Annotated in this window: 52 protein-coding genes (2 of these 52 running past the window's edge); 24 read left to right on the top strand and 28 right to left on the bottom strand. The window is 63.9% G+C overall.

What is annotated here, in order from left to right; translation table 11 throughout:
• The 3 genes from AC56PL_RS22965 to AC56PL_RS22955 form a co-directional block, all read right to left on the bottom strand.
• Window positions 1-366 carry the start of a pyruvate carboxylase gene (locus AC56PL_RS22965; protein ID WP_497155239.1) on the bottom strand. 3,018 nt of this gene lie to the left of the window's left edge, so only the first 366 of its 3,384 coding nucleotides appear in the window; its start codon is at window positions 364-366; its stop codon lies off the left edge, out of view.
• A gap of 106 nt (window positions 367-472) precedes the next feature.
• The gene (locus AC56PL_RS22960; RefSeq protein WP_497155238.1) at window positions 473-727 is read right to left on the bottom strand and encodes a citrate/2-methylcitrate synthase; all 255 of its coding nucleotides are present in this window, start codon (window positions 725-727) and stop codon (window positions 473-475) included.
• Window positions 684-2,165, bottom strand: coding sequence for an amino acid permease (locus AC56PL_RS22955; protein WP_495517814.1), 1,482 nt, complete (start codon window positions 2,163-2,165; stop codon window positions 684-686). The genes AC56PL_RS22960 and AC56PL_RS22955 overlap by 44 nt, the downstream gene beginning before the upstream one ends.
• A 134-nt stretch (window positions 2,166-2,299) precedes the next feature.
• Between AC56PL_RS22955 and AC56PL_RS22950 the strand changes: the two genes are divergently transcribed.
• The 3 genes from AC56PL_RS22950 to AC56PL_RS22940 are packed head-to-tail and all read left to right on the top strand — an operon-like array spanning window position 2,300 to window position 7,217.
• Window positions 2,300-3,658 carry an 8-oxoguanine deaminase gene (locus AC56PL_RS22950; RefSeq protein ID WP_497155237.1) on the top strand — a complete coding sequence of 453 codons (1,359 nt, stop codon included), beginning with the start codon at window positions 2,300-2,302 and terminating at the stop codon, window positions 3,656-3,658.
• A complete protein-coding gene (locus AC56PL_RS22945; RefSeq protein ID WP_497155236.1) occupies window positions 3,658-4,470 on the top strand; it encodes an FAD binding domain-containing protein in 813 nt (270 codons plus the stop codon). Before AC56PL_RS22950 ends, AC56PL_RS22945 begins: the two co-directional genes overlap by 1 nt.
• Before the next feature lie 14 nt (window positions 4,471-4,484).
• The gene (locus AC56PL_RS22940) at window positions 4,485-7,217 is read left to right on the top strand and encodes a molybdopterin-dependent oxidoreductase (protein ID WP_497155235.1); all 2,733 of its coding nucleotides are present in this window, start codon (window positions 4,485-4,487) and stop codon (window positions 7,215-7,217) included.
• A 26-nt stretch (window positions 7,218-7,243) separates the two neighbouring features.
• On the opposite strand, the gene AC56PL_RS22935 is transcribed toward AC56PL_RS22940, so the two are convergent.
• From AC56PL_RS22935 to AC56PL_RS22900, 8 genes are all read right to left on the bottom strand, one after another.
• Window positions 7,244-7,894, bottom strand: coding sequence for a hypothetical protein (locus AC56PL_RS22935; RefSeq protein ID WP_495517818.1), 651 nt, complete (start codon window positions 7,892-7,894; stop codon window positions 7,244-7,246).
• Entirely contained in the window at window positions 7,894-9,600 is a 1,707-nt protein-coding gene (locus AC56PL_RS22930) for a GMC oxidoreductase (RefSeq protein WP_497155234.1), read from the bottom strand. The genes AC56PL_RS22935 and AC56PL_RS22930 overlap by 1 nt, the downstream gene beginning before the upstream one ends.
• Window positions 9,597-11,135 carry a flavin-containing monooxygenase gene (locus AC56PL_RS22925; RefSeq protein ID WP_497155233.1) on the bottom strand — a complete coding sequence of 513 codons (1,539 nt, stop codon included), beginning with the start codon at window positions 11,133-11,135 and terminating at the stop codon, window positions 9,597-9,599. The genes AC56PL_RS22930 and AC56PL_RS22925 overlap by 4 nt, the downstream gene beginning before the upstream one ends.
• On the bottom strand, window positions 11,132-11,659 hold the full coding sequence (locus AC56PL_RS22920) for a TetR/AcrR family transcriptional regulator (protein WP_497155315.1): 528 nt from the start codon (window positions 11,657-11,659) through the stop codon (window positions 11,132-11,134). Before AC56PL_RS22920 ends, AC56PL_RS22925 begins: the two co-directional genes overlap by 4 nt.
• 239 nt (window positions 11,660-11,898) lie before the next feature.
• A complete protein-coding gene (locus tag AC56PL_RS22915; RefSeq protein ID WP_495517821.1) occupies window positions 11,899-13,131 on the bottom strand; it encodes an acyl-CoA dehydrogenase family protein in 1,233 nt (410 codons plus the stop codon).
• A gap of 90 nt (window positions 13,132-13,221) precedes the next feature.
• A complete protein-coding gene (locus AC56PL_RS22910) occupies window positions 13,222-13,695 on the bottom strand; it encodes a histidine phosphatase family protein (protein ID WP_497155314.1) in 474 nt (157 codons plus the stop codon).
• 44 nt (window positions 13,696-13,739) lie between these two features.
• Window positions 13,740-14,552 (bottom strand): CbtA family protein, encoded by an 813-nt coding sequence (locus AC56PL_RS22905; RefSeq protein ID WP_497155232.1) that lies wholly within the window; start codon window positions 14,550-14,552, stop codon window positions 13,740-13,742.
• Between the two features lie 15 nt (window positions 14,553-14,567).
• Window positions 14,568-14,738, bottom strand: a complete 171-nt coding sequence (locus AC56PL_RS22900; protein WP_495518399.1) for a CbtB domain-containing protein — start codon at window positions 14,736-14,738, stop codon at window positions 14,568-14,570.
• A gap of 348 nt (window positions 14,739-15,086) precedes the next feature.
• Here AC56PL_RS22900 and AC56PL_RS22895 point away from each other — a divergent pair, with 348 nt between their 5' ends.
• The 4 genes from AC56PL_RS22895 to AC56PL_RS22880 all read left to right on the top strand — a co-directional run bounded on the left by AC56PL_RS22895 (window position 15,087) and on the right by AC56PL_RS22880 (window position 22,109).
• Window positions 15,087-19,673, top strand: coding sequence for an ATP-dependent helicase (locus tag AC56PL_RS22895; protein ID WP_497155231.1), 4,587 nt, complete (start codon window positions 15,087-15,089; stop codon window positions 19,671-19,673).
• Window positions 19,674-19,799: 126 nt separating this feature from the next.
• The gene (locus AC56PL_RS22890) at window positions 19,800-20,411 is read left to right on the top strand and encodes a TetR family transcriptional regulator (protein WP_495517824.1); all 612 of its coding nucleotides are present in this window, start codon (window positions 19,800-19,802) and stop codon (window positions 20,409-20,411) included.
• Between the two features lie 64 nt (window positions 20,412-20,475).
• A complete protein-coding gene (locus tag AC56PL_RS22885) occupies window positions 20,476-21,687 on the top strand; it encodes a thiolase C-terminal domain-containing protein (protein WP_495517825.1) in 1,212 nt (403 codons plus the stop codon).
• A gap of 14 nt (window positions 21,688-21,701) precedes the next feature.
• Entirely contained in the window at window positions 21,702-22,109 is a 408-nt protein-coding gene (locus AC56PL_RS22880) for a Zn-ribbon domain-containing OB-fold protein (RefSeq protein WP_482138495.1), read from the top strand.
• Between the two features lie 28 nt (window positions 22,110-22,137).
• On the opposite strand, the gene glpD is transcribed toward AC56PL_RS22880, so the two are convergent.
• Window positions 22,138-23,883: a glycerol-3-phosphate dehydrogenase gene (gene glpD, locus AC56PL_RS22875; RefSeq protein WP_495517826.1), complete on the bottom strand. Its 1,746-nt coding sequence runs from the start codon at window positions 23,881-23,883 to the stop codon at window positions 22,138-22,140.
• A 141-nt stretch (window positions 23,884-24,024) separates the two neighbouring features.
• Here glpD and glpK point away from each other — a divergent pair, with 141 nt between their 5' ends.
• Complete coding sequence (gene glpK / locus AC56PL_RS22870) at window positions 24,025-25,533, top strand: glycerol kinase GlpK (RefSeq protein ID WP_497155230.1); 1,509 nt, start codon at window positions 24,025-24,027, stop codon at window positions 25,531-25,533.
• 39 nt (window positions 25,534-25,572) lie between these two features.
• On the opposite strand, the gene AC56PL_RS22865 is transcribed toward glpK, so the two are convergent.
• From AC56PL_RS22865 to AC56PL_RS22845, 5 genes are all read right to left on the bottom strand, one after another.
• Complete coding sequence (locus AC56PL_RS22865) at window positions 25,573-26,853, bottom strand: hypothetical protein (protein ID WP_497155229.1); 1,281 nt, start codon at window positions 26,851-26,853, stop codon at window positions 25,573-25,575.
• 98 nt (window positions 26,854-26,951) lie between these two features.
• The gene (locus AC56PL_RS22860; RefSeq protein WP_497155228.1) at window positions 26,952-27,557 is read right to left on the bottom strand and encodes a DUF3558 domain-containing protein; all 606 of its coding nucleotides are present in this window, start codon (window positions 27,555-27,557) and stop codon (window positions 26,952-26,954) included.
• A 432-nt stretch (window positions 27,558-27,989) separates the two neighbouring features.
• Entirely contained in the window at window positions 27,990-29,549 is a 1,560-nt protein-coding gene (locus AC56PL_RS22855; protein WP_497155227.1) for an HNH endonuclease signature motif containing protein, read from the bottom strand.
• Between the two features lie 76 nt (window positions 29,550-29,625).
• The gene (locus tag AC56PL_RS22850) at window positions 29,626-30,801 is read right to left on the bottom strand and encodes an aminotransferase-like domain-containing protein (RefSeq protein ID WP_497155226.1); all 1,176 of its coding nucleotides are present in this window, start codon (window positions 30,799-30,801) and stop codon (window positions 29,626-29,628) included.
• A 145-nt stretch (window positions 30,802-30,946) separates the two neighbouring features.
• Window positions 30,947-32,365, bottom strand: coding sequence for an NAD(P)H-quinone dehydrogenase (locus AC56PL_RS22845; RefSeq protein WP_495517833.1), 1,419 nt, complete (start codon window positions 32,363-32,365; stop codon window positions 30,947-30,949).
• A gap of 119 nt (window positions 32,366-32,484) precedes the next feature.
• On the opposite strand from AC56PL_RS22845, the gene AC56PL_RS22840 reads away from it, so the two are divergent.
• Window positions 32,485-32,973 carry a gamma-glutamylcyclotransferase gene (locus AC56PL_RS22840; RefSeq protein WP_495517834.1) on the top strand — a complete coding sequence of 163 codons (489 nt, stop codon included), beginning with the start codon at window positions 32,485-32,487 and terminating at the stop codon, window positions 32,971-32,973.
• Between the two features lie 25 nt (window positions 32,974-32,998).
• On the opposite strand, the gene AC56PL_RS22835 is transcribed toward AC56PL_RS22840, so the two are convergent.
• The 3 genes from AC56PL_RS22835 to AC56PL_RS22825 are packed head-to-tail and all read right to left on the bottom strand — an operon-like array spanning window position 32,999 to window position 36,149.
• A complete protein-coding gene (locus tag AC56PL_RS22835) occupies window positions 32,999-34,180 on the bottom strand; it encodes a M20 family metallopeptidase (protein WP_497155225.1) in 1,182 nt (393 codons plus the stop codon).
• 35 nt (window positions 34,181-34,215) lie between these two features.
• Window positions 34,216-35,415, bottom strand: a complete 1,200-nt coding sequence (locus tag AC56PL_RS22830; protein ID WP_497155224.1) for an amidohydrolase — start codon at window positions 35,413-35,415, stop codon at window positions 34,216-34,218.
• A gap of 41 nt (window positions 35,416-35,456) precedes the next feature.
• Window positions 35,457-36,149, bottom strand: a complete 693-nt coding sequence (locus AC56PL_RS22825; RefSeq protein ID WP_495517837.1) for an enoyl-CoA hydratase-related protein — start codon at window positions 36,147-36,149, stop codon at window positions 35,457-35,459.
• Window positions 36,150-36,259: 110 nt separating this feature from the next.
• Here AC56PL_RS22825 and AC56PL_RS22820 point away from each other — a divergent pair, with 110 nt between their 5' ends.
• Genes AC56PL_RS22820 through AC56PL_RS22800 form a run of 5 tightly spaced genes read left to right on the top strand, consistent with a single transcriptional unit; the run spans window position 36,260 to window position 40,621 of the window.
• Window positions 36,260-37,099 (top strand): purine-nucleoside phosphorylase, encoded by an 840-nt coding sequence (locus AC56PL_RS22820; RefSeq protein WP_497155223.1) that lies wholly within the window; start codon window positions 36,260-36,262, stop codon window positions 37,097-37,099.
• A gap of 25 nt (window positions 37,100-37,124) precedes the next feature.
• Window positions 37,125-38,756, top strand: a complete 1,632-nt coding sequence (locus AC56PL_RS22815) for a phospho-sugar mutase (RefSeq protein ID WP_497155222.1) — start codon at window positions 37,125-37,127, stop codon at window positions 38,754-38,756.
• 9 nt (window positions 38,757-38,765) lie between these two features.
• Complete coding sequence (locus tag AC56PL_RS22810) at window positions 38,766-39,365, top strand: hypothetical protein (RefSeq protein WP_497155221.1); 600 nt, start codon at window positions 38,766-38,768, stop codon at window positions 39,363-39,365.
• 2 nt (window positions 39,366-39,367) lie between these two features.
• Window positions 39,368-40,177 (top strand): ABC transporter ATP-binding protein, encoded by an 810-nt coding sequence (locus AC56PL_RS22805; protein WP_497155220.1) that lies wholly within the window; start codon window positions 39,368-39,370, stop codon window positions 40,175-40,177.
• Window positions 40,178-40,207: 30 nt separating this feature from the next.
• The gene (locus AC56PL_RS22800) at window positions 40,208-40,621 is read left to right on the top strand and encodes a VOC family protein (protein ID WP_495517842.1); all 414 of its coding nucleotides are present in this window, start codon (window positions 40,208-40,210) and stop codon (window positions 40,619-40,621) included.
• Between the two features lie 16 nt (window positions 40,622-40,637).
• On the opposite strand, the gene upp is transcribed toward AC56PL_RS22800, so the two are convergent.
• A complete protein-coding gene (gene upp, locus AC56PL_RS22795) occupies window positions 40,638-41,261 on the bottom strand; it encodes a uracil phosphoribosyltransferase (RefSeq protein WP_497155219.1) in 624 nt (207 codons plus the stop codon).
• Between the two features lie 52 nt (window positions 41,262-41,313).
• Here upp and AC56PL_RS22790 point away from each other — a divergent pair, with 52 nt between their 5' ends.
• Together AC56PL_RS22790 and AC56PL_RS22785 are read left to right on the top strand one after the other, a co-directional pair.
• A complete protein-coding gene (locus AC56PL_RS22790) occupies window positions 41,314-41,646 on the top strand; it encodes a type VII secretion target (RefSeq protein WP_495517844.1) in 333 nt (110 codons plus the stop codon).
• Window positions 41,647-42,750 carry a C40 family peptidase gene (locus AC56PL_RS22785; RefSeq protein WP_497155218.1) on the top strand — a complete coding sequence of 368 codons (1,104 nt, stop codon included), beginning with the start codon at window positions 41,647-41,649 and terminating at the stop codon, window positions 42,748-42,750.
• A gap of 16 nt (window positions 42,751-42,766) precedes the next feature.
• Here AC56PL_RS22785 and AC56PL_RS22780 read toward each other — a convergent pair whose 3' ends face one another.
• On the bottom strand, window positions 42,767-42,931 hold the full coding sequence (locus AC56PL_RS22780) for a hypothetical protein (RefSeq protein ID WP_495517846.1): 165 nt from the start codon (window positions 42,929-42,931) through the stop codon (window positions 42,767-42,769).
• 271 nt (window positions 42,932-43,202) lie between these two features.
• Here AC56PL_RS22780 and AC56PL_RS22775 point away from each other — a divergent pair, with 271 nt between their 5' ends.
• Window positions 43,203-44,492 carry a SatS C-terminal domain-containing protein gene (locus AC56PL_RS22775; protein ID WP_497155217.1) on the top strand — a complete coding sequence of 430 codons (1,290 nt, stop codon included), beginning with the start codon at window positions 43,203-43,205 and terminating at the stop codon, window positions 44,490-44,492.
• 107 nt (window positions 44,493-44,599) lie between these two features.
• Here the strand turns inward: AC56PL_RS22775 and AC56PL_RS22770 are convergent, their stop codons facing one another.
• Genes AC56PL_RS22770 through AC56PL_RS22760 form a run of 3 tightly spaced genes read right to left on the bottom strand, consistent with a single transcriptional unit; the run spans window position 44,600 to window position 47,434 of the window.
• Window positions 44,600-45,715: an adenosine deaminase gene (locus AC56PL_RS22770; protein WP_495517848.1), complete on the bottom strand. Its 1,116-nt coding sequence runs from the start codon at window positions 45,713-45,715 to the stop codon at window positions 44,600-44,602.
• A complete protein-coding gene (locus AC56PL_RS22765; protein WP_497155216.1) occupies window positions 45,712-47,025 on the bottom strand; it encodes a thymidine phosphorylase in 1,314 nt (437 codons plus the stop codon). Before AC56PL_RS22765 ends, AC56PL_RS22770 begins: the two co-directional genes overlap by 4 nt.
• On the bottom strand, window positions 47,012-47,434 hold the full coding sequence (locus AC56PL_RS22760; RefSeq protein WP_497155215.1) for a cytidine deaminase: 423 nt from the start codon (window positions 47,432-47,434) through the stop codon (window positions 47,012-47,014). Before AC56PL_RS22760 ends, AC56PL_RS22765 begins: the two co-directional genes overlap by 14 nt.
• A gap of 224 nt (window positions 47,435-47,658) precedes the next feature.
• Between AC56PL_RS22760 and sdhC the strand changes: the two genes are divergently transcribed.
• From sdhC to AC56PL_RS22740, 4 genes are read left to right on the top strand one after another with little or no spacing between them, the layout of a single operon-like run.
• Entirely contained in the window at window positions 47,659-48,063 is a 405-nt protein-coding gene (sdhC, locus tag AC56PL_RS22755; protein ID WP_495517851.1) for a succinate dehydrogenase, cytochrome b556 subunit, read from the top strand.
• 13 nt (window positions 48,064-48,076) lie between these two features.
• The gene (locus AC56PL_RS22750) at window positions 48,077-48,529 is read left to right on the top strand and encodes a succinate dehydrogenase hydrophobic membrane anchor subunit (RefSeq protein ID WP_482138449.1); all 453 of its coding nucleotides are present in this window, start codon (window positions 48,077-48,079) and stop codon (window positions 48,527-48,529) included.
• 28 nt (window positions 48,530-48,557) lie between these two features.
• The gene (gene sdhA, locus AC56PL_RS22745) at window positions 48,558-50,312 is read left to right on the top strand and encodes a succinate dehydrogenase flavoprotein subunit (RefSeq protein ID WP_495517852.1); all 1,755 of its coding nucleotides are present in this window, start codon (window positions 48,558-48,560) and stop codon (window positions 50,310-50,312) included.
• Window positions 50,312-51,097 (top strand): succinate dehydrogenase iron-sulfur subunit, encoded by a 786-nt coding sequence (locus tag AC56PL_RS22740; protein WP_495517853.1) that lies wholly within the window; start codon window positions 50,312-50,314, stop codon window positions 51,095-51,097. The genes sdhA and AC56PL_RS22740 overlap by 1 nt, the downstream gene beginning before the upstream one ends.
• A gap of 78 nt (window positions 51,098-51,175) precedes the next feature.
• Here the strand turns inward: AC56PL_RS22740 and AC56PL_RS22735 are convergent, their stop codons facing one another.
• Genes AC56PL_RS22735 through AC56PL_RS22725 form a run of 3 tightly spaced genes read right to left on the bottom strand, consistent with a single transcriptional unit; the run spans window position 51,176 to window position 54,886 of the window.
• A complete protein-coding gene (locus AC56PL_RS22735) occupies window positions 51,176-52,096 on the bottom strand; it encodes an HpcH/HpaI aldolase/citrate lyase family protein (protein ID WP_497155214.1) in 921 nt (306 codons plus the stop codon).
• Window positions 52,097-52,112: 16 nt separating this feature from the next.
• The gene (locus AC56PL_RS22730; protein ID WP_495517855.1) at window positions 52,113-53,540 is read right to left on the bottom strand and encodes an acyl-CoA reductase; all 1,428 of its coding nucleotides are present in this window, start codon (window positions 53,538-53,540) and stop codon (window positions 52,113-52,115) included.
• Window positions 53,537-54,886, bottom strand: a complete 1,350-nt coding sequence (locus AC56PL_RS22725; protein ID WP_497155213.1) for a hypothetical protein — start codon at window positions 54,884-54,886, stop codon at window positions 53,537-53,539. Before AC56PL_RS22725 ends, AC56PL_RS22730 begins: the two co-directional genes overlap by 4 nt.
• Before the next feature lie 112 nt (window positions 54,887-54,998).
• Between AC56PL_RS22725 and AC56PL_RS22720 the strand changes: the two genes are divergently transcribed.
• The 3 genes from AC56PL_RS22720 to AC56PL_RS22710 form a co-directional block, all read left to right on the top strand.
• Window positions 54,999-55,646 (top strand): TetR/AcrR family transcriptional regulator C-terminal domain-containing protein, encoded by a 648-nt coding sequence (locus AC56PL_RS22720; RefSeq protein ID WP_495517857.1) that lies wholly within the window; start codon window positions 54,999-55,001, stop codon window positions 55,644-55,646.
• Window positions 55,647-55,664: 18 nt separating this feature from the next.
• Window positions 55,665-56,540, top strand: a complete 876-nt coding sequence (locus AC56PL_RS22715; RefSeq protein WP_497155212.1) for an SDR family NAD(P)-dependent oxidoreductase — start codon at window positions 55,665-55,667, stop codon at window positions 56,538-56,540.
• A 193-nt stretch (window positions 56,541-56,733) separates the two neighbouring features.
• A protein-coding gene (locus AC56PL_RS22710) for an amino acid permease (RefSeq protein WP_495517859.1) crosses the window boundary here: on the top strand, window positions 56,734-57,671 show its 5' portion. Its footprint extends 580 nt past the window's final position; only the first 938 of its 1,518 coding nucleotides appear in the window; the start codon lies at window positions 56,734-56,736; the stop codon falls past the right edge of the window.

Below are 57,671 nucleotides of genomic sequence, written 5' to 3'. Positions count from 1 at the left end.
AGCGATTGCTCGTGCCTTGTTCCCGGTCAGCTCCAACACCGCAGCACTGGGCCCGATGAACGTGATCCCGGCAGCCTCACACGCCGCAGCCAGATCGGGGTTCTCCGACAAGAAGCCGTATCCGGGGTAAATCGCGTCCGCCCCGGCGCGACGGGCCGCAGCGATGATCTCGTCCACCGATAGATATGCGCGGACCGGATGACCGGGCTCACCGATCTGGTAGGCCTCATCTGCCTTCAATCGATGAATCGAGTTGCGATCCTCATACGGGTACACCGCCACCGTGCCGGCACCCAACTCATACGCCGCACGGAACGCACGAATCGCGATCTCACCACGATTGGCCACCAGCACCTTACGAAACATCAACCCGCCTCCACCTTCATTCGCGCCGATCACTGCACCCACCGCGGGAACCGGACAGAACCCTGCATAAAGAAACCCTACGACCCGACTACATCCTCACAAATATTCAGGCCGTGACTGTGCGCTGTTTGTAACCGCCGTACTCACCGGGCGGACGGATGAGTGCGTTGGATCCGGCCTGTTCAATGACGTGTGCCGTCCATCCGACTATTCGGCGCATCACAAAAGTGGAGGTGAGTGATCCGAGCGCAAATCCCATCAAGTGATACACAGGTCCGGTTCGGATATCGAGATCGGATGTGATCCGGTCGCGGAGTCTATGTCTTCGAGGTCGGATCGTCGACGAATGCGTCGACGTCATCGACGTCCCGCGGGCCGTTATCCATCCGGTTCGCCAGGTAGGTCACGCCCCAGAGCACCACTCCGAGCAGCAACATCACGCCCGCGATCTTGTACTGGATCATCTGCGAGTCGGTGCGAGCCCACGGACCGGCCAGGAAAAGGCACAGGATCGCACCCAGTACCGGAATCCAGACCGGTGCCCGGAAGAAAGTCTTGTCGTCACCACGTTTGAGGATGAGGCAGCAGACGTTCACCACCGCGAACACGCAGAGCAACAGCAGCCCCGTGGTGCCCGCCAAGGCCGCGACAACATCGTTGCCCGACAACTGATTCACCACGATGATGAGTCCGAACGCGAGCAGCGTGGTGAAGATGATCGCGCTCCACGGCGACCGGCGGTTCGGCAGGACCCTGCCCAGACCTCGCGGAAGTACCCGCTGTTTGGACATTCCATAGATCAACCTGCTGGCCATGAGCATGTTGATGAGCGCAGTGTTGGCCACGGCAAAAACAGTGAGATACGGGAAGATCTCGTCGATCGGCACCGACGGTGCTCCGATCTCGACCACGTGAAGCAGGATGCCCTCGTCACCCGAGTCGTAGTCGAGCGGCAGCACCGCGATCACCGCGACAACGACAAAGACGTAGATCAGGCAGGCTATCCCCAATCCCGACAGCATCACCTTGGGAAAGATCTTCTGGGGTTCCTTGGTCTCCTCCACCATGTTCACCGAGTCCTCGAAACCCACCATCGCAAAGAACGCGATCGTGGTCGCGATGGTCACGGCCAGGAACCATCCCTTGTCGTTGGCGTCCTCGAACACCACCAGATTTCCGATGTCGCCCTCACCGGTTCCACGTCCGGCCGCCACGAAACCGATGACGATGACGATCGCAAGGGCGAGGATCTCCACCGCGGTCAGGACCACGTTGAACCGTACGGACTCACCGACCCCTCGCAGGTTGACCAGGGCCAGAACGAGCATGAAGCCGAGCGCCACCGCCAGCTGCGCACCCTCACCGGTGGGTACGTCGAACCAACCCAATCCGTCCGCGCTGCTGAATGATTCGTGCAGTCCCGCGAGCAGATTGCCTGCGACGACGTTGGAAGAGGTGGACGCACTGGTGATACCCGAGCACACCACCGCAAATGCCACCAGGAACGTGACGAAGTGGATACCGAAGGCTTTCTGCGTATACAGCGCCGCACCCGCACATCGCGGGAACTTGGTCACCAGCTCCAGGTACGAGAATGCGGTCAACGTGGCCACCGCGAACGCCAGGATGAAGGGTAGCCACGCCATCCCGCCGACGTTGTCGATCATCTGACCGGTGACCGCGTAGACCCCCGCCCCGAGAATGTCACCGACGATGAACAGGAGCAGCAGGCCGGGCCCCATCACCCGCTTCAGTTCGGGTTCAGATTTGGAAGCGGGATCAACTGTGGTTTCTGTCATTTCAGACCCTCCGGTCCCCAGGTGCCGCCTACCGGCCGCAACCGCTGTATCCGACGGAAATGATGATATTCCTCACCCTGGCCCAGACAGCTCGTTGTCATTTCTTTGTAACCCGCTCGTCGTACGGTGACGCCATGAGCACTGTGATCGAGAATGCCTACATTGTCACCATGGATGCCGGGCGGCGGGAGTTGCGCTCCGGTTCCGTGGTCTTTGACGGCAATATGATCGCCGCGGTCGTCGACGGGCGCGTCGACCCACAGGTCGCAGCCGTTTCCGAGGTGATCGACGGCTCCGGCTGCGTCCTGACACCGGGCCTGATCAACACCCACCATCACCTGTACCAATGGATCACCCGCGGCCTCGCCGCCGATCACACGCTTTTCCAGTGGCTCACCACGCTGTACCCGGTGTGGGCGGGCATCGACGAAGAAAGTGTCCACGTCGCCGCCATGGGCGCCTTGGGCCGGCTCGCGCTGACCGGGTGCACAACCAGCACTGACCACCAGTACGTCTTCCCCAAAGAGGGTGGCGACCTGCTGACCGCCGAAATACTCGCCGCACAATCGGTGGGACTGCGCTTTCACCCCACCCGCGGATCGATGGATCTGAGCGAGAAGGACGGCGGTCTACCGCCCGACAGTGTGGTCGAGACGATCGATCAGATCCTCACCGCGAGCTCCGATGCGATCGACCGCTGGCATGACCCGTCGCCCGATGCGATGGTCAAGATCGCCCTTGCCCCCTGCTCGCCTTTCTCGGTGACCGCGGACCTCTTGCGTGCGTCGGCGGAGTTGGCCCGCGAGAAGAACGTGCGACTGCACACCCACCTCGCCGAGACCGTCGACGAATCCGATTACACCGCGGAACATTTCGGTTGCACGCCTCTCGAATACATGGAGAGTGTCGGCTGGCTCGGCAACGACGTCTGGTTTGCCCACGGCGTTCATTTCGACGACAAGGCAATCTCCACACTCGCCGCAACCGGCAGCGGAGTTGCCCACTGCCCCACCTCCAATGGCCGACTGGGAGCCGGGATCGCCCGCACCCGCGACCTGATCGCGGCCGGCGTACCCGTCGGTCTTGGCGTCGACGGCGCAGCCTCCAACGAATCGAGCCGCCTGCTCGAAGAAGTCCACCAGGCAGTGTTGATGGCCCGCGCCATCGGCGGTCCCACCGCGCTGACCACCCGGGAGGCCCTCGAATTGGCAACCCTGGGCGGGGCCCGCGTTCTCGGATATCAGGGCACGCTGGGGTCCATCGAGCCCGGCAAACTCGCCGACCTGGTGCTCTGGCGGCTGGATGGCCTGGGCCACAGCGGTATCGAAGATCCGGTGGCAGCACTGGTACTCGGCGACATCCCGCCCATCGAACGACTGTGGGTCAACGGGAAAACCGTTGTCAGCGGCGGCGAACTCGTCACCATCGACGCCGAGGACACCGCACGCAAAGTCGCGGCCGCACACACCGCATTGATCGCCAAGGCGGGATAATGGATCTCCACACGATCGAAAGCATCGAAACACCACGTACCCGCGCCGATCTGACGGGGCTGAGCGCCACCGACGGCCTGATGTCCGGCGGTACCTGGTTGATGAGTGAACCGCAGACGCACCTGCGGCGATTGATCGACCTGCGCGGACTCGGGTGGCCCGACCTCACCATCACCGACGACGGCCTCGAGATTGCCGCCACCTGCACCATCGAGACACTCATTTCGGCACGCTACCCGGCGGAATGGGTTGCCACCCCACTCTTTTCCGCCGCCGCGCGTGCGCTGCTCGCGTCCTTCAAGATCTGGAAGAACGCCAGTGTCGGCGGCAACATCTGCCTCGGATTCCCCGCAGGCGCGATGATCTCGATGACCTCGGCCCTCGACGCCCGACTCCTGGTGTGGAAAGCCGACGGCAGTGATCGTATCTACTCGGTGCCGCAGTTCGTCGTCGCGCAGAACGAGACCATTCTCGAACCCGGAGACGTGCTGCGCTCCATCATGATTCCGGCTTCGTCCCTCACCCAGCCGACCGCGCTGCGCAAAATGGCCATGTCGCCGCTGGGCCGCTCCGGCGTGGTGGTCGTCGGGCGGAGCCGGCCGGCAGGCGCGTTGATCTCGGTGACGGCCGCGACCCGTGTCCCCTATGTGATCGCCACGGAATCGACGGAGCCCGATGAGGTTGCAGCCCATGTCGATTCGGCCATACCCCTGCAGGCCTACTATTCCGATCCACACGGCGCCGCCGACTGGCGCCGTCACGTCACCGGCGTTCTCATCCGGGATGTTGTTGCCGAGCTCGCCGGTTCGTGAAGGACAAAATACATATGAAGATCAACGGAAAACCTGTCGATGGCCGCCCCGCCCCCGGGCAGTGCCTGCGCACGTTCATTCGCGACCAGGGTGAGGACAGTGTCAAAAAGGGTTGCGACGCCGGCGACTGTGGTGCCTGTTCGGTCCTGATCGACGGCGAGCCACATCATTCGTGCCTGATCCCCGCGTTCCGGGTGGCCGATGCCGAGATCACCACAGTGGCCGGGCTCGGCACCCCCGACAACCTGCATCCGCTGCAGCAGCGCTTCGTCGACGCGGCCGGCTTCCAGTGCGGCTTCTGCACCGCCGGGATGGTGGTGACCGTCAGCGCGCTCGATCAGGCTCAACGAGACGATCTGCCGCAGAGTCTCAAGGGAAACCTCTGCCGCTGCACCGGATATCGCTCCATCTGCGACGCCATCAACGGAGTCGTGGGTGTCGAGAAGGTCTCCGCAGGAGATCCGGGGCCCTCGGTGGGCCGGTCGATCCCGGCACCGGCCGCCGCGCGCATCGTTACCGGCACCGAGCCGTACACGATGGACCGGCTTCCCGCCGATCTCGGACACATCGCCGTCGTCGGAAGCCCACATCCGCATGCCCGGATCGTGTCGATCGACACCACAGCTGCGCAACAGTTGCCCGGAGTGCGCGCGGTACTGACCCACCGGGACGATCCCGGGGTGCCCTTTTCCACGGCGCGCCACGAGAACCGTCTCGACAATCCCGACGACACCTACGTTTTCGACACCACCCTTCGTTTCGTCGGGCAGCGGGTCGCCGCCGTGGTCGCCGATTCGATGACCATCGCCCGCCGGGCCGGAGAGCTGATCGTCGTCGAATACGAGGTCCTACCCGCCAATTTCGATCCGGCACTGGCCACCGAACCCGGCACGCCCCTGGTCCACGGCGACAAGACCACCGATGCCCGCATCGCGGATCCGCAGCGCAACCTCGTAGTCGAATTCGGGGGTACCACCGGCGATGTGGAGGCCGGTGTCGAAGCGGCCCGAGCAGCGGGCGGAACCGTGGTGTCCGGACGCTGGCAGACCGCACGGATCCAGCACACACATCTCGAGACCCACGGTGCCGTCGGCTGGCGGGATGAGAACGGCCGCTTCGTCATTCGCTCGAGCACTCAGGTCCCGTTCCTGACCCGAGATGGGCTGTGCCACATCTTCGGCCTGGCCGTCGACGACGTCCGGGTCTACACCTCTCGGGTTGGTGGCGGCTTCGGCGGTAAACAGGAATTGTTGACCGAAGACCTGGTGGTACTGGCGATGATCAAAACCGGCCGTCCGGCGGTCTACGAGTTCACCCGGACCGATCAGTTCACCATCGCGACGTGCCGTCACCCGATGCGCGTCGACGTGACCGCGGCCGCAGGCGCCGACGGTGTACTCACCGCACTCTCGGTCTCGGTGCTGTCCGACGCCGGCGCGTACGGCAACCACAGCATCCCGGTGTTGTTTCATTCATGTAGTGAATCCGTCGCCCTGTATCGGTGTGCCAACAAGCGCGTCGACGCACGTGCGGTGTACACCAACAACATTCCGTCCGGAGCGTTCCGCGGCTATGGGCTCGGGCAGGTCGCGTTCGGGATCGAGGGGGCGATCGACGAATTGGCCGCGCAGCTCGGCATCGATCCGTTCGAGATGCGCCGGATCAACACCACGGTTCCGGGTGACCCGTTCGTGACGTGGGAAGTCGAGGACGACGACCTCGAGTTCGGCAGCTACGGCCTCGACCAGTGTCTGGATCTGGCCCAGGAGGCACTTCATTCGGCTCGCACCGATCCCACGCGCAATGGCGAAGTCTTTGCCGACCAGCCGCATTGGCGAGTGGGCGAAGGTATGGCCTCCACGATGATCGCGACGAATCCGCCGCGCGGCCACTACGCCGATGCACGGATGTCGCTGACCACTGATGGCCTGTTCGTGGCAGCCGTGGGTACTGCCGAGTTCGGCAACGGAACCACCACCGTTCTGACCCAGATCGCGGCGTCGGCACTGGGCTGCGCGCCGACCCAGATCGTCATCCGCCAGTCCGACACGGACGTCATCGGTTACGACACCGGCGCATTCGGCTCGGCCGGCACCGTCGTTGCAGGCAAGGCGCTGAGCCTGGCCGCGGACGAACTCCGCCGGAAGATTCTCGAGATCGCGGCCACCGAACTCGGGGCAGATCAATCCGAGTGCGTTCTGGGGCCCCAGGGCGTGCAGGCCGGAGCCGCCTTCATCGATCTTGCCGGTATCGCCGCAGCCGCCGGTGGACCGGTCGAATGCGAAGGCACCCACAATGGCAGCCCGCGGTCGGTGGCATACAACGTGCACGCCTTCCGGGTCGCGGTCAACACTGCGACCGGCGAGGTCCGCATCCTGCAGTCGCTGCAGGCCGCGGACGCAGGTGTGGTGATGAACCCCGGGCAATGTCGCGGACAGATCGAAGGCGGTGCGGCCCAGGCCATCGGTACGGCGTTGTACGAGGAGATGATCATCGACGAAGGTCACGTGATCACGCAGGTGCTTCGGAACTATCACATCCCGGCGCTGGCCGATGTGCCCCGCACCGAGGTGTACTTCGCCGACACCTATGACTCCATCGGCCCACTGGGCGCGAAGTCGATGAGCGAGGCGCCCTACAACCCGGTTGCACCGGCTTTGGAAAGCGCCATCCGCAACGCGATCGGCGTCCGGATCCACGAGTTGCCGATGAACCCGCCCAGGGTCTGGCGAGCCCTCACCCCCTGACCACACCCGGTGCAAAAGTGGGTGGGTCAGGACGAAATGGTCCGAGCCGTACCGGTTTCCATCTTGCCGGAGACGATCTGTAAGCCGTGGTGGGTCCCGGTCTTGAGCCAGCGAGACAGGGTCGGGCCCTCGGCAAGAACAGCGACCTTTGCATAGCGGGCCCGTCCCGTCAGCTTGGTCGCCGCGATGTCCACGCCGCCGTCAACCGGCTGGGCAAAACCGAGAGAACCCTTGATCGGGAACGACGGCCCGCGCCCATCGGACTGGGTTTGCACCAGCCAATCGCGTGCCGAGACACCGGCGCCTTCGAGGACGTCACCGGTGAAGTCGGCCAGTACCTTTGGCAACTGCCAGTGGAAGCGACCACCGTGCACCGAGGCGGCCGAGTCGACGGCGATGAACGGCACCGACAACCGAGGCATCATCCCGAGCCCACCACCCGGCCGCCGCAGGACCGGACTGGCGAGGATTTCGCGATACGGTCCGACCGGCGAGTCCAGGTAGTCGACAACCATTCCCACGGTCATGTTGATCGTCGATTCTCGGCCGCCGAGGGCGATGGCTTCGTCGGTTGCCCGATGCCACCAGAGTGTGGCCCGCACCGACGCGGGCCATGGCGGTGGAGAGCTGACCGGCAACTGCGCCGGGGCACTTTCGGATTCGACAACGCTCCACATCAGCAGGCGTCCTTCGACGCTGCAGAGGTGGTCACGAACAGAGGTAGCCGTAGCGCCCCTGGCGCATCTACCGGCACCACGGGTGATGTTGGCGTTACCGCGGTGACACGCACGTACGCTTCGCCGATCTCCGGACGCTGATCGACCTCACCCTTGTTGGGCCACAGCGCAATCGCACGTTCGGCCTGCGCGGTGATGGTCAGCGACGGGTTGACACCCAGATTGGCGCTCACCGCCGACCCGTCGACCACATGCAGCCCCGGATGTCCGAAGACACGGTGATACGGGTCGACCACACCCCGCTCCGAATCCGCTCCGATGACGCAACCGCCCAGGAAATGAGCAGTCATCGGGATGTTGACCACTTCGGCCATCGAACCGCCCGGATCGCCGTCGATCTTGTCGGCGAGCAATCGGATCGCCGTATGTCCCTGTGGAATCCATTCGGGGGGCGGGTTTCCCGAACCGGGCCGACTCGTCAGCTTCCGGCCGAAGATGCCGCGCTTGGACGCCAGCTCCAGTGAGTTGTCATCGGTTTGCATCACCAGTGCGATCACCGTCTTCTCCGACCAGTGCCGCACCGAAAGACTCCGGACGAACGCTCCCGGGTGGCGAAGTGCGACCCCGACCGTCTTGAGGACCCGTGGCGTCCGGCCACCGCCGTCGGACAACACCGTCTGCAACAACCCGATGGCGTTGCTGCCCTTGCCGTATCGAACCGGCTCGATGTGCGTGTGGTCGTCCGGATGGAACGACGACGTGATGGCGACACCGTTGGTGTAGTCGATATCCCGGTTGCGAGCGGTCGCGGCCAGCACTGCCTCGGAGTTGGTGCGCACGACCGAACCCAGCTGATCGGACAGCTGTGGCAGTTCCCCGGTCTCCTTCATCGCGAGCAACAACTTCTGCGTGCCGTAGGTTCCGGCCGCGAACACGACCTGGCCGGCAAAGATGCTTCTCTCGCGACGACGCAGCTTGGCACCTGTGCGCCGGGTGACGATCTCGTATCCGTCGTCGGACGGCCGAACCGCGCGCACCGTGGTCAACGGCAGTACCGTCGCCCCGGCCTTCTCGGCCAGATGCAGGTAGTTCTTCACCAGGGTGTTCTTGGCACCCACCCGGCATCCGGTCATACAGGACCCGCATTCGGTGCAGGCCGTCCGCTCGGGGCCGGCCCCACCGAAGAACGGATCTGCCACGCGCTCACCGGGATTACCGAACAGGACACCCACCGGTGTGGTGGTGAACGTCGAGCCGACACCCATGTCATCAGCCACCTCGCGCATGACCTTGTCGGCGGCCGTCACACTCGGGTTGTCGACAACGCCCAGCATTCGACGGGCCTGGTCATAGTAGGGGTCCAGTTCGTCGAACCAATCGGTGATATCGCCCCACTGCGGGTCTTCGAAGAAGCGTTTCGGCGGCTGGTACAGCGTGTTGGCGTAGTTCAGCGATCCGCCACCGACCCCCGCCCCTGCCATCACCAGGACATCGGGTAGTAGATGGATGCGCTGCACGCCATAGCAACCCATCCACGGTGCCCACAGGTACTTGCGCAATCGCCAACTGGTCTTCGGCAACTCGTCGTCTTCGAAGCGACGTCCGGCCTCGAGAACCGCTACCTTGTAACCCTTTTCCGTCAAACGGAGCGCGGCAACCGATCCGCCGAAACCGGATCCGACAACCACCACGTCATAGTCGTTCATGCAGGCTCGCTTTCCCGTGGCTGCGGAACCACTGCACCGCTGCCGAGTTCGAAGTCGTTGAGATTTGTTGTGCGCAGGAGCTTGCGGAACTCCCAGGTGAACGTCGGCCACATGACCGAGTTGCGGCCCTTGCGATCGAAGTACCAGCTGGAGCATCCGCCGGCGTTCCACACGGTGTCCGTCAATTGCTCGTCGATATCCGCGTTGTAGGCCTCCTGCGCCTCACGCTTGACATCGATGCTCGACAACTTCCGGTCGGCCATCTGCGCGATCGCCGAATTGATGTAGTTCGCCTGCGATTCCAGCATGTACACGATGGAACTGTGTCCGAGGTTCGTGTTCGGTCCATACATCAGGAACAGATTCGGGAAGCCATTCACCGACGTTCCCCGATAGGCACTGGGACTGCCGTTCCACGATTCGGCAAGGCTACGGCCGTCGGCGCCGTGCAATACCTGTGCCACCGGCGGCTCTGTCGCGGTGAAGCCGGTGCCGAAAACCACCGCGTCGACCTTGTGTTCCACCCCGTTTCCATCGACAACCCCGTCCGCGGTCATTGCCGCCATCCCGGTGTCCACGAGGTTCACATCGGGTCGGGCGAGGGTCCGGAGCCACGTGTTGCTCAGCAGCATTCGTTTACAACCGATGGTGAACTTCGGCGTCAACTTCTTCCGCAGCACCGGATCTTTGACCTGTCTGCGCAACTGGCTCTTGGCGAGCAATTTGAACAGCGGCAACAGGAACGTGAACTTCGCCAGCGCGAGGACGTAGCCCTCGCGGTAGACGTAGAGGCCACCCCTGGCAAGCTTCTGCGACGGGGGCAACACCTTGTACAGGGTGCGCTCCGGTGTGCCGATCGAACGATCAAGCCGAGGGATGATCCACGCCGGTGTCCGCTGGATGACGGTCAGATGTTCTGCGGGATCGGCCAATTCGGGGACGAACTGGATGGCCGATGCACCGGTTCCGACCACCGCGATGCGCTTGCCTGCCGGGTCGAAACTGTGATCCCAGGTGGCGCTGTGGAACATCGTCCCGGTGAAATCTCCGATTCCGGGGACATCCGGAAAGCTCGGATTCGACAGGGTGCCAGTGGCAGCCACCAACACTTGGGCCGAGGTGACACCGCGGGACGTCTCGACCTGCCACCGCGAGGTCACCGAATCCCAGCGCGCAGTGAGCAACTCGCAGTCGAACACGGTTCGCTCGCGCATCCCGTGCTGGTCCGCCACCGACTTCAGGTAGTCGAAGATCTCCGGCTGACGGGCGTAGTTGTGTGTCCACGCCGGACTCGGCGCGAAGGAGAACGAGTACAGGTTGCTCGGAACATCGCACGCCGCACCGGGATAGGTGTTGTCACGCCAGGTTCCGCCCACATCCGACGCACGTTCGATGAGCACCACGTCGGATGAGGTCTTTTCGGTCAGGATCTTGTGCGCCGCGGCCATCCCGGCAAAGCCGGTTCCGACGATCAGCGTGTGCACCTGCGCGGGCAATGCTGCCAGCGGGGCCGTGCGTGCGGGCGAAGTACTCATGTGCGGGTCACCATTGCCTCCCATATCGGGACGAGGCGCGCGCGCATCTCCCGGTCGGTTGTGTCATTGCGAAAAAGAGCCGAAACCGCCAGTCCCCTGGCCAGTTCAACGCTGATCTCGATGGCTTCCGGCGACATCCGGTCACCGAAGATCGCCGCGCTGCCTGCCTGAATGGCCTCGTTCACCCGCGCCTCGAGGGGTAGCACCGCGGCGTGCAGCACCGGATCGGTACGCGCTGCGATCCACAGTTCGAGCGCGGCATAGAACAGCGGCCCGGAAAAGGCATCGAGAAACAGTTCGACCCCGGCGTTGTCGTCCGCCACATGGGCGTCGAGCATCTCGGCGAGCCGTTGCTCCACCAGATGCTCGACCGCCGCGACCACCAGCGACTCCTTGGTCGGAAAATGATGCAGCTGCGCGCCCCTGGAAACCCCCGCGCGACGGGATATCTCCTGGGTACTCGTCCCGGCGTAACCCTTGTCGATGAGGCAGCCGATCGCCGCGTCGAGCAGTCGGGCCCGCATCTGCGCGGTGCGCTGAGCCTGGGTACGACTGGGTGTCACATCCGGGTCGGCGGACCCTTTTGTGTCATCGGTCGTTGATGTGTTTGTCGCCACACGAGCGACAGTAACCGAGAAGTAAGAAACAGTCCAGTCTGTTTGTAAGTTGAGTTCGGGGTTCTGGCTCCGACAGAAGCACACGGTCCAGTCATAAGCACACGTTGCAACGTGTGCTTATGACTGAACCGTGTGCTTTTGCGGATCTAGCGGGCCAACACACCCTTCGCGACATGGGTGATCTGTATTTCGTTGCTCCCGGCGTAGATCATCAGCGACTTGGCGTCGCGGGCCAGCTGCTCAACGCGGTATTCGGCCATGTAGCCGTTGCCGCCGAACAGTTGCACGGCTTCCATCGCGACGTCCGTGGCGGTCCGCGACGAGTAGAGCTTCATCACCGACGCCTCGGCCAGATCGAGCGGCTTACCCGCCTTCGAGCGTTCGAGCGCGTGGAACACCATGTTCTGCACATTGAACCGGGCCACCTCCATCTCGGCGAGCTTGAGTTGGATCAACTGCAGATCGGCAATGGGCTTGCCCCACAGCGTGCGCTGTTTCGCATAGTCGATCGACAGCCGCTGGCACTCGTTGATGATGCCGAGCGACAGCGTCGCGATCCCCACCCGTTCCATGGCAAAGCCCGCCTTGGCACCTTCGCCACCGCTGCCCTTTCCGGTGTCCTCGGTCTCCCCGAGCAAGCGGTCCTTTTCGAGCACGACGTTGTCGAAGAAGAGCTCACCGGTCGGCGACGACATGATGCCCATCTTCTTGAACGGTTTGCCCTGCGTGAAACCCTCCATGCCCTTGTCGAGCACAAACGTGAGGACCTTGCGGTGTCGCCGGTCGACGTCGGGATCACCCTCGTCGAGCTTCGCGAACACCACCACGGTGTCGGCGTACGGCCCGTTGGTGATGAACGTCTTCTGCCCGTTGAGGATGTACTTGTCACCGTCGCGCCGAACCGTTGTCTTCATGCCGCCCAGCGCATCCGAACCCGAATCCGGTTCCGTGATCGCCCATGCCCCGACCTTGTTCAAGGTGACGAGATCGGGCAGCCACCGCTTCTTCTGGGCCAGCGTTCCCCGTGATCTGATGGTCGAGGGTGTCAGTCCCATGCTGACCCCCATCGACGCGACGATGCCCAGACTCACCCCGGACAACTCGATGTTCAAGATCGACGCCATCGACGTCATACCCCCGCCGGACCCCGACTTCGGCTCGGCCTCGCCGCGCGCCACCGCCTCTTCGTGAGCAAGGTCCTTCTCGAGTGCGTCGGCCGCCATGGCATCAATTCCGAACGACTTGAGCATCAGCCGGATGATGTCGTAAGGCGGCAGATTTCCGGTCTCGAGCTCATCGACGTGGGGCCGGATCTCCTTGTCGACAAAGCTCCGGACCGCATCCCGCACCATCAGGTCTTCTTCGGACCACTCGAACATTCAAATCCCCTACCGTTGGCGTATCCACTCGATACCAACACTAGAACAAGTTCCAGTTCGTGTGCCTGGTTCAGGAATCGGGTCCAACTCCTAGCCCCCGAACCGGACCCGCCACCGCCCGTTGCGTCGAGACAGGTTCACGATGTGATTGGGCGCAACCTCGACACTCCAGAAATCGCAACCAAGCGCAGCTGCGACCACCCCTTGCGCGGTCCCGCTCGTCACCACCGCGGTCAGGTCTGATTCCGTACAGCCGATGAGCCAATCATCAAGTCGTGCAACAAAGGCAGTAACGCTCTCGCCGCCGTGCGAGGCGAAATCCGGGTCCGTCAGCCAGGTACGGAGCTCGATCGGATCGACCTGCTCGGGGTCCAGCTTGTTCCACGTCCCGAGGTCGATCGCCCCCAGCCGCGATTCAACCGGGCCGATGGCGCCGATCAGCTCAGCGGTCTCGATGGCCGCACGTTCCGGCGCAATATGCACCGGGTCCGGATACGGCAAACGCAGCCGCGCGCAATCGGCGCGACCGCGTTTGTCGAGTGGTTCATCGGCACCAAATCTCAGTGCCGCGTTGGGCCCGGTCCGGGCCGCGGTGACCAGTCGCAGTTTCAGCCGACGCTCGCAGATGCCGGAACCTGAGCCGCACGTGTCTGACGCTTGCCGATCACGGTCAAGATCACCGCGAACGCCAGCCCGAGCACAGTCCAGAGGATGACCTGGTTCAGAACCGAATAGAAGCGGAAATCACCGAAGGCATCGGCCGGGAACCCGGACATGACAATGGTGTCTCCGTCCAGGAGTTCACCCGGTATCTCGTCGTACTTCGGCAACAGCAGAATCGCGACGCCGGCAGCCACCAGGTAAGCCGCGCCCGAAACGATCGCCGCGTAAAGTCCACCGATCTTCGGTGCCAGGTAGAACGCGAGAACCCACGCGGCGATCATGAACGCAACCGACAGCACCGTGATCGTGAGGAACGAACTGGTTCGCCCGTTGATGGTGCCTTCCAGGTCGACCGCGGGAGGATTCGCCGGGTATGCGCAGAACGGGATCAGGTAAGCCGCGACGAACCCGGACAGCGCCAGCAGACCGGCCACCGAACGGGGGTCGACCTGCGGGTAGCGACGTCCGACGTACGCCCAGGCGACGGTGAACGCGACCGCCAGGAACGCGCCCATGATCAGACCGAAGGCAACCGTCCCGACGCCAACACCCAAATTCTGTTGGATGGTGCGACTGACCACCTCTTCGCCGTGTTCGTGGACGCCGCCCGCGACGGCGATCTCGGCGTCCGAGCGCTCACCCTCATAGGCGATGGCCCGGTCCACCAGCGGTTCGATGTAGATGCGGGCAAACACGAAGGAGAACAACCCGCCCACGATCCCCGCGACCAGGCCGGCCCCTATGAACTTCTTTTCCATGTTCTCAGGTGCCCCTCAGTGGCACGGGAAGCCGAGGAAATGGCGCGCATCGTGCACGAACTCGTGCACATGGGTGTCGGCGCCGAACACGGACACCGCGCCCTGGTCGTAGCCGAGGAAGTAGTAGGCCAGCGCCGCGACGAAGGTGGTCGCGGTCAGCCATAGCGCGGTGTTGACCACCGACACATCAGGTACGGCGACTGCGAGCCTGGCACCACCAGGACCTGGCTGTGCCGCTGAAAATGCTTGGGATACTGAAGGACTCGACAACTGAACTCCTCTCGCGGGTAGACGCGCCCGCGTTTCGATGGATGTTCGCTGGGTGTAGGTGCTCTGACTCGTTCCCCGGATGCTGGTGACTCCGTTGAACTCACAGTGGCGCGACCGTTCCGGACTCTCACCGGATTTCCCGTCCACACAGCGTTGGGGCTGACTCTAAACCTGCGCGTTTTGCCCGGTCAAGACGGACGGTGCAGACCACCTGTCATATCGATCCCCGGCGCCGTTGTCAGACCACTCATGGATCATGGAGCAATGGCCGCCCGCAAGCCCTCACCGCCGAAGTCCGCCGGTATCGACACCCAGCAGGTCCTCGGCCGGTTCACCGCGCCCACCCGGGCGTGGTTCACCGCTGCGTTTCCCGAACCCACCGCGGCCCAACTGGGTGCCTGGAACTCGATCGCCGACGGCCAGAACACACTGGTGGTGGCACCGACGGGGTCCGGAAAGACGCTGTCGGCTTTCTTGTGGGCGCTCGATCAGCTCGCTGCCCATCCCACCCCGGAGGGAGCCGAGCCTGCGGGTACCCGGGTTCTCTATGTGTCGCCCCTGAAGGCGCTGGCGATCGACGTCGAACGCAACCTGCGTGCACCGCTGATCGGGCTGACCCGGGCGGCACAGGATCTGGGCGAACCCGTCCCCGAGATCACTGTCGGCGTCCGGTCCGGTGATACGCCGCCCGCCCAGCGCAGGCAACTGCTGCGCAAGCCACCGGACATCCTCATCACCACACCCGAGTCGCTCTTCTTGATGTTGACGTCGTCGGCCCGGGAGACGCTGACCTCGATAGAGACCGTCATCATCGATGAGGTTCACGCGGTGGCCGGGACCAAACGCGGGACGCACCTCGCGGTCTCTTTGGAACGTCTCGATGCACTCCTGGACAAGCCCGCGCAGCGCATCGGGTTGTCGGCGACCGTGCGGCCCCCGCAGCGCGTGGCCGAGTTCCTGTCCGGGAGTCGCCCGTGCACGGTGGTGCAGCCGCCTGCGCAGAAGACATTCGACCTGTCCGTCGATGTCCCCGTCGCCGACATGACCAACATCCCGGTGATCGCGGGCACCGACGGGTTCGACGATGAGGCATCGGCACCGGTTGCCGGATCGCTGTGGCCGTATGTCGAGAGCTCCATCGTCGATCTGATCGAGAAGAACCGGTCCACCATCGTCTTCACCAATTCGCGTCGACTCGCCGAACAGCTGACGGCCCGGCTCAATGAAGTGCACGCCACCCGAATCGGCGAAGCCCCGGAATCGCGCCCGAATCCGCGGGTGCCCGGCGGCGCGCCGGCCCAGGTGATGGCCAGCGGCGCCAGCAAAGGTGCCGCCCCCCTGCTCGCCCGCGCACATCATGGTTCGGTCAGCAAGGAGGTCCGCGGACAGATCGAAGAAGAGCTCAAAGCTGGACGCCTGCGCTGTGTGGTCGCCACCAGCAGTCTCGAGCTGGGCATCGACATGGGCGCAGTTGATCTGGTCATCCAGGTGGAGGCACCGCCGTCGGTGGCGAGCGGCCTGCAGCGGATCGGCCGGGCGGGCCATCAGGTCGGAGAGATCAGTCAGGGCGTCCTGTTTCCAAAACATCGGGCTGACCTGCTGCGCTGCGCGGTTGCCGTCGAACGGATGACCGACGGACTCATCGAAGAACTCACGGTGCCGGCGAATCCGCTCGACATCCTCGCGCAGCAGACCGTCGCCGCCTGCGCCACCGGCAGTATCGGCGTCGACGACTGGTATCAGCTCGTGCGCCGCAGCGCGCCGTACGCAACGCTGGCGCGGCCGGTATTCGACGCCACCCTCGATCTGTTGTCGGGGCGCTATCCGTCCGACGAGTTCGCCGAACTGCGGCCACGGATCGTCTGGGATCGGGCGCAGGGCACGTTGACCGGGAGGCCCGGAGCGCAACGCCTGGCCGTCACCTCGGGCGGCGCGATCCCCGACCGCGGATTGTTCGCCGTCTACATGGTCGGCGAAAAGCAAACGCGGGTAGGCGAACTCGACGAGGAGATGGTCTACGAATCGCGGGTCGGCGATGTGTTCGCCCTGGGTGCAACCAGTTGGCGAATCGAGGACATCACCCACGACCGGGTCCTGGTCACGCCGGCATTCGGGCAGGCCGGGCGTTTGCCGTTCTGGCATGGCGACAGCATCGGCCGGCCGGCCGAGTTGGGTGAGGCCATCGGCCGGTTTGTCGGCGAACTCATCGACGACAAGAAGCTGGAGTCACACGCGAAGCGCCTGGGGCTCAACGATTTTGCCCGCGACAATCTCGCCCAGCTGATCTCCGAGCAGCAGGCCGCCACCGGCCACCTGCCAACCGACCGCACCCTGCTGGTCGAGCGATTCCGCGACGAGCTCGGTGACTGGCGGGTGATCCTGCACTCCCCCTTCGGTTTACGGGTGCATGCACCGTGGGCAAGTGCGGTCGCGGCACGCCTGGAACAGGATTACGGTATCGACGGGGCCGTCTCGGCAGCTGACGACGGCATCATCGTCCGCCTACCTGACACCGACGACCAGCCTCCCGGCGCGGCACTGTTCGGGTTCGAGGCCGACGAGATCGAGCAGATCGTCACCGAGCAACTCGGCGGGTCCGCCATGTTCGCCTCCAGGTTCCGCGAATGTGCCGCCAGGGCGCTGCTTTTGCCGCGCCGCAACCCGGGACGTCGGGCGCCGCTGTGGCAGCAACGCCAACGCAGTGCGCAGCTACTCGATGTGGCCCGGAAATACCCGCAGTTCCCGATCATCCTCGAGGCGTTTCGCGAATGTCTGCAGGACGTCTACGACCTCCCCGCGTTGACCGATCTGCTCACCAGGATCGCAACACGGCGCCTCCGGATCATCGAGATCGAAACGCAGACACCTTCTCCGATGGCTTCGTCGTTGCTGTTCGGGTATGTCGGCGCCTTCATGTACGCCGACGACGCGCCGCTGGCTGAGCGCCGCGCCGCCACCCTGTCCCTGGACACCGCGTTGTTGGCCCAGCTCCTGGGACGGGTCGACCTGCGAGAGTTGCTCGACGCGAAGGTGATCGCCGATACCGAGGCCAAGCTGCAGCGCCTGCATCCCGATCGCCAGGCCCGCGACATCGAAGGCATCGCCGACCTGTTGCGCTGGCTCGGACCACTGAGCGCCTCCGATGTGGGCCTGCGCTTCACCGGCGACGATCCGCAACCTCTGCTCGACGAACTCGTGGCCTCGGGCCGGGCCATCACGATCCAGCGCGGCGAAGCACAGTTGTATGCGGCCGCAGAGGATGCCGGACGCCTGCGTGACGGGCTGGGTATCCCCCCGCCGCAGGGACTTCCGCTGGCATTCCTCGAACCGGTGGACGACCCGCTCGGCGACATCGTCGGCCGCTATGCGCGTACCCACGGACCGTTTGTGGCATCCGACGCGGCCGAGGCGCTGGGAGTCGGTGTCGCCGTCGTCCGCGACACCCTGGTGCGCTTGGCCGGACAACGACGAGTGGTCGAGGGAGATTTCCGGCCCGAACCTGCAGGCACTCTGAGCGGCGCCGAACAGTGGTGCAACACCGAGGTACTCGCCGTGCTGCGACGAGGTTCCCTCGCCGCGAGCCGCGCGGAGATCGCGCCGGTGAGTCACGAGACCTACGCCCGATTCGTCACCGGCTGGCAGCACGTCACCGCACGGGCACGGCTGCGCGGCATCGACGGTGTGTCCGCGGTGATCGATCAGCTTGCCGGAGTACCCATTCCGGCATCGGCATGGGAGTCGCTGGTCCTGCCCGCACGGGTGGCCGACTATCGCCCCGACATGCTCGACGAATTGACCGCCGGTGGCGAGGTGCTCTGGGCGGGTCACGGAAGGCTGTCCGGATCGGACGGCTGGATCAGTCTGCATCCGGCGGATGTGGCGCAGGACAGTCTCCCGATCCCGGTCGATATCGACACGAGCGAGTTGCATCACCGGCTACTCGAACAGCTCTCCTCCGGCGGCGCCTTCTTCTTTCGGCAACTCAGCGACGCGCTCACCCTCGGCGGTGTGGCTCCGCTCGGTTCAGATCTGGAGACGGCGTTGTGGGATCTGGCGTGGGCCGGGCGGATCAGCAACGACACCTTCAGTCCGGTGCGGGCGCTGCTCGGCCCCGGTCGCAAATCGGGTGCCACCCGCAGCGCCCCGGCGCATCGTGGACGCAGTCGGTTCGCCCGCACACCCCGCACTGCGCCGCTGTCGATGACCGGGCGATGGTTCGCCCTGCCCGAGCCCACATCCGATCCGACACGAGCGGTGGCCGCTCAGTGTTCGGCATTGCTCGACCGGTATGGCGTGGTGACAAAGGGGGCGGTGATGACCGAGGGCATCGCCGGCGGATTCTCGCGGGTATACAAGGCGCTCAGTGGATTCGAGGACAGCGGCAAGGTCCGGCGCGGGTATTACATCGACGGGCTCGGCGGCGCCCAGTTCGCTGCGACCACCACAGTCGATCGTCTCCGCGACGAGGTCGAGACGACCGGCACCTTCGCTCTGGCACTCGCGGCCACCGACCCGGCCAACCCGTATGGCGCGGCGTTGGCATGGCCGAAACAGGCCGAGGGACACCGGCCCGGCCGCAAGCCGGGCGCGCTGGTGGTTCTCGTGGACGGGCATCTGGTGTTGTTTGTCGAGCGCGGCGGAAAAACGGTTCTGACGTTCAGCGAAAACGTCGCGCATCTGGAGGCGGCGTCCGGGGCTCTGGCGAAGGTCGTGATCCGCGGTCAGGTCGACCGGCTACACGTCGAACGGGTCAACGGCGACCCGGTGCAGACGAGCGACCTCGCCGCACATCTACGCGAGAGCGGATTCGCGGCCACACCCCGAGGGTTGCGACTACGGCGAACCGGCTGACCCGGATCACCGGAACCTCACGGTGTGGCGGACACGGCAGGTCGGCACAATTTACTGTGTACCTAGCTCGGCTATCACCGGATGGCTCACACGGGCAACGGCCCGCATACGCAAAGGAACTCTTCCATGGCGCAACAGGCACCCTCCACTGCGGCGGCAACGCTCAGTTCGGAGCTGCCCGCCTGGCAGCAGGCCCGACGGATGAGCATCATCAAGGCCGCCAACGCCGCTCTCAAGGCCCAGGAGTACGAGCAGATCCAGATCCGCGACGTGGCGCAGGAAGCCGGGGTCGCATTGGGCACTCTCTACCGCTATTTTTCGTCCAAAGAGCATCTCTACGCGGCAGTGCTGTTGGACTGGGCAGCACCGGCCTACGCGCGGTCCGGCGACAACCTGTCCGAGCATCAGATCCGGACCAAGATGAACGCGGTCATCTCGTCGTTCGAGCGTCGACCGCACTTCTTCAAAGTGCATGTGATCCTGCAGTCGAGTTCGGACACCAACGCAAAAGCGCTGCTCGGCGAATTCTTCACCGTTTGCCAGCAGACCCTGGCCGGCGACTTCGCCCGGCTCGGCCCCGGCGCCGCCGCCGACGCCGCGATCATGTTGTGGTCGATCATCAACACCGCCCTCACCTCAGCGATCTATCACGACGGAACGATGGACGACGTCTACCGGCTGTGCAACCGATTCATGGACTTCCTGTTCGGCCCGGCCGAGCAAACAGTTGAAAACTAGATTCGGGTTCTAGTAGGTTGGCGGACGACCGTCTCTTCCACTTTCTCCACGCGCAGGAGCATCCATGGGTTTTCAGGGCGATGCGGCAATTGTCGGATATACGGAGTTGCCACCACAGAAGGTCTCCACCAGGACCCCCCGTTTCACACTTGAACAGTGGGCGACCCTGTCGGCATCGGCGATCGAGGACGCCGGACTGACCGGCATCGCGATCGACGGGATCGTCACCTCGACTCTGCTCGAGTCCGAGATGTTCGTACCGTCCACCATTGCCGAGTACCTCGGAGCGAAGGTCAACTTTGCCGAGATCGTCGACCTCGGTGGAGCATCGGCGTCCGCGATGGTCTGGCGTGCCGCGGCGGCGGTGGAACTCGGCATCTGCCAAGCGGTCCTGTGTGTCCTTCCCGCCGACTACGGCGTGCCGTACAACGAGAAGAAGCCGTTGCCGGAAAGTCTCACCGACATCCTGCTGTACGGGTCGTCATCGAACCGCTACGGCTCACCGCAGGCCGAGTTCGACATCCCGTTCGGCAATCTCGGGCAGAACGGTCCGTATGGGCAGATCGCTCAGCTGTACCGCTCCGTATACGGATACGACGAGCGCGCGCTGGCGAAAATTGTTGTGGATCAACGGGTCAACGCCAACCACACTCCCGATGCGATCTTCTACGACAAGACGCTGACCATCGACGACGTACTGGCAAGCCCGATGATCGCCGACCCGCTCCGCCGCCTCGAGATCGTGATGCCGTGCTCCGGCGGCGCCGCGGTGCTGGTCACCTCGGCCGCGCTGGCGAAGAAGAGCAAGAACCGGCCGGTGTGGATCAAGGGTTTTGGCGAGCACGTCGCCTACAAGACCCCCAGCTATGCCGAAGATCTGCTGCAGACGCCGATCACGCAGGCTGCCAACTCCGCATTCACGATGAGCGGTCTCGAGCGCAGTGACATGGACATGGTCTCCATCTACGACTGCTACACCATCACGGTGTTGATGAGCCTGGAAGACGCGGGTTTCTGCGAAAAGGGCAAGGGCATGGAGTTCGTCAACTCACATGACCTGACGTTCCGCGGCGACTTCCCCCTGAACACCGCAGGCGGCCAGCTCGGATTCGGACAGGCCGGACTGGCAGGCGGCATGCACCACGTGTGCGACGCCACCCGCCAGATCATGGGCCGGGCCGGGGCCGCACAGGTCGACGACTGCAACCGCGCATTCGTCTCCGGCAACGGTGGCGTGATGGGCGAACAGACCACACTTGTTCTCCAGGGCGACTAGAAAGCGATCACCTCATGACGTTCACCAAACCGATGCCGGTGAAAACGCCTGTGACCGCACCCTTCTGGGATGCGTTGGCAGAGCACAAGATCCGCATCCAGTATTCACCGTCGCTGCAGCAGTACGTGTTCTATCCGCGTGTCCTGGCGCCCGGCACCCTCGCCGACGACCTCGAGTGGCGCGAGATCTCCGGCCTCGGGACGCTCTACACGTTCACCATCGCGCGCAAGCCGGTGTCGCCGCATTTCGCCGACTCGGTGCCGCAGCTTGTTGCCGTCGTGCAGTGGGACGAAGGTCCCCGCCTGTCCACCGAGTTGGTCAACGTCGCACCGGAAGACATCACGGTGGGTATGCGGGTCAAGCCGGTGTTCTTCGACTACCCGGACGACGACGTCACACTTTTGCGTTACGAGCCCGCCTGACCTGACGCCTGCCGACTTCTGGGCAGTGTCAGTCCGGAACCGGCACCGGCTCAAGGAGTTCGGCGCGTGATTCCGGAGCGGCCGCACGTAGGGCATCGGCAGATTCGTCGTCAGGTTGACGCTGCGAGGCGACTTCGGCGACTACACGGGCCAGGTATGTCTCGACCTCGAACGCGGTTTGCTCGGCATCCCAGTCCAGCAGTGGCGCAGCCAAATCCGCGACTTCGGCTGCGCAGTTCACGCCGCGGTCGGGGTACTCGATCGCGATCCGGGTACGGCGCGCCAGGATGTCTTCGAGGTGCAGCGCCGCCTCACTGACAACGGCGTACACGACCTCGACCCGTAGGTATTGCGGGGCACCCGTCAGTGGTTCGAGCAGGCTTGCATCTTTCTTGGCGTAGTCCAAGACCTCGTCGATCATCGAGCCATAGCGATTGAGCAGGCGACGAATACGGTACGGGTGCAGCCCATGTCGTTGTCCGAGCTGATCGCATTGATTGATCAACGCGTGATAGCCATCGGCTCCGAGCAGCGGCACCTTCTCGGTGATGGACGGCGCCACCCGGACCGGGATGAAGTCGGTGATGGCGTCCACGGCATCTGCGGCCATCACCCGGTAGGTGGTGTATTTGCCGCCGGCTATCGCAACCAGACCCGGCGCGACCTCGGCAACCGCATGTTCGCGGGAGAGTTTCGAGGTCTCGTCGCTTTCGCCGGCCAGGAGTGGGCGGAGGCCGGCATAGACGCCTTCGATGTCGCCGTGGGTCAGAGGTGTCACCAGCACCTCGTTGACCCGTTCGAGGATGTAGTCGATGTCGGCGGCGGTCGCAGCCGGATGAGCGAGATCGAGGTTCCAGTCGGTGTCGGTGGTGCCGATGATCCAGTGGGTTTCCCACGGGATCACAAACAGCACAGACTTGGTTGTCCGGAGAATGATGGCCGATTCACTGACGATGCGATCACGCGGGACAACGATGTGCACACCTTTGGAGGCCCGGACCCGAAAGCGGCCGCGCTGCTTGGACAACGCCTGGATCTCATCGGTCCAGACCCCGGCCGCATTGATCACGCAGTGGCTGCGGATGTCGGCGGTCTCGCCGGTCTCGGTGTCGCGAACGCGCACACCACTGACACGGTCGGCTTCGCGTAGGAAGCCGGTGACCTGCGTCGAGGTCCGGATCACCGCGCCATAGTGGGCCGCAGAGCGCGCCACGGTCAAGGTGTGCCTGGCGTCGTCGACCACGGTGTCGTAGTAGGTGATCCCGCCGGTGAGCGAGTTCCGTTTCAGCGACGGCGCAATGCGCAGCGCCCCGGAACGGGTCACATGGTGTTGTCCGGGAACTGATTTCGATCCGCCCAGCGAGTCGTAGAGAAAAAGGCCTGCCGCGACGTAGGGGCGCTCCCAGCCCCGGTGGGTCAGTGGGTAAAGAAACGGGAGGGGTTTGACGAGGTGCGGCGCCAGGGTGCTCAGGGAGAGTTCGCGTTCGTGCAGCGCTTCGCGAACCAGGCCGAACTCGAGTTGTTCGAGGTAGCGCAATCCGCCATGGAACATCTTCGACGAGCGACTTGATGTGCCCGATGCGATGTCGCGGGCCTCGACCAGGGCCACCCGCAGGCCGCGGGTTGCGGCGTCGAGCGCAGTTCCGGCCCCGACGATGCCACCGCCGACGACAACAACGTCGAACTGTTCGGTCGAGAGGCGCTGCCAGGCGTTTTCCCGGTAGCGGGGACCGAGGTCTGCGGGCCGATCCGGATCGAAAGTTGCTGCGCTCATCGCGATCTCCCATTCAGCTGGGCGGATACTCTTGTGCCAGGTTACCCGCAGGTAACCGTTCGGCCACTCCAATGCGCTTCGGTGACACGTCGATGGTCCACACAGCGGACTCTACGGGCAGTTCATGGAACACTCGGGGACGTGAGCAACACCACCGGGTACGTAGCCGCGGTCGACCAGGGCACAACGTCGACGCGCTGCATGATTTTCGACCATTCCGGACGTGTCGTCAGTTCGGAACAGGTCGAACACAGGCAGATCTTCCCGCAGTCCGGGTGGGTCGAGCACGACGCCGTGGAGATCTGGCGGCATACGCGCCGTGTGGTGGCGGCCGCGATGGCAGCGGAAGATCTCGAGACCGCCGACATCGTCGCGCTGGGAATCACCAATCAGCGTGAGACCACCGTGGTCTGGGATCGGTCGACGGGTCGGCCCGTGTACAACGCCATCGTGTGGCAGGACACGCGCACCGCGGCACTGTGCGTGGAACTGGCCGGCGATCACGGCGCGGGCAGGTATCAGCAGCGCACCGGACTCCCCCTGTCCACCTACTTCTCCGGGCCGAAGATCCGGTGGATTCTCGACAACGTCGATGGCGTCCGAGAACGCGCCGAGGCCGGCGAATTGTGCTTCGGCACAATGGATACCTGGCTCATCTGGAACATGACCGGCGGCCCGAGCGGTGGACAGCATCTGACCGATGTCACCAACGCCTCCCGCACCATGCTGATGGATCTCGAGACGCTCGCCTGGGATGAGGAGATCTGCCGGGAGATGCAGATCCCGATGAGCCTATTGCCCGAGATCCGCAGTTCGTCGGAGGTGTATTGCCATGTCCGCGAGCGGGGCCCGCTCGCCGACGTACCCATCGCCGGCATTCTCGGCGATCAGCAGGCAGCCACGTTCGGGCAGGCCTGCCTGGCGGTGGGCGAAGCCAAGAACACCTACGGCACAGGCAATTTCCTGCTGCTCAACACCGGCGAGGAAGTGGTCCACAGCGACCATGGACTGCTGACAACCGTCTGTTACCAGATCGGCGACAACAAACCCGTTTACGCACTGGAGGGTTCAATCGCGGTGACCGGATCCCTGATCCAGTGGCTGCGCGACAATCTTGGGTTGATCAGTGCTGCAGGAGATATCGAAGGGGTCGCCCAGACTGTCGATGACAACGGCGGGGTCTACTTCGTGCCGGCCTTTTCCGGTTTGTTCGCGCCGCGCTGGCGGCCCGACGCGCGTGGCGTGATCGTTGGCCTGACGCGCTTTGTCAACAAGGGTCACATTGCGCGTGCGGCGCTGGAGGCCACCGCCTTTCAGACGCGCGAGGTGATCGAGGCGATGCAAGCAGATTCGGGCGTTACGTTGTCGACCCTCAAGGTGGACGGCGGCATGGTCGTCAATGAGCTGCTCATGCAGTTCCAGGCCGATATCCTCGGCGTTCCGGTTGTCCGGCCGGTTGTCAACGAAACGACAGCATTGGGTGCTGCCTACGCGGCCGGGCTCGCGGTGGGTTACTGGGACAGCGAACAAGAGATTCGTGACAACTGGGCAGAGGGCAAATCCTGGGAACCCACAATGCCCGCCGATGATCGCGATGAGCGCTTCGCCGGATGGAACACCGCCGTCGAACGAAGCTACGACCTGGCCTGAGCGAGCGCGACCACAACCAGCGACCGGCAGCGAAGTGCGCTATTGCTGCTTGTCGTCAGGGCCTTTGCCACCGGGCACGTCGGGCGTTGCGTTCTCACCGGCCGGACCGAGGTCCAAGACGCGAGCCCAATCGCCGAGGACGGGCGGTCCCACCAGCGGCAGGCGTCCGACCATCTCTTCCCCGTTCTCGCGGGTGTGCAGGTACGACGGCGCGCGATGCTCGCCGTCCTTGTCTTTCCCTGCTCCGCGGCCACCGGCGGGCGACCCCATCGGACTGCCACCCCGTGAGCCGCCTGATGGCGTCGCCCCGGCCGATTGATTGGCGCCGGTTGCCGGTGTGACCAGCGAGGCGGGCGTCCGCCGGCCGAGCGGATTTGCTTCCGAACCGGCGCCGCCACCTGCCCCGCCTCCAGAGCGTCCCCCACCCGAACCACCACTTCCCACGCCGCTACTTCCCGAGCCGCTACCAGAGGCCCCACCACGCGCACTGTTCAACGCTGCGGCCGACGTCACTCCGCCTGCACCCGCGCCACCTGCCACCGGTGCGCCAAAAGCGCCATTGAGCGGGCCCGGTGTGGATCCGTCTCCGCTTGCGCCCGATGCGTCGCCACTTCCGAGGGTGAAGGGCGTGTCTCCGGCCTGACCTCCCATATAGGCGGCTTGGTCAGCGCCGGGTCCGTTCGGGCCGCCCGGCCCGTCGGGACCGTTCTCACCTCGGGTGCCGGCTCCCGCGAGCAGTGCCGGACTGGTGTCCCCTGATCCGCTACCGGAGCCGGCTCCGCCGAGGGCTTCCGCGAAGTTTGGCTCAAAGCCTGTACCGAGCTGCGGCAGCGGGGCGGCGTCGTATTCGGGCAGTGAGCCATTCGCGCCGATGACCGGGTTGCTGTACGAATCCGTCATCGTCTTGGCAATCAGCGCTCGATGTACTGCCCGCTCCATCGTGTTGTCGCCGCCACCGTCACCGAATTTGGCGTCAAGGTCCGCAACGTTGCCCTGAGTTTGCGAAAGGATCCCCGCGATGGCCGAAATCTGGTCCGCGATCTTGAGCCCGACCGCCGCCGAGCTATCCGTGTGCCGGATACCGGCAACAGTTGCCCGGTGCGATCCAGTGACGGTCTCTCCGCTGAACTCACCTTCCGGATACAACTTCGGAAGGGCTGACTCGTAAACCGCCGCAGCCGCCTGGATTCGACTCGCGATCAGCCTGATCGCCTCAGCATCAGCCTCCGCCGAACTGGGTTGCATGCTCGCGCACACCCGACGCATCTCATCGAGCGCATGGCTGACCCAGTCCGTCGGATCAATCGACTTCGGCGCCACGTTCTCCCCCAATCCCCCTCACAGCACTCCCCAGTGCTGACCCTGCGGAGCAGTCTAAAGCACCGAACCCCGCAGCAACTTCACAGCTCCGAAGCAGATCACTCTGGAATCTTGTCGATATAGGCGGTCGTAAAATCAATCACAATCTGACACGGGTCGAACTGTGCCAACGCGGCCGGAGCGGCCGAAATCATTACGGTCGTCGCAACGATAGAGTCGTTTGACTGGACGTAGGTAGAGCAAGAGGACTCATCATCATTTAGATCCGCCAATCCAACAACCCTGTCCCCAATGAGAAGATTCGATTTCCATTCCAGCTCCGGCTTCCCCGATCTGTACTCATCAAGCGACTTAGCGTTTGTTACCACACTGCTTAAGGCGAACCTGTCAGGCATGATCCAACCGCAACCACGAATTCCTTGCCCGTCAACTTGCGCGGCATCTTCAACAAGCGTCGGATCAACCCCGAACCGCAACAGTTCTTCATCCGAAAAAGCCACACAAGGCTCAAAAGGGGTTCCGTTATTCGATGGATTCCATCGATTGGGAAAACTATTTTCAAACGGCAGCAATTCCGCGTCAACAGTGGTTGAAGATTCCATAGACCTTGACGAACCCGCCACCGCTTGCGTCGATCCGCCGTCAACTTGACACGCTGAGACCCAAATAGCCGACAACACCAATATGCCAACATGAATCTTCACTGGCGAAGCTGCTCTGCTTCGTCCTCATCTGCGGATGTCAACGCAGCCCGCGAAGCTTTGCACTGTGCCGCGACGCTCCTGAGATAACCTGATTCAGCGATAATTGCCTGCGAAAATGATCCAGACTCACCATGGACCAGCGCTAGCAAGTTCGCCATCGTCGCCTCTCCCTCTGTGCACTGTCCAGCCCAATTTGACTGCAGAGTCCAACTCAGCCGATTCCGTTCGGTCTCCAAGACCCTCGCAAACGTCTCCGCAGCCTGCGCTACCGCTGCCCACTGTTCATCAGTGAACTGCACTTCGTCGGCCATGTCCCCTCCTCGCATAGATCTCCCACCTGAGGTACGACGTTAGCCGGTGGCGATCGGTTCCAACCAGCATTGAACTCGACATCTAGCCCCCAGACCATGCCGCGGTCCCACACTCGTTCAGCTATTCGGCCTGGTCCGGACTATCCGGGTCCGGACCAGGTTGGACCTCCGGATCGATGCCGGTCGGTTCCGCCAGCTTTTCGGCCAGCACCGCCTGGCGGTCGGCGAGGACTTTTTGCCACGCCGCTGCGAGAGTTTCGTTGACGTGCTGGGCGCGATTGACCCGCGGTCTGCGTTCCGGATCCACACTTGCCGGGGGTATCCACCCGACCCGGCCTTTGTCGGGGCCTTCGGTGATCATGATGGTCTGCCACTGGCCCGGGCCATCACCCACCAACTTGTGGTGCGGCGGGCACGCGGAACCCATCATGTTGATGTCGGTCAGACCACCGTTGATCCATGCAAGCAGGTGATGGGCCTCGACCCAGGTCGCTGGATTGGTGCAGCCTGGATGCGAACAACCCCGATCCCGGACGAACAACGCGAACCGCTGGCCTTTCTGCGCGGTCCGTTTGGTCCGGGCCAGATACAACACCTCCGCGGAGTGGTCAGCGAACACGGCCAAATATTTGTCGGACCGGGCTGCCAGGTGCAGGGCCTCTTTGACCGGAATATCAACCCCGGACGCAGTTCTCGCGATCCCTGCACAGTCATCGAGTTGCTGCTTTGTCATCGTGATAATCAACTGCGCCGGCAAACCCCGATGAGACTTACCGAGCAGATTGCACTCCAGAATCGTTGTCAAGATGGCCTTCAACGCATCGTGATGTTGCTGGCCCGTCGAACGGATATCCCGTTCGGCAGCAGCCTTGATCAGCTCTGCATCCTGTTTCGGATCATCGGAGGCCCCGGTCGGCGAGTTCGGGTCAGCCGGGTTGTTCATCCCCGGGGCAGCCCAGACATCCATCACGGTCTTGAACATCGCCAACGTTTCCGGATCCAGGGTGCCGGAGATCTTGGCCATCAGATCCACACCCTGATCGCCGATCCCCACCGAACGTTTACGCGCGCGATCCGAATCATCGGTCAGCCGGCCATCGGGATCAACCCGGGCCAACACCGCACGACCCGCCGCCGCCAACTGGGTGGGGTCCTGGCCAACGGCTTCTTCAGTCATCCAATGATCGACCACGTCATACACGGCCGGATCAGCCGCGGACGGAATGTGTTTGCGCACATCCAGCATCACATCCATATGCGAGGCGCCGATCAACCCGTGAGACCAGGCCTGTTCGGCGGCAGGGCATTTCGGCGCCAACTCCTCACCCTGCATCGTATGGAATCGGCCCACCGCCTCCAGGCCCCGGATCCGGGACATGGTTTGCCCTTTCGTCAGCCGCAACTCGCTACGCGTGAACCCGAACAGTGACGAATACCCGGCTTCGGTAAACGATGATCGATCTGAAACCCGCAACAGGTGACGCAACCCGGTGAACTCGAGCTTGCGAACTATCCGTTCATGCACCCGCACGAGCTCATTGACTTCCGCCCCAGACATATCGGAATCAGCGCAGTCCGCGATATCGGCAACGAGCAACTCCAACTCGAGGTACTTACGCACCAACACCGGAACCGAAGAAGAACCAACCCCGACTTCATCAGATGGATCGTCAGTCATCATGCCCCCCAGCACATCTGATCGAACGCTTTCAATCAGTTTATCTCAGGAGACACCGCAAGTCGAACACTTTTTCGAACTAGTTCGGCGAACTTTCCACAGCCGCAGCCAATCTCCGAACCGCTTCGTCCAACCCTTCAGGTCGGAGAGTGCAGAAGCTCAGCCGCAGGCAATCACTGAAATCTTCTTCCACTGCGAAGGCCGCACCCGGCACAAATGCCACACCGGCATCGACCGCGTCCGTTAGCAACCGCGACGTATCGACACCAGGCATCCGAACCCAACAGAACATGCCACCCTCGGGCTCAGAGAACTGAACCTTCTCCCCCAGCTCACGGCGCAACGCGTCAGTCAAAGTAGCTGCACGCGGGCGGTATTCAGACTGCACATGACAAATATGCACATCGAGCCACGCTTGGTCATCGAGCAACTCCGCAACCATCAATTGACTGAAGGTAGACCCACACAGATCCGCACCCTGACGGAGCAGTTCCACCATTGCAATCACCTCAGGCGGGCCGCTCATCCAGCCGACGCGCAGCGCCGGTGCCAGAATCTTCGATGCCGACCCCAGCCGGACAACTCGATCACCGTGCGCCGCAATCGGTTCGATCTCCGCACCTGAAAACCGCAATCGTCCATACGGGTCATCCTCGACGACGAGGAAGCCATAGTGATCGGCCAACCGCGCCAATTCGATTCGGGTCTGCGCTGTGGCCGTCACCCCGGCAGGATTGTGAAAGTTGCTGACGGTATGCACTATCCGCGGTCGCTCGCCAGCTTCGAGCAACTCACGCAGCGCGCCGACATCACATCCAGATGCGGTGATCGGCAGCGCACGCACCCGTGCCCGCACCGACTGAAAGACCTGCAGCGCACCCACGTACACCGGGTCATCGACCACCACCAGGTCACCCGGATTCACCAACGCATGCGCCAACAGGGACAGAGCCTGTTGCGAACCGTGAGTGAGCAGAACCCGACCTGGATCATCGGCGCCGACGTACCGGGCCACCGCTTCGCGGCACGGGTACACCCCTGCGCTCACGGTGTATTGCAACGAGGCCGGATCAGCGCTGATGCGTGCGGCCGACTCCGAGATTCGCGTCGCAGGAATCAGTTCGGTGGCGGGCAATCCGCCGGCGAGACTGAGCACATCAGGCTGTTCGGTCAGCTTCAGCAGATCACGGATCGCTGACCCACGAACATTCGCCAACGCGTGCGATGGTGCGTAAGGACTTCCAACAACAGACACGGCAATCACTCTCCACAGCAGCAGTTATCAACAAAGTGTGGTGATGAGAGTGGTCACCGAATAAGGCGCGCCAGTGTGAGTCGCAAAACCCAGGCTAGCGCGCCTTAACCGAAATATGAAATGTATTTCCCAAATTATGGGACGGTCAGTCCAGATCGTCGTGACGAACCAGCTGACGAGCGGCCTCGGTGATCGATCCGGACAGCGACGGGTAGACCGAGAATGTCTGCGCCAGGTCGCCGACCATCAGCTTGTTCTGCACTGCGAGCGCGATCGGAAGGATCAGCTCAGATGCATTGGGAGCGACCACAACTCCACCGATCACCACACCGGTTGCCGGACGGCAGAAGATCTTCACGAAGCCACGCCGCAAACCGCTCATCTTTGCGCGCGCGTTGGTCGCCAGCGGCAACATCACCGTCCGGGCCAGATACTCGCCGGAGTCGATGGCCTGCTGGCTGACACCCACGGTGGCGATCTCGGGTCGGGTGAAGATCGCCGACGCAACGGTCTTGAGTCGGATCGGCGACACACCTTCACCCAGCGAGTGGTACATCGCGATTCGCCCCTGCATGGCGGCCACGGATGCCAGCGGCAGCAGCCCGGTGCAGTCACCGGCGGCGTAGATACCGGGCACTGCGGTCCGCGATACCCGGTCGACGTTCAGGTAGCCACCGCGGGCGAGCTCCAGGCCGACGTTCTCCAGTCCGAGATCGTCTGTGTTCGGAACGGATCCGACAGTCATCAGACAATGAGAGCCCTCAACGGTGCGCCCATCGGCAAGGGTGACTTTCACGCCATCGGCCGTGCGTTCGACTTTTTCGGCACGTGCGTGTTTCACCAACGTGACGCCGCGCTCGGCCAACACGTCCTCGAGGACAAGAGCTGCGTCTTCGTCCTCATGGGGCAGGACCCGGTCCCGGCTGGAGACCAACGTCACCGGGACACCGAGCTCGGTGTACGCGTGCACGAACTCCGCACCGGTGACACCCGAACCGATGACAATCAGGTGTTCGGGGAATTCATCGAGGTCGTACATCTGACGCCAGGTGAGGATCCGCTCACCGTCAGGCTGGGCGTCAGGAAGAACTCGGGGCGACGCGCCGGTTGCGATCAACACCACATCGGCGTCGAGAATCTCTTCGGTGTCGTCGCTGCCGTCGGTCCCGAACGGCGTGGCGAGAATCTTGTGTCGGGCAAATCCGGCCTCGGGCGCAGCGAGACGGCCGCGACCGTGAATGATCCGCACACCCTCGCTCAGGAGCCGCGAGCGAATGTCGGATGACTGGGCGAAGGCGAGATCCTTGACCCGCTCGTGGATCTGCGGCAACGACACGAGCGCACCGTCATATTGCAGGTTGATCCCCAGGTCAACGGCACGGCGCACATCCGTCCTGATCCCGGTCGAGGCGATGAAGGTCTTCGACGGGACGCAGTCCCACAGGACGCAGGCACCGCCCATGCCGTCGCTGTCGACGATGGTGATGTCGGCACCATAGGTGGCGGCGGCGAGTGCCGCCTCATAGCCGGCGGGTCCTCCACCGAGGATCACGATTTTGGTCATTTCAGGTCAACTCCCAGGGATGTCGGATGGGCCTGCCGGCGGGGTGGCGCCACTTGAGAATCTAGTCGATCGCCTGTTGCACTTTCCCGATGGGGAGCTGACCCTCTAGGCTCCTCTCCGTGCCTATCTACGCGGCCTATGGCTCCAACATGCATCCCGAACAGATGCTCATGCGTGCCCCCCACTCTCCGATGGCGGGCACCGGCTGGCTGTACGGGTGGCGGCTGACGTTCGGTGGCGGCGACATCGGCTGGGAAGGCGCACTGGCAACGGTCACCGAAGATCGCGACGATCCCGATGCCCGCGTTTTTGTCGTCTTGTACGACGTCACCGACGACGACGAATCCAGCCTTGACCGCTGGGAGGGCTCCGAACTCGGGATCCACCGCAAGATCCGTTGCCGCATCACCACACCCAACGGACCGGTGCTGGCGTGGCTGTATGTCCTGGACGCCTTTGAAGGCGGCCTACCGTCCGCGCGCTACCTCGGCGTCATGTCCGAGGCAGCTGAAATCGCCGGTGCACCTTCCGATTACGTGCATCAGTTGCGGGTCCGGGAATCACGGAATGTGGGGCCAGGACCCGACAGCCCGGGACCGGACCACTAGTTCAGACCGGCGGGCCCCGCGACTGTCATCGGCTGCGCAGGCTCGCCTGCAGGACGATCCCTGCCAGCGTCCGCACGCCCACCGCGAGCGCACGCTCGTCGAGGTCGAAGTTGGGCTGATGCAGGTCGACCTGCGGTCCGCGGCCAGACCACACGCCGAGCCGCGCCATCGCACCCGGAACGTTCTCCAGGTACCACGAAAAGTCTTCTCCACCACCGGATTGCGCGGTGTCGGCGAGCGCGTCGGGGCTCACCGACAAGATCGCGTCGCGGAAGATCTCGGTGGAGATCGAATCGTTGACAACCGGCGGGACGCCACGCTTGTAGATCAGGTCGTAGCGCACGCTCAACGGTGACAGCAACCCTTCGATGATCTCGCGGACGATCGGCTCGAGCAGCGCCCAGGTGGCATGGTCACCGGTACGCACCGTGCCGCGCAGGCGGCCCTCTTGCGGAATCGCATTGGGCGCATCGCCTGCATGTGCCGAACCCCAGACCATCACGGTGCTGGTGCGCGGATCGATGCGCCGTGACAGCACTCCGGGCAGACCGGTGATCACCGTTCCCATGGCGTACACGAGGTCCGCGGTCAGGTGTGGTCGTGAGGTGTGTCCACCTGGCGAGTGCAACACCAGCTCGACATGATCGGCCGCCGAGGTGATCGGACCACGCCGCAGTCCCACCTTGCCGACCTCGAGTTTCGGGTCACAGTGCAGGGCGTAGATCTGCGACACACCGCGCGTGACGCCGGCGGTGACGGCATCGAGAGCGCCACCTGGCATCACTTCCTCGGCCGCCTGGAACACCAGTCGAACACCGATCGGCAGGTCATCCATCGATGCCAGCGCCTTACCCACACCCAACAACATCGCGGTATGTCCGTCGTGCCCGCAGGCATGCGAGACACCCTCGACGGTGGACGCGAACGGCAGACCGGTCAGCTCGGAGATCGGCAGTGCATCCATGTCGGCTCGTAACGCCACCAACGGTCCGGCCGGGCCGATGTCACAGACCACGCCGACGCCCTGGGGCAGGACCCGTGGGGACAGGCCGGCCTTCGTCAGTTCGTCGACAACGAAGCCGGTGGTGCGCAGCTCACTTCGCGACAGTTCCGGGTGGGAGTGAAAGTCCCGACGCCACGCGACCAACTGCGCGGTGTTGGCGTTGATCCAACCGTCCAGATCCTTCAGGAAACGTTCTGCATCCACGTGTTGCCCACTCATATCTCGTTACACACTCATCGTCATCTGCCCGCATCACGCGGGACTGAACCAATTCGTTTTTCCTGCTCTTGCAGGAGGTCTTCGCGCCACTGCGGATCTGCCGCCGCCCGAGCGGCGGTGGCTGCCAGGGCCAGCGCCCCGTCGACGACCGCCTGATCGGCCGACGGCGACGCAGCGGCGGCCGCGAACTCGATTTCATGGGTCCCGGCGCCGTTGCTCTCGATGCCGATCATGGGGTGGATGGACGGCAGCACATGGCTGATGTTGCCCATGTCGGTGCTGCCGAGTGGACGCACACCCTCCAGCGCTGCCGGCATCACTTCGCGTCCGAGGTCGGCGATCGCACCCCGGTACGCCGCGAGTAGTCGCTGATCGTGCCGGAGTTCAACGTAAGTCGGCGACACAGTCGAGATCTCGTACGTGCAGCCCGCCGCCATCGCACCGGCCGCGAAACACGCCTCGGCGCGCTCACGCAGGTCGGCCAGCGATGCCTCGTCGACAGCTCGCAGGTAATAGAGCAGCTCGCTGTGCCCGGGCACGATGTTCGGGGCGCTGCCGCCGTCGCTAACGATTCCGTGAATCTGCTGGCCGGCCTTCAGGTGTTGACGCAACAGCCCGAGGGAAACCTGCGCGATGGTGGCCGCATCCGCGGCGTTGCGGCCGCGCTCGGGCGCAGCGGCGGCATGGGATTCGACACCGGTGTATCGAATCGCCAGATCATCCAATGCCAAAGACCGGCTGGCCACTTCGTCCATCCGACCCGGGTGCACCATCAAGGCCATCGCAACGGGATCGAAAACCCCGGCGCGGGCCATCACGATCTTTCCGCCCCCGGTCTCTTCGGCGGGAGTGCCGAGGACCAGGACGGTGATGCCGAGTTCATCGGCGACCTCCGCGAGACCACGCGCTGCACCGACCGCGGTCGCCGCGATCATGTTGTGGCCACACGCATGCCCTAAACCGGGCAACGCGTCGTACTCGGCGCAGAGCCCGATCACCAGGTCACCCGAACCGTAGGTCGCGGTGAAAGCGGTGGGAAGGTCGGCAACGCCGGTGGTGACCTCGAATCCGTAGCCGTCGAGCAGGCTTGTCACCTTGGCGACGCTGCGGTGTTCGGAGAACGCCAGTTCCGGTTCGGCGTGAAGCGAATGCGACAACTCGATCAGGTCACCGGCCACTGCCTGTACGGCACGCGCGCCTCGCTGCCCGATCTGTGTCATCGGTTCATTGTCTCACCATCGCGATTGCGGCCTGATCCGAGTTAACCAACCAGGTTGGCCGGGGTCAGGTAGGCGAGGTCGGCGAGGAGGGGCTCGCGGAGACCCTTCTTGATCATCTGCAGGGCCGGTCCGGCCAGAGCACTTCGCCCGGCGGCGATGTCGGAGGCCGTGGATGTCAGCACATCGACATCGACGGCCTGCTCGACGATTCCGGCGGCAACAGCATCGAGGCCGCCGTACCGACGTCCGGTGGTCATGGCCTCGGTGGCGGCGGCATCGGGCAGCCGGGTCCGGATCAATGTCGCCATCCCCTTGGTGAACGGCATTCCGAGCATCACCTCGGGAAGCGACCAGAAACCCCGCTCGGTCCGCATCACCCGGTGGTCGGCGCATAGCGCCAACATGGCACCGGCGCCGAAAGCGTGGCCGTTGATCGCAGCAACGGTGGGCTGCGGGAACGTCAGGATCCGCGTGTACAGGGCGTGGACGCGGTCGAGGTACGCCGGAAGTTTGTCGCCATTGGCGCCGATGTAATCGATATCGAGACCGTTGGAGAAGAACTTTCCGGTTGCGGTGATGACCAACGCGCCCGGCTTGTTGTCGGCGACCTCATCGAGGCGAGCATTGATGGAGTCGAGCCAGTCGATTCCGAAACGATTGTCGGAATCACTGTCGTCACCCTCGGTGCCCAGATAGAGGGTATGGACGGCGTCATGTGTGGTCACGTACGGCATGTCGCGAGCCTATCGGTCCCGGCCATTCCCGATGCGACGGACACAGCCCTGTTTGCGCCGGACCCGACTCAGGGTGCGAAAGCCGCCCCTTTTCGTCTTAGGGTTGTCCCATGGCAACCGACGGACCCGACGTGATTTCAACCAGTTCCGATCCGACGATCGATCCCACCGGCGCAGCGCAGGCGGCGGCCGACGCGATCGCTGCGGCAACCGGGAAACCGAGCCACGATGTGGCCGTCGTCCTCGGCTCGGGATGGGCGCCTGCCGCTGCCGCTTTGGGTACCGCCGACACCAGCATCCCGATGGCGGAGCTGCCCGGTTTCACGCCGCCGAGCGCGGCCGGACACTCCGGCACCGTCCACTCGCTGCGCATCGGCGGCCGTTCGGTGTTGGTGTTGTTGGGCAGAACCCATGCGTATGAGGGACATCCACTGGGCAGCGTGGTGCACGCGGTCCGGACCGCCGCCAAGTGCGGGGTGGAGACGATCGTGCTGACGAACGCGGCCGGCGGTCTGCGGCACGACATGACCGTCGGCCAGCCGGTCCTGATCAGTGATCACCTGAATCTCACGGCCCGCTCCCCTCTCATCGGCGCGCAGTTCGTCGACCTCGTCGACGCCTACGCACCGCGGCTGAGGAAGATCGCTCAGACCGTCGATCCCACCCTCGCCGAAGGCGTCTACGCGGGACTTCCCGGGCCCCACTACGAAACACCCGCCGAGATCAACATGTTGCGGGTCCTGGGAGCCGACCTGGTGGGCATGTCGACCGTGCACGAGACCATCGCCGCCCGTGCGGAAAACATGTCGGTCCTGGGCATCTCGCTGGTCACCAATCTTGCGGCGGGTATCACCGGCGAACCACTGAATCACGAAGAAGTCCTGGAAGTCGGCCGCGCCTCGGCCACCCGGATGGGTCACCTGCTGGCCCAGGTGATCGAACAGATCTGAGACCCCACATGACACAGGACTTTTCATGACGCCGCTCGAAGCAGTCCAGGCCTGGATCGACGCCGATCCCGATCCGCGTACCCGAGCCGAACTCGCCACGCTCAACACCGACGAGATCGACGAGAGGTTCTCCGACACCCTGCATTTCGGGACCGCAGGCCTACGTGGCCCGGTCCGCGCCGGGCCGCTGGGGATGAACGTCGCGGTGGTCACCAAGGCAACCGCCGGGGTTGGGCAGTGGCTGATCGACCACGGTCATGCAGGTGGCACAGTGGTTGTCGGTCGCGATGCCCGCCACGGTTCCGAGGACTTCTACACCGCCACCGCGGAAGTCCTTGCGGCGCAGGGGTTCGACGTGGTCGCGCTGCCCGGTCCAGGACCGACACCCCTGGTTGCCTTCGCCGTCCGAAACCTGGACGCTGTCGCCGGGATCCAGATCACCGCCTCGCACAACCCGCCTGCCGACAACGGCTACAAGGTCTACTTGGATCAAGGGGCGCAACTGGTTCCGCCTGCCGACGCAGAGATCGAGCAATTGATCGCGGCCACCGGACCGGCCAACCGTATCCCGCGGACACCGGTGGCGCCGGATGATCGCGCGCACGAGAACATTGCGCACTACCTGGCTCGAATCGTGACCCGGTTCGGTCACCACGAGCATCGTACGATCCGGATCGCGCTGACCGCCATGCACGGTGTGGGCGGCGATGTCGCGGTAGAGGCCTTGCGCGAGTGCGGATTTCACAATGTCACGGTGGTCGGATTGCAGCATGCCCCGGATCCGGCGTTCCCCACCGCCGCGTTTCCCAATCCCGAGGAGCCGGGCGCTGCGGACCTGCTGCTCGAACTGGCCGCCGACATCGACGCCGACATCGCGATCGCCCTTGACCCCGACGCCGACCGTTGTGCGGTCGGCACGCGGATCGACGGCATATGGCGGATGCTCACCGGCGATGAAACCGGCGCGTTGCTCGGCTCCCAGATCATCGCCGAGCACACCGGCGAAGACGTATTGGTGGCCAACACGATCGTCTCCGGCAGCTTGTTGGGCAAGATCGCAAAGGCGTCCGGCGTCCGGTACGCGGCAACGCTGACCGGTTTCAAATGGCTGGTCCGAGCCGGAGAAGGACTGGTGTACGCCTATGAAGAAGCCATCGGACATTGCGTCGACCCTGATGGAGTCCGAGACAAAGACGGCATCAGCGCCGCGGTCGCGCTCAGTGTCCTGACCCAACAGCTCTCCGACTCCGACCGAGACCTGGCCGACCGTCTCGACGAAATCGCGACCGAGCACGGTGTCCACCTGACAGGCCAGTACTCACTGCGTGTCGACGACCTCGCTCAGATCACCGAGGTGATGGCGAACCTTCGGACCAACCCACCGCAGCACCTGGACGGGATCGCGGTCGACGCCGAGGATCTCCTCCAACGCGCGCCGGGTCAGTCGACCGACGCGGTGCAGCTCACCGGTACCTCTCAGACCGGCCAGATCAGGGTGATCGCCAGGCCCTCGGGTACCGAGCCGAAACTCAAGTTCTATCTCGAGGTCGCCGAATCCCCCGGCCCACCTCCGGCAACCGCACGAGCTTCGGCGGAGGCTCGAATGGCCACGATCACCTCCCAAGTCACCGCCTACTGTGCCGGGGGTCGCCGGTAGGGTGAGCGCGTGAGCGGAAACTACTACCCGACACCCCCACCGCGATCTCCATGGTCGTCACCGGTTGTGATCGGTGCGATCGTGGCCGGCGTACTCGTACTGGCGCTGGCCATCCTCCTCGGATTTCTCCTGATCCCGTCGGATGACCCCGCGTCCGAAGCCGAGGGCAGCAGCACCACAGCCGGCCCGCGGGTGTCGACGCACACCGTGACGGCCGAGCCGTCGACCGTGACCGCGACCCCCTCGCCGACGCCGACCACAACGACCTCGACACCGGCCGCGCCGGTGCCGAATGTCCCCGGCGCAGATCAGCAAGGCTTTGTCAGCGGTCCACGCTGCAACGGACCACAAGACACAGCGGTCATGGTCGGCCAGACAGATCAGTCGAAAATTGTTGTCTGCCAGTCGGATAATCAGTCGGGTCGCTACTACTACAAGGGTCTGGCGAACGGCCTGGGCGTCGAGATCCCGGATCCGACGCGCTCCGGGAACCAGTTCGTGGCGTTGAACCGCGACACCACCTATGAGATGACACCGACGTCCCTCACCATCGCAACGAACGGCGTGGTCGTCTCGCAGGAACCAATGCTCTACTACTGGACGAACTGATCATGATGCCATCCGAATCAAATGCCGACCCCAGGCCCGAAGTTCTGCACGCCGCCGGAATCGACGTGGTGCGCGGCGGGCGATACCTGTTGCGCGACATCGACTTCACCGTCAGTCCCGGAGAGCACTGGGCGCTCCTTGGCCCCAACGGCGCAGGCAAGTCGACGCTTCTACACATCCTCGGCGCGTTCGGGCACCCGACCCGCGGCACGGTGGACGTTCTCGGCCACCGTCTGGGCCGGGTCGACATGCGCGAATTGCGGACGCACATAGGACATGTCGACCCGCGGCACCGCCTCGATCTTCCATTGAAGGCGCATGACGTCGTCCTGACCGGGCTGACCAACACCCCGGAGCTCGACCCCCGCCGCACGTACACCACTGCCGATCACCGCCATGCCGACGATCTTCTCGAGCTACTCGGAATGTCCGCGCGCCGGGAATCGGTGTGGACCACGATGAGTCAGGGCGAACGCGGGCGCACCCTCATCGCGCGGGCGCTCATGCCACGACCGTCATTGCTGTTGCTCGACGAACCTGCCACCGGCCTCGACCTCGCCGCCCGTGAACAGCTGCTGACCAGCATCGACCAACTCCGAAAAGAAGTCACCGATCTGGCGAGCGTCATGGTCACCCATCATCTCGAAGACCTGCCGACCAGCACCAGTCACGCCCTGCTGCTGCGTGATGGGGAAACGGTCATCCAGGGCAGCGTCGACGAGGCTCTCACATCGGCGACCATCACCAAGTGCTTCGACCACCCGGTCCAGGTCAGGCGCGATGGTGGTCGGTGGGCGGCGCGCAGTCGTTAGATCCGTAAACCCACGATCGGAGGCAATCCCATGACAGCTGACTTCCCGGCGATCGGTGCCATCCATCACGTCAGCATCACTGTTGTCGACCTCGACCGCAGCATCGATTGGTACCGATGGGTCCTGGGCTTCGAGGTCGCCTCGCGCCAACAGAAAGACGATGCCGACAAGGCAATGCTCCATCATCCCGGCGGGCTCACCCTCAGTCTGATTTCACACGGTCCTCGCGCAACCCCGGACGGCTTCTCCGAATTCCGGCCCGGTCTCGATCACCTGGCGTTCGAAGTCGCCGACCTCGACGAACTGGAACGCTGGCGTTCGATACTCGACAATGCCCAGATCGAACACAACGGGATCGTGACGGGGATGATCGGACAACTCATCGCCTTCCGCGACCCCGATGGCATCGCCCTCGAGTTCTACACTCGCCGTCCGGCCACCTGATCAGGCCGCAGTCGGATCAGCGGGGTCCGAACTGGCGGTCACCGGCATCGCCGAGACCCGGCGTGATGTAGGCGACGTCGTTGAGACCGTCGTCGATGGCCGCGGTCACCAGGCGAACAGGAAGACCTGAATCACCCAGCGCTGCCGCACCTTCGGGCGCAGCCACCACGCACACCGCGGTGATGTCGGTGGCCTTGCGGGTGACGAGCAACTCGATCGTGTGGATCATCGAACCACCGGTGGCAAGCATCGGGTCGAGGACAAAAACCGGCTGGCCGGACAGGTCGTCGGGAAGCGACTCGAGGTACGGCACCGGCTGGTGGGTGTCCTCGTTGCGAGCGATACCCACGAATCCCACGTTGGCCTCGGGCACCATGGCGTGCGCCTGCTCGACCATGCCCAAACCGGCGCGGAGCACGGGTACCAGTAGCGGAGGCGCAGCCAGCCGCACGCCCGTCGTCTCGGTCACCGGCGTCGACACCGCGAGCTCGGTGACCGGAGCACCGATCAGCGCCTCGTAGATGAGCATCTGGGTCAGGTCTGACAACGCCCCACGAAACGCCGCGTTATCGGTGTTCTTGTCGCGCAAGGTGGTCAGTCTGGCCGCGGCCAAGGGATGATCGACAGTCCGGATCTGCATGGGATAACCATACGAGGGGAACCAGACCACCCGCCCATCGCGTCGTAAACCCATGACTTCGGTATCTGTTGAACCTGCCGCCCTGACCGCCGCTGCTGCCGGAACACGATCGGTGGCTGCCGAAATCGCGGCATACGCGGCCACCGGTCGCGTCGAGGCAGCCACACTCATTCCGGCATTCGGTCTCATGGGTGCCGAGTTCGCGGCCGCCGCGGTGATGGTCACCGACCGACACAGCCGTGAACTCACCGACCTCGCGTCCCGGATCGACGCGCTGGCAACCGACCTACAGAATTCCGCCGCCACATACTCGGGCGCCGACGACACCGGTGCGCGCGAGATCAGCGCCCAACCGAATAGCGTCCATCCGATCAAGGCCCTGTAGATGATCCCCGTCGAGATCCTGATCGCGCCGCTGCAAGCACTCCTTGCCACCCTTGGTACCGGTATCCTGCCGGGTGGTGCGCCGACGATGCAATTGAGAACAATCGCAACGGTTCTCGACGATTCCCGGGCCGGCCAGTACCGCGTGAACACCGAACTCAAACCACAGTGGTCCGGGGCAGGCGCCAACTCGGCCATCGCGGTTCTCGACGAGGCAGTCGTCGCGGCGGCCAACTACTCCGACGACAGCCTTGCCATCGCCGACATCATCGAGTCGGCAGGCGACACCGTGCGACAGGCCGCCCTCGAACTCGAGGCGATTCTCGATTCCTTTGTGACGATCGCGGCCGCGATGGGCCCGACGCTGTTCACCCCCGCGGGCATCGCCGCGATCCTCCCGATTGCGATGGCCCACCTGCAACGCGGCATCGACGTCGTCGAACGCACCCGCACGAGACTGAGCACGGACACCGAGAGGCTGCTGCAGATCGGCCGCACACCCGCGCCGGCCATCACCGCGTCGGCCACCACCGATCCGGTCACCGCCCAGCTGGCTCGAGTGGGCACCGAACTCGGCAATCTCGCGAACGCCGCCCTCGGGCCCGTCACCGCGGGCGCACAGTCCACCGTCACCGATTCAGGACTGCCGCCGGACCAGGGCGCCGCATCGACCGTTCCAGCCGGGTTGTCGGCCACCAACACCGACGGCACCGGTGTCGCAATCACCCTGCCGGACGGCTCGGTCGCCTATGCCCCCAACGAGCGCGCAGCCAAGGCGGTGCGGGCCGCGTTGAGCCAGCAGGGCGTCCCCTATGTCTGGGGCGGGACCACTCCCGGCGTGGGCCTCGACTGCAGCGGCCTGACCCAGTGGGCGTACCGCGAGGCAGGCGTCGAACTCCCCCGCCTCGCCCAAGAACAGGACTCCGCCGGTGTGGCGGTCTCACAAGCCGATCTGCAGCCAGGTGATCTCGCCGTCTGGTCCGGACACGTCGCGATGTACATCGGCAACGGCCAGATGGTCGAAGCCGGCGACCCGGTCAGCGTTTCACCCGTCCGGACGTCAAACTTGAGTCAGACGTTCGAGGGCTTCTACCGGCCCACGTGACTGCAGGCCCACGTGACTACAGGCCGCGTCTGACGATTTCGAATTCGTACCGCCGGATGTGCTCTTCGATGTGTGGGAGGTTGTCCGGATCATCCATCGCGATCGCCAACTCTCGCGTCCGCTGCGACGCAAAGAGCCCGGGGCGCAACTCGTCGTCCTCCATTGCCTCTGGATCTCTCATGCTCTCCATAGTCGCATCGCGTGGCCGTTGATGTGCTGACACTCACACACCGCGATGACGTTGTTCCTTGCTGACGATCAGGCTCCGAGCTTTCCCGAAGTCAACGGTCCGCAACACGCGTTGTGCCGGGCGGAGTCGCCGAATCGAGCCTCACATTCGAGGGCATTTACCGGCCGATCTCAGACGCGGCGACAAATTCACGACAAAGCCACAGCAGTAATGGTGAGGCGAGGTGGCCCATGGTCATCATCGGTGACTAGGCTCTGTCCCCATGGCCGGAGACATCGTCCCAATTGAACTCGTGATCACCGAAGGCAACACCTTTACGCTGTGGGCTCCCCGCTGGCGTGAGGGCGATGACGAGTGGGAGGCGTTCCTGGGTCTCGACGAAGACTTGTACGGATTCGGCTCGGTCGCCGAGCTTGTCGCATTCGTCCGGTCGGGCGCTGAAAACGATCTCGATGAGCACCCGGCATGGAAGACGGTCGTCGGACTCAAGGCCGACGAGTTCGAACCGGCGCAGGACAAGTCCTTCGACCTCATCGCCGTCCCGGAGCTCGCTGCCGAAGACCCGACCCCTGAGGTCATCGCCAAGCTCGAGGATGTCCTCGAGATCGTCCGGATCATCGGCGAGGTCTGCGAATTGACGCCGATCACCAAGTTCTTCAACGGCAATCCCATCCTCGGCGCGGTCACCACCGGCACCCGCAACTTCATCGGCAAAGACGGAGCCGAACTGTGGGAGCGCATCGGCACGCTCATCGACAAGCGTTGGGACGACGTCATCGACGCGATCGATGAGGTCATCAGCACTCCGGAGGTCGACGCCGAAGCCGTTGCGGTGGCCGACGCCGAACTCCTCGCAGCCGCCAGCGCCGAAGACGAGGACGAGCCAGACGAGGACGTCGAGATCGTCGACCGTGACGACGAAGACGATGACGAAGACGACGACGACCTCGTTGATGAAGACGACGAAGACGAAGACGAGTACGAAGAGATCGACGAAGACGACTTCTGGGCGTCCGTCGGTATCGACCCCATCCAGATCGTCACCGCCGAAGGCGAGTTCTTCTCGCTCCGTTGCTATCTGGACGACGATCCGGTCTTCCTCGGCAAGAACGGCAAGATCTTCGCCTTCACCTCCAAGCGTGCCCTGGAGCGGTACCTGGCCGACGACAACGAACACGACCTGTCGCCGATCAGCACCTTCGAGGACATCCAGGTCGCGGCCACCGACGGGTCTCTCGAGATCGACGTCTACGAAGACAACGTCTACGTACTGCCGGGCCTGACCGATGACATCCTCGACGGCCCGCGCCGCATCGACCGCAAGCAACTCGAATTGGCTGTCGAACTGCTCACGGACGCAGCGGATTATGCGGACGACGATTCGGTGGCCGAGGCATTGGGGACGACCACACCACTCGGTTGGTTCGTGGACTACACGCTCAACCCGGACCCGAAGCGGATGGCGCCGAGCCCGCCGTTCGACAACGAGTCCGAAGCCTGGCGGGCACTCGAGCACGACTTCGACACCCGCCTGGAGAAGAAGCGCGGCTGACGCGCCTTCTTCTTGGCCCTGAAAACAGTCAAATACGGGGGCGGCAAGGGATATGTTCCCTCGCCGCCCCCGTATTCAGCGGTTTTCAGGGCAGGTCAGCCGACAGTTCAGCCGATCAGGACCGCATAGCCCGGTTTGATGACGTCGTCGATGATGGACAAACGTTCGTCGAAGTGGATGAACGCCGATTTCATGGCGTTCACCGTGAAGCGCTCCAGGTCGGACCATCCGTAGCCGAACTGGTCGACGAGCACCTTGCACTCGCGGCTCATGCTGGTATCGCTCATCAGTCGGTTGTCCGTGTTGACGGTGACCCGGAACCGTAGTCGCGCAAGCACATTGAACGGGTGTTCGGCCAGACTTGCCACAGCGCCGGTCTGCACATTGGAGCTCGGGCACAATTCCAGCGGGATCCGCTTGTCGCGGACATAGTTCGCGATGTCCCCCAACTGCGCGCCCTTGAATGCGTCCGCGGCGAGGTCGGCCCCCTCGGGCAACGTGATGTCGTCGATGACCCGGACCCCGTGTCCGAGCCGATCGGCGCCACAGAAGCTGATGGCCTCATGGATCGACGGCAACCCGAAGGCCTCCCCGGCATGAATGGTGAACGGTGCGTTCGAGGCCCGCATGTATTCGAACGCGTCGAGATGACGGCTCGGCGGGTAGCCCGCCTCAGCGCCTGCGATGTCGAAGCCGGCCACACCCTGATTCCGGTATCGCACCGCCAACTCTGCGATCTCCCGGGACCGCGCCGCGTGTCGCATCGCGGTGACGAGGGTGCGAACCTGAATCCGGCGACCCCGAGCCGCGGCCTCCGCGGTGCCGTCGACAAAGCCACGCAACACCGCCTCGACAACCTCGTCGAGCGACAGCCCGGCCTCGAGGTGCTGTTCCGGCGCAAACCGAACCTCGGCGTAGACAACACCGTCGTCCGCGAGATCTTCGGCGCACTCCCGAGCCACCCGTTCGAGAGCCGGGGCGGTCTGCATCACGGCCACCGTGTGCTCGAACGTCTCCAGATATCGGACAAGCGAGCCACTGTCGGCGGCCTCCCGGAACCATGTCGCGAGATCTGCGTGATTGTCCGCCGGAAGAGATTTGTATCCGGCTTCGTGGGCGAGTTCGAGCACCGTTTCCGGACGCAGGCCACCGTCGAGGTGATCGTGGAGCAGCACCTTCGGGGCCAGCGCGATGGAGGTCAGATCCAGCGGCGATGATGTCATGAGTTGACGGTAACCCGATCGATGACCCGGGACCCGGTGTGCGGCGTTGCCGAACCGATCACAGCCGCGCCCGTGAGCGCGTGAGCTCCGGCCTCGAACCGCTCCGGTGTCTGCGTGTACATGGTGAACAGCGGGTCACCGGCGCGAACCGTTTGCCCGGCCACCGCGTGCCACCGCACACCGGCTTCGGCCTGGACGGTCTGGCCCTGCCGTTCGCGGCCCGCTCCCAGCCGCCAAGCCGCCACCCCGACGGCCATCGCGTCGATCGACTCGATCACCCCGGCCTCCTGGGCCCTGATGACTTCTTGGTGATCTGCCTGCGGCAGAGGTGCTTTCGGATCACCGCTCTGTCCGGCGATCATCGCCTCCCACAGGTCCATCGCCTTGCCGTTGCGAAGATTCTCGGCCGGGTCCACCCCGGTGATGCCACCGGCGGCCAGCATCTCGCGCGCCAGCGCCACCGTCAGTTCCACGACATCGGGTGGACCACCACCGGCCAGTACCTCCAGAGATTCAGCAACCTCGAGCGCATTGCCTGCCGTCAGACCCAGCGGCTCGGACATCGACGTCAGCAGGGCCGACGTCCGGACACCCGCGTCATTGCCGATCTCGACCATGATCTGGGCGAGCTCACGGGCATCACTCTCGGATTTCATGAATGCACCAGAACCGACCTTTACGTCGAGTACCAGCGCACTGGTGCCCTCGGCGATCTTCTTGCTCATGATGGAGCTCGCGATGAGCGGGATCGACTCGACCGTCCCCGTGACGTCGCGCAGTGCGTAGAGCTTCTTGTCGGCAGGTGCCAACGCCGAACCGGCCGCACACACCACGGCACCGACCGATTCGAGTAGTTCGGCGATCCTGTTGTTGGTGAGGTCTGCGCGCCATCCCGAAATGGCTTCGAGTTTGTCGAGCGTTCCGCCGGTGTGACCCAGGCCACGTCCCGACAATTGCGGCACCGCAATGCCATACGACGCCACCAACGGCGCCAGCGGCAACGTGATCTTGTCGCCCACCCCACCGGTCGAGTGTTTGTCGACGGTCACCAGTGGTTCACCGCCGCGATGCAGGTGCGTGAAATCCATTCGCTCACCGGTGTTGATCATCGCCTCGGTCCACCGGGCGATCTCACGACGGTCCATGCCGCGCAACAGGATCGCCATCGCCAGCGCCGACATCTGTTCGTCGTGCACCAGGCCGGCGGTGTAGGCGTTGACCACCCAATCGATTTGGCCATCGCTCAGCGCCCCGCCATCACGCTTGGTCCGGATCACCGAGACCGCGTCGAAGACCTCAGCCACGGACATCCCCCGACACCCGTCCGGCGGCCAGGTCGGACGGACCGAAATGGTCCGGAAGCAACTCGCCCAAGGACTTCGGGCCGTCCGGATGATCGATCAACATCTGCGGTCCGCCGTGTTCGAGCAACACCTGTCGGCAACGCCCGCAGGGCATCAGCACCTCACCCCGGCTGTCCGTGCAACTGAGCGCGATCAGGCGCCCACCACCGGTTGCGTGGAGATTTCCGGCCAATGTGCACTCGGCGCACAGGCCCAATCCATATGAGACATTTTCCACATTGCAACCCGTCACAAAACGGCCGTCATCGACTATTGCGGCCGCACCCACCGGATAGCCCGAATAAGGCGCATATGCCCACCCCATTACCTCAACAGCCTTGTCCCGCAGTACTTTCCAGTCAATCTCCGGTGCCACAGGGTAGCCCTTTCGCCATCGACGCCCACGAAAGCGGACATCACCTACACACTAAAACCTTGGTAAGGCAACCCTAAGTCGAGATGTGTTGCAGCTCATCTCCACTCGGGCAGGATTCTTTCTCACAACAGCTTAGGTTTATGGTTCTTGACGTGGGTCCACGATCGAGCAGCCCGGAACCGCGCTCGACGCGTCCATCAACGATGTTGGAGGCCAATTTCTCGATGAGCATTCCTACCGAGACCGCGCCCAAACCGGTGCGCAAGCGCTCGTTGTACCGGGGCGACCCAGGCATGTGGTCCTGGGTGCTGCACCGGATAACCGGCGTATCCATTTTCTTCTTCCTCTTTGTACACGTTCTCGACACGGCAGTGATCCGGATCGATCCGGACAAATACTCCGAGATCATCGAGACGTACAAGAACCCGATCATCGGTCTGATGGAGATCGGACTCGTCGCCTGCGTGCTGTACCACGCGTTGAACGGTGTCCGGATCATCCTGGTCGACTTCTGGTCCAAGGGACCGAAGTTCCAGCGTCAGATGCTGTGGACGATCTTGACCTTGTTCGTGATCATCTTCGGCGCAGCGACGGTACGTCTGCTGCAGCTGCTCGTGGAACACATTTAGGAAGGCGCCGCAGATGACCGCATCACAAGCACCTCGGATCGCCAAAACCTACGGCACCGACCATGATCGTCCGGCCAGCCTCGACAACCCGCGCTCACCGCGCCGGCCCAAGGGTGGCAACTTCGAGAAGAACGCATGGCTCTTCATGCGCTTCTCGGGTATCGCACTGATCATTCTGACCATCGGTCACATGTTCATCATGCTGGCGTGGGACGACGGTGTGCACCGGATCGACGCCTCGTTTGTCGCCGCCCGCTGGAAAGAACCGTTCTGGCAGGTCTGGGACCTCTCCATGCTGTGGCTCGCCCAGCTTCACGGAGGAAACGGCGTCCGTACCGTGATCGCCGATTACTCCCGCAAGGACTCGACCCGGTTCTGGCTGAACACACTGCTGGTCCTGTCGATGATCCTGGTGCTGCTCACCGGCACCTATGCCCTGCTTACCTTCGACGTGAACAGCGTCTAGACCCGGCCCGAATCGGAGCAACAAACACATGCAGGAACATCGTTACGACGTAGTCATCATCGGCGCCGGCGGCGCCGGGATGCGCGCGGCCATCGAGGCCGGGCCGCGCGCCCGCACCGCAGTGCTGACGAAGCTCTACCCGACCCGTAGCCACACCGGCGCGGCCCAGGGTGGAATGTGCGCAGCACTGGCCAACGTCGAAGAAGACAACTGGGAATGGCACACCTTCGACACCGTCAAGGGCGGCGATTACCTCGCCGACCAGGACGCGGTCGAGATCATGGCCAAAGAAGCCATCGACGCCGTGCTCGACCTCGAGAAGATGGGGCTGCCGTTCAACCGCACCCCTGAGGGCAAGATCGATCAGCGCCGCTTCGGTGGTCACACCCGCGATCACGGCAAGAGCCCGGTCCGCCGTGCCTGCTACGCCGCCGACCGCACCGGCCACATGATCCTGCAGACGCTGTACCAGAACTGCGTCAAGCACGACGTCGAGTTCTTCAACGAGTTCTACGCACTCGACATCTGCCTCACCGAGAACGAGCAGGGTGAGCAGGTGGCCACCGGTGTGGTCGCCTACGAACTCGCCACCGGTGAGATCCACGTCTTCCACGCCAAGTCGATCGTCTTCGCCACCGGCGGGTCGGGCCGGATGTACAAGACCACGTCCAACGCCCACACCCTCACCGGTGACGGCATGGGCATCGTCTTCCGCAAGGGCCTGCCGCTCGAGGACATGGAGTTCCACCAGTTCCACCCGACGGGTCTGGCCGGCCTCGGCATCCTGATCTCCGAAGCCGTCCGCGGTGAAGGCGGAATCCTCCGCAACGTCGACGGTGAACGCTTCATGGAGCGTTACGCCCCGACCATCAAGGACCTCGCGCCCCGCGACATCGTCGCCCGGTCGATGGTGCTGGAGGTCCTCGAGGGCCGCGGCGCCGGACCGAACAAGGATTACGTCTACATCGACGTGACCCACCTCGGCGAGGACGTCCTCAACGAGAAGCTCCCGGACATCACCGAGTTCGCCCGTACCTACCTCGGCGTCGACCCGGTCACCGAGTACGTGCCGGTGTTCCCCACCTGCCACTACGTCATGGGCGGTATCCCCACCAAGATCAACGGTGAGGTGCTGCGCAACAACGACGAGATCGTCCACGGTCTGTACGCCGCAGGCGAATGTGCCTGCGTCTCGGTCCACGGCGCCAACCGTCTCGGCACCAACTCGCTGCTCGACATCAACGTGTTCGGCCGCCGCGCCGGCATCGCTGCCGCCGAGTACGCGCTGTCCACCGAGTTCACCCCTCTCCCCGAGGCACCGACCGCCATGGTCGATGGCTGGCTCGAGACGATCCTGTCCGAGCACGGACACGAGCGCGTCGCGGACATTCGCTCCGAACTGCAGGCCACGATGGACGCGAACGCATCGGTGTTCCGCACCGACGCGACGCTCACCAAGGTCTTGAACGACATCCACGGCTTCAAGGAGCGTTACAACAGCATCCGCGTGCACGACAAGGGCAAGCGCTTCAACAGCGACCTGCTCGAGGCCATCGAGCTGGGCTTCCTGCTCGAAATGGCCGAGGTCACCGTGGTCGGTGCGCTGAACCGCAAGGAAACCCGTGGCGGGCATGCGCGCGAGGACTACCCGACCCGTGACGACGTCAACTACATGCAGCACACGATGGCCTACAAGAAGGGCGACGGACTGATCGCCCCGATTGAATTGGACTACAAGCCCGTGGTCCAGACCCGCTACGAACCGATGGAGCGGAAGTACTGATGACTGCCACAACCGATACCGCTGTCCGGCACGACGATCCGCCGTTGCCTCCGGTCCCTGAAGAGGCGACCATGGTCACGCTCAAGATCAGCCGGTTCAACCCGGAAGATCCTGACGCCCAGGGCTTCGAGAGCTTCCGGGTCCCGGCTCTGCCGACCGACCGCCTTCTCAACCTCCTGCTGTACGTGAAGGGCTACCTCGACGGCACCCTCACGTTCCGTCGCTCGTGCGCCCACGGCGTCTGCGGCAGTGATGCCATGCGGATCAACGGCGTCAACCGGCTCGCCTGCAAGCTGCTGATGAAGGACATGCTCCCCAAGGACAAGTCCAAGGAGATCACCATCACGGTCGAGCCCATCAAGGGCCTGCCCGTCGAGAAAGATCTCGTCGTCGACATGGAACCGTTCTTCGACGCTTTCCGCGCCGTGAAGCCGTTCTTGATGACCAGTGGCAACGAGCCGACCCGTGAGCGCATCCAGAGCCAGGCCGACCGCGCCCGCTTCGACGACACCACCAAGTGCATCCTGTGTGCCTGCTGCACCACGAGTTGCCCGGTGTACTGGAACGAAGGCAGCTACTTCGGTCCGGCCGCGATCGTCAATGCGCACCGGTTCATCTTCGACAGCCGTGACGAAGGTGCCGCCGAACGCCTCGACATCCTCAACGACGTCGACGGTGTGTGGCGCTGCCGCACCACCTTCAACTGCACCGACGCCTGCCCTCGTGGCATCCAGGTGACCCAGGCGATCCAGGAAGTCAAGCGCGCGTTGATGTTTGCACGCTGATCGCACTGATCTGATCTGACAACAAAATGGTCGCCGCCCTTTCGAGGGCGGCGACCATTTTTGCGTTCGGCCTGGCGATCAGTAGTGGTAGGTGTCCGACGGTGCCGGCATGTGGTCCGGGTCGTCGTACTCCTGGTTGAACTCGATGCCGTAGGCACGGGCCAGATCCAGGATCTTGGTGCCACGGGCGATACGGGGCAGATCTGATCCGTTGCGGATCTCTCCCCCGTCGCGCTCGTACTCGGCGAAGAACTCCAGCGCCCACGCGACCTCTTCGTGCGACGGAGACAGTCCCTCGTTGACCGCGGCGCACTGATCCGGTGTCAGACAGATCTTTCCGGTCATGCCGAACTCCGCGCTGACCGCGGTGGCCTCGCTGAGTTTGAGCGCCGATGAACCGACGGTCGGTCCGTCGATCGCACTCGGCAGGTGCGCCGCCTTGGCCGCGATGGTGAAACGCGACCTGGCATACGCCAGGGTCGCGGGCTGATCACCGAATCCGGTGTCGCGGCGGAAGTCGCCGATCCCGAAGGCGAGACGGAATGTGCCCTTGGCCGAGGCGATCTCGCTGATCCGTTCCAGACCACGTGCGGTCTCGACCAAGGCCACGATCGGCACACCCGGCAGTCGCTTCGCGGTTTCGGTGACGTGGTCCACCGACTCGACCATCGCCAGCATCACGCCACCGACCTTGACCTCACTCAGTGCGGCCAGATCATCGGCCCACCACTGGGTGCCGAATCCGTTCACCCGCACCCAGTCGCGGTTGCCACCGGCAAGCCACCGGACGACGTGGTCGCGGGCGGCGACCTTGTCCTTCGGTGCCACCGCATCCTCGATGTCGAGGACAACGATGTCGGCACGCGAATGCACGGCCGGTTGGAAGCGTTCATTCTGCAAACCGTTGACCAGGAGCCAACTTCGGGCCAGCACCGGATCGATGCGCGAGCCGACGTCGTCGGGGTCGACAGTGGTGACAGGAATCTTAGAGGCGTTCACAAAAGAACATGATCCCCTACCGACCGTCGTCGACGCCATCCTCATGGGCCATCCAGTGCACCAGGCGATGTAACGGGTACATCGCATCGTGCGGATTGCCGATCGTGCTCGGCCCCGCCTCACCCAGATGAACGATCCGTTGTGCGCCGCCGCTGGCGAGCTGGTCGCGGTAGTCGCACATTCGGTCGAACGGGTAGAAGCCCACGGTCTGAGTCGCCACGTTGACGTACTTCATCGCGTCGTCGAGGGAGTCGACCCGCACCACGTTGGCGGTCTTGTTGATCGGATGGAAGTCGACCGGCTCGTCCGAACGGATCACCAGACCGGTGCCGTCGGTTTTGCCCCACACCCGGAACTCGTCGTCGAGCATCATCAAGGTGTCGACCTGTTCGCGCAGGTCCATCTCCAACGGCCGACGATCCCCGGAATCTGCTGCCTTCGCGACGATCCGCGCGTGGAGGCGTTCACAGAATCGGTCGGCGTCCTCCTGGTTCGCCTCGACATGTACAAAGCGGCTGGCCACGCACGCTTCCTGGTTCAAGATCATGACGTCGGTGGCAGCCAACTCGGCAGCGAGGTCGAGCGACTCATCAGAGGCAAACGCCTCTTTGCCGACCATCGAGATCGACGTCTTGGGATCGAACGACACCAGCTGGAACCCCGGTCCCAGGTACTTGATCACGTTGTTGATCGCATCACCGCCACCCCAGGCCACGATCTTGTCGTAATACTGCGGGCGATAGAGGACGCGTTCCACCTGATCGTCGCCGCCGCGCCAGTAGACCGCCGACATCGACTTCACGATCGCGTGGTCCGGATCGATCTCTGCCATGGTCCGCAGGATCGCGACGGTGGTGAACGGATCACTCGATGACATCTTGAACAGGTTGACAGCCTTGACCATCGCGCCCTGGGCAATGGACTTCACGGCGACACCGGGCGAGTTGCCGGGCAGCACATGAACCAGACGCGGCGCGAAGGCGCGGACAAAACTCTTGCGACCGGTGAAGTCCCCCTTCGGAACCCATTCGTCGAGCGCTTTGGGGTCCGGGAAGTTCTGCTCCACGACGGCCTCGAGCACCCGCTTGTCGAGATAGGCGGCTGCGCCTTGGACCTGCGCCTGCAGCACTGCGCGCGGCAGGACGTGCGTGGAGGCCATCCGGTCGATGCAGTCCTGCACAAAGGGATTCCCGGGATCATTGATGCGCTGACCGGTCTCGACAAGGAAGTCGATGATCTCGGCGAGCGGCACGTTGAGCAGGGGTGGCAGCTCGGTGCGCGGGTGCACCACCTTGTCCATCGCGATGCGTGGAGTGGTGAACGTGACCCCTAGATCGCGGGAACGGTGCGAGACCTCCTGGCCCTCGAACAGTTCTCCCCGCAGGAAGAACGGCGCCGAGACCGTGGTGTGGTCCACTGCCCGGTCGGTGTCGATCGTTGTCATGACAGACCTCTCACATATGCGTCGACGGTGCCGGCACAGCCGATCTTGTCGTCGCCCTTGATATCCGCGTAGCGGGCGATGTTGTCGCGGATCGATGCGCCCTTGGAGCCGCAGGCGCAGGGACTGAAGTCGAGCGAGATCTTGTCGCCGGTGATGACGCCACCCCAACGACCGTCGAGCGAAAGGTCGAAGAAAGCTGCGCGCCCCTCGATCTCACCGGTCTCGTGCGGAAGCAGGGCCTCCCCGGATTCGTCGAGGACGAAGGGCACAATCCACGGCGGTACGTGATAGCGCTCCCCGGCTTGGCATTTGGGCATTCCGGAGTTGAGCTCCTGCATGGAGTAATTCTGGAAATCCCGGCTGGCCGGGATGTTGAAGGTTTGGTGGACGAACTCCTGATAGTCCGGTGGCAGCTGCGCCCGCTTGAGTCCGCCACCGACGTAGATGCAGTTGTCGGGATGAAAGTCCTTCGCGGAGTAGCCCATGTCGCGAACCAGCTTCGCCAGCTGGTACAGCGAGTTCCACATCCCCGCGAGGTAGAGCTTTTCGTGGCGATACTCGATGAGCGCCTCTGCGCCGCGGATCATCGCCTTGTCGAGGCCCTCCTGACGCTCCAGCGAGGTCCGCTCGAAGTCCGCCAGTTCATCGGGTCGGGCGGTGCCATCGGCGATCTTCTTGCGCAGCACCACCATCTGGGTCAGCGAACCGACTGTGATCGGTGGGATCGGCAACCGGAACCGCTCCAGGGCCGGATCACCGAATGCCGCGAGCTGAGCCTCCGCGATGACCTCGTTCTTGGGGACCGACGCCGTGGGCGCCAACCCCATGATCCGCCGGTCCGCGGCCGGTTTGACGCCCGAACCCCACGAGAAGACGTTGACCGTGTCCATCCGCGACCACGCCATGTCTTTGTCGCTGGCCGGCAACATCGCCGATTTTCCGGTGGTGCCGCTGGAGCAGGACACGTAGTGCCCGGCAGCCGCGAGGCGACCGATCCACTCGTCGATGTCGCCGATGTCTGCGGTCTCGATCGGGATGATGGGATGCGGGGAGACCGTCCCGAGCCATTTGCCGAGGCGGTCCCACTTCTCCTCGATCAGGAAGCTCTCGGGATAGCTCTTGTACGCGGTGTGCGGAAACAGCAACGCCACCATGTCCTCGCGGCTGCGAACTTCGGTGATGCCGGCCTCGCGGGCTCGGTGACCGAGCAGTTTGATGCGATCTTTGCGTTCCTGGAATTGCTCCTCGAGCGCTTCGATCTGGATCGGGAGCAGCTCGGCGGGCGAATGGTCGAAGCGGTCCTCCGCATCGACCAAACTCACCAGCCTCTCGGTGGCTGAAGTCACGTGGTCAACCTTTCAATTGTGGTCGAGCCGGTTCCATTAATGGCACCTTATGCGTATCATTCGTACCTGTACTCGATGTCAGAGCGCAAGAGGCAACTTCGGCGAGGATGCGATGGCGAACCCGGATTCATCAGTTCACCGTGGGGCAGGCCGCCCCACCCGCGAGCAGGCGCAGGCCCGCCATGAACAGCTACTCGATGCCGCGCTCGATCTGTTCCTCGAGCACGGATACGAGCTCGCGACGATCGAGATGATTGCCGCCAGAGTCCACATGACCAAACGCACCGTCTACGCGCGCCACCCCGACAAGGCCTCGTTGTTCCACGCCGCCACGCAGCGGGCCATCGAACGGCAGGTCGTACCTCCTGACACACTCGCAGAGGCCGACAAAGGCGACCTGGCCGAAACCCTCGAGACGATCGCCCGGCTGCGCATCCGCCAGGTGATGACACCCAACGGTGTTCGGCTGCAACGCATCATCAACACCGAGAGCTACCGGTTCCCCAAGCTGTTCGCATCGAACTACCAGCAAAGCGCCAAACCGGTGATCGAGTTCGTCGCCGGCTTGTTCGACCGCGCGGTCAGCGCCGGGCAGATCGCCCCGACCGACTGCGACCGCGCCGCTCGGGCGTTCATGTCTCTGGTGATCGGTGGCTGGGTGCGCGCGATTGTCAACGGCCGAGAACCGACCCCGACCGAGCTCGACACGCAGGTCCACTTCACGATCGACCTACTACTCAACGGCCTGCGACCACGATGACGACACGAGGAGACAACCATGGAATTCGACGGAAACAGTCCGGTCGCCGTCGTCACCGGAGCCAGCTCGGGGATCGGTAAGTCGACCGCAGCCATATTGGTGGCGATGGGCTGGCAGGTGATCGGGGTCGGCCGCGACCCCCGGCGCTGCGCGGAAGCCGAGTCCGAGATCGTCGAATCCGTCTGTGATGGCGGCAGATTCATCATGCTGCGCGGCGATTTCGACCTGATGGCAGAGGTTCAACAGGTCGCCGCCCGGATCGCCGACCTCACGCCCCGAGTCCAAGTGCTCATCAACAACGCCGGCGGTGTGCGGGATCAGCGGACGGTCACCACCGAGGGCACCGAGGCCACCTTCGCCGCCAACCATCTCGCTCCCTTCGTGCTTACGAGGGACCTGATGCCACTACTCCTGGCGAACGCCGTCGATTCGGAACCCGGTTCGACACGAGTGGTCGCGGTGTCGTCGAATGCCCACAAGATGAGCCGCGGCATCGACTGGGACGACATGCAAAGCCTCACCAAATTTCGCTCCGCGGCAGCATACGGGCAGGCCAAACTAGCCAACATCTTGTTCACCCGCGAACTGTCGCGTCGCGTGGCCGCCGATGGGATCGTCGCCCAGGTCATGCACCCAGGTGTGGTCGCCAGCAATTTCGCCTCGCACGGCGACGAGTACATGCAGGCGCACATGGCCACCGCCGTCACCGTCACGCCCGACGAACCCGCCGAAACACTCCGCTGGCTGGCCACCGCCCCGGAAGGTGGACGCAACGGCGGACGTTACTTCCATCGCAATCGCGAAGAGCAACCCACCGCGGCCGCACTCGACGACGCCGCAGCCGCCCGCCTGTGGACCGAGAGCGAAAAACTACTGGCCACCTTGGGTATCTGAATCTGGCGCGGTTCAGGTTGAGGAAACAGTCCCCTCCCCCATTCATGCCCGAATCCGGCCGTCGGATAGCGTGCAAACAACCGATTTAGTCGAAATGTTACTGATTTGGAAACAAATCCGTCGTTGCACAGCGCCAACACCACGAAAATCGTACTGTGATCGTGTTCGAATCCCTCACTGTCGGGAGACATACATGGCCATATCGGAAGCATCGGAAGCACCGGGTCCCACCGTTCCAGACAAGGGCCTGCGCAGCGGAACACTCGGACTCTTCGGCAATGTGGTCATCGGACTCTCGGCGGTGGCACCCGCCTACAGTCTCGCGGCCACGCTCGGGTTCGTCGTGGCAGCCGTACACGAGAAGGCGCCGGCGATGTTCGTCCTGGCCTTCATCCCCATGCTGCTGATCGCCTTCGCCTACCGGGAACTCGGCGAAGACACCCCGGACTGCGGCACCACATTCACCTGGGGCACCAAGGCATTCGGCCCATGGATCGGCTGGATCGGCGGCTGGGGACTCGCGGTGTCGGCCATCATCGTTCTGGCCAATGTGGCCGAGATCGCCGGTGTCTATCTGCTGAGGTTCCTTGGCCTCGACTCGTGGGCGGAGAACCTCTGGATCAAGGTCCTGCTCGGGTGCGCCCTCATCGTGATGATGACCTGGGTCAGCATCCGCGGCATCCTGATCAGCGAGCGCATGCAGAATGTGCTCGTCGTCATCCAGTTCGGTGTCCTGATCGTCGCCAGTGTCATCGCACTGTTCAAGGTGGGATTCGACAAGGCCGGTCCGCAGGCCATCAACCCGAGCCTGTCGTGGCTGTGGCCGAGCGGTTTGACCTCGTCCTCCATCGCCGAAGCGGTGATCCTGTGCATCTTCATCTACTGGGGCTGGGATGCCTGCCTCGCGGTCGGTGAGGAAACCAAGGATTCCGCCAAGACCCCCGGTCGCGCCGCGGTCATCACCACGATCATCTTGGTGTGCACCTACGTTCTGGTCGCCTACGCGATCCAGTCGTTTGCCGGATTCGGCGAGGACGGGATCGGTTTGAACAACCCGGACAACGCCGACGACGTCCTGACCATTCTCGGCGATCCCGTGGCCGGGTCGATCATGGCATCGCTGTTGCTGCT

This window comes from Williamsia sp. Y721, assembly GCF_059683565.1.
This window is presented reverse-complemented; position numbering and strand designations above follow the sequence as displayed.

Bases quoted from the DNA above. Each gene is read 5' to 3' on its own strand.
- AC56PL_RS22960 (WP_497155238.1), bottom strand. From the start codon at position 727: ATGACGTCGACGCATTCGTCGACGATCCGACCTCGAAGACATAGACTC.
- AC56PL_RS22955 (WP_495517814.1), bottom strand. From the start codon at position 2,165: ATGACAGAAACCACAGTTGATCCCGCTTCCAAATCTGAACCCGAACTG.
- AC56PL_RS22950 (WP_497155237.1), top strand. From the start codon at position 2,300: ATGAGCACTGTGATCGAGAATGCCTACATTGTCACCATGGATGCCGGG.
- AC56PL_RS22945 (WP_497155236.1), top strand. From the start codon at position 3,658: ATGGATCTCCACACGATCGAAAGCATCGAAACACCACGTACCCGCGCC.
- AC56PL_RS22940 (WP_497155235.1), top strand. From the start codon at position 4,485: ATGAAGATCAACGGAAAACCTGTCGATGGCCGCCCCGCCCCCGGGCAG.
- AC56PL_RS22935 (WP_495517818.1), bottom strand. From the start codon at position 7,894: ATGTGGAGCGTTGTCGAATCCGAAAGTGCCCCGGCGCAGTTGCCGGTC.
- AC56PL_RS22930 (WP_497155234.1), bottom strand. From the start codon at position 9,600: ATGAACGACTATGACGTGGTGGTTGTCGGATCCGGTTTCGGCGGATCG.
- AC56PL_RS22925 (WP_497155233.1), bottom strand. From the start codon at position 11,135: ATGAGTACTTCGCCCGCACGCACGGCCCCGCTGGCAGCATTGCCCGCG.
- AC56PL_RS22920 (WP_497155315.1), bottom strand. From the start codon at position 11,659: ATGCGGGCCCGACTGCTCGACGCGGCGATCGGCTGCCTCATCGACAAG.
- AC56PL_RS22915 (WP_495517821.1), bottom strand. From the start codon at position 13,131: ATGTTCGAGTGGTCCGAAGAAGACCTGATGGTGCGGGATGCGGTCCGG.
- AC56PL_RS22905 (WP_497155232.1), bottom strand. From the start codon at position 14,552: ATGGAAAAGAAGTTCATAGGGGCCGGCCTGGTCGCGGGGATCGTGGGC.
- AC56PL_RS22895 (WP_497155231.1), top strand. From the start codon at position 15,087: ATGGCCGCCCGCAAGCCCTCACCGCCGAAGTCCGCCGGTATCGACACC.
- AC56PL_RS22890 (WP_495517824.1), top strand. From the start codon at position 19,800: ATGGCGCAACAGGCACCCTCCACTGCGGCGGCAACGCTCAGTTCGGAG.
- AC56PL_RS22885 (WP_495517825.1), top strand. From the start codon at position 20,476: ATGGGTTTTCAGGGCGATGCGGCAATTGTCGGATATACGGAGTTGCCA.
- AC56PL_RS22880 (WP_482138495.1), top strand. From the start codon at position 21,702: ATGACGTTCACCAAACCGATGCCGGTGAAAACGCCTGTGACCGCACCC.
- glpD (WP_495517826.1), bottom strand. From the start codon at position 23,883: ATGAGCGCAGCAACTTTCGATCCGGATCGGCCCGCAGACCTCGGTCCC.
- AC56PL_RS22855 (WP_497155227.1), bottom strand. From the start codon at position 29,549: ATGATGACTGACGATCCATCTGATGAAGTCGGGGTTGGTTCTTCTTCG.
- AC56PL_RS22845 (WP_495517833.1), bottom strand. From the start codon at position 32,365: ATGACCAAAATCGTGATCCTCGGTGGAGGACCCGCCGGCTATGAGGCG.
- AC56PL_RS22830 (WP_497155224.1), bottom strand. From the start codon at position 35,415: ATGACACAGATCGGGCAGCGAGGCGCGCGTGCCGTACAGGCAGTGGCC.
- AC56PL_RS22825 (WP_495517837.1), bottom strand. From the start codon at position 36,149: ATGCCGTACGTGACCACACATGACGCCGTCCATACCCTCTATCTGGGC.
- AC56PL_RS22820 (WP_497155223.1), top strand. From the start codon at position 36,260: ATGGCAACCGACGGACCCGACGTGATTTCAACCAGTTCCGATCCGACG.
- AC56PL_RS22815 (WP_497155222.1), top strand. From the start codon at position 37,125: ATGACGCCGCTCGAAGCAGTCCAGGCCTGGATCGACGCCGATCCCGAT.
- AC56PL_RS22805 (WP_497155220.1), top strand. From the start codon at position 39,368: ATGATGCCATCCGAATCAAATGCCGACCCCAGGCCCGAAGTTCTGCAC.
- AC56PL_RS22800 (WP_495517842.1), top strand. From the start codon at position 40,208: ATGACAGCTGACTTCCCGGCGATCGGTGCCATCCATCACGTCAGCATC.
- upp (WP_497155219.1), bottom strand. From the start codon at position 41,261: ATGCAGATCCGGACTGTCGATCATCCCTTGGCCGCGGCCAGACTGACC.
- AC56PL_RS22790 (WP_495517844.1), top strand. From the start codon at position 41,314: ATGACTTCGGTATCTGTTGAACCTGCCGCCCTGACCGCCGCTGCTGCC.
- AC56PL_RS22785 (WP_497155218.1), top strand. From the start codon at position 41,647: ATGATCCCCGTCGAGATCCTGATCGCGCCGCTGCAAGCACTCCTTGCC.
- AC56PL_RS22780 (WP_495517846.1), bottom strand. From the start codon at position 42,931: ATGAGAGATCCAGAGGCAATGGAGGACGACGAGTTGCGCCCCGGGCTC.
- AC56PL_RS22775 (WP_497155217.1), top strand. From the start codon at position 43,203: ATGGCCGGAGACATCGTCCCAATTGAACTCGTGATCACCGAAGGCAAC.
- AC56PL_RS22770 (WP_495517848.1), bottom strand. From the start codon at position 45,715: ATGACATCATCGCCGCTGGATCTGACCTCCATCGCGCTGGCCCCGAAG.
- AC56PL_RS22765 (WP_497155216.1), bottom strand. From the start codon at position 47,025: ATGTCCGTGGCTGAGGTCTTCGACGCGGTCTCGGTGATCCGGACCAAG.
- sdhC (WP_495517851.1), top strand. From the start codon at position 47,659: ATGAGCATTCCTACCGAGACCGCGCCCAAACCGGTGCGCAAGCGCTCG.
- AC56PL_RS22750 (WP_482138449.1), top strand. From the start codon at position 48,077: ATGACCGCATCACAAGCACCTCGGATCGCCAAAACCTACGGCACCGAC.
- sdhA (WP_495517852.1), top strand. From the start codon at position 48,558: ATGCAGGAACATCGTTACGACGTAGTCATCATCGGCGCCGGCGGCGCC.
- AC56PL_RS22740 (WP_495517853.1), top strand. From the start codon at position 50,312: ATGACTGCCACAACCGATACCGCTGTCCGGCACGACGATCCGCCGTTG.
- AC56PL_RS22730 (WP_495517855.1), bottom strand. From the start codon at position 53,540: ATGACAACGATCGACACCGACCGGGCAGTGGACCACACCACGGTCTCG.
- AC56PL_RS22720 (WP_495517857.1), top strand. From the start codon at position 54,999: ATGGCGAACCCGGATTCATCAGTTCACCGTGGGGCAGGCCGCCCCACC.
- AC56PL_RS22715 (WP_497155212.1), top strand. From the start codon at position 55,665: ATGGAATTCGACGGAAACAGTCCGGTCGCCGTCGTCACCGGAGCCAGC.